Origin of the sequence: Streptomyces sp. NPDC059866 (assembly GCF_042731325.1) — a bacterium.
In the GTDB taxonomy this organism is placed as follows: Bacteria; Actinomycetota; Actinomycetes; order Streptomycetales; family Streptomycetaceae; genus Streptomyces; species Streptomyces flavusporus.
On the sequence record NZ_JBHWJT010000001.1, the window covers coordinates 1 to 54,548 of the forward strand.

Sequence of the window (54,548 nt, forward strand, 5' to 3'; positions counted from 1 at the left end):
TGAGTTCTCAAGGAACGGACGCTTCCTTCGTACTCACCCTCGCGGGCTTTCCTCCGGGCGCTTCCCTTCGGTCTTGCGTTTCCGACTCTATCAGATCTTTTTCCGATCCGATTCCCAGTCGGCGGGATTTGTCTTGGGCTTGTGGGCTTTCGCCCGTCGGCCTTTCGACATTCACTACGTTAGCCGATTCCCCCGCCCGATTCATAATCGGGGTTCTGCGGGTTCGAATTCAGGCATGCAGGCACACCGGAATCGACCCCGCTGAGGGGTTCTCGTAAGTAGTGGGTTGGCCGCTCCGGCTGCTGACAATCGCAGTACCCGGTTCAGCGGCTCGGGCTACGTTACGCACCTTCGAGAGCGGAGTCAACTTCGGCGGCGCCTCGGGACGTGGGCCCGATAGGGGCTCACCGTGGGGTCGTTGGCGATCCAGAAGCGCCAGGGGTGGACGTCCCCGTTGCCACCGTCGCCGGCCACGCCGGTCCGAGGACCATTACGCACCTGGTCAGGGGTGACCGGGGTGCCGGCGAGCACCTTCAGTGGTGTCTCGCCGGAGGCGCACGCGTCCGTGCCGTCCAGGGCGCGGCCCACGTCCAGGGCCGTGGCCAGCCGGGCGGGTCCTTTGGCCAGTTCCTTGTCGTTTCGGGCCGATAGTCGACGGCTGCGGGCCAGCTCGGCACCCTCGATGATCTCGCCGGCGCGGAGCAGGACGGCGCTCGCCTGTCCGTCCGGGCCGCACACCAGATTCATGCAGTGCCACATGCCGTAGGTGAAGTAGACGTACACATGGCCGGGCGGCCCGAACATCACGTCGTTGCGGGCCGTGCGGCCGCGATAGGCGTGGGAGCCGGGGTCGTTCGGGCCGTCGTAGGCCTCGACCTCCGTCAGGCGCAGGGTGATCGGACCGTCCGGGGTCGTGCGTACGAGGAAGCGGCCGAGGAGGTCGGGGGCCACGTCCAGGACGGGCCGGTCGAAGAATCTCCGGGGCAGGAGCGTACGGTCGGGGGTCGCGATCATGCCGTCCGAGGGTAGTGCAGACGGCTGGGTGCAGCGGGGTGGTCAGGGGACGTTCGCCTTGCCAGGGTGGGGCGCGGAACCGGTCGCGGCCGGATCGCGTTTGTAGTGATCAGAGACGTTAGTGAACGAGGGAGAGACATGGCGTTCAAGAAGCTGCTCGCGAGTCTGGGGGCCGGCGGCGCTTCGGTCGAGACGGTGCTGACCGAGGTCAACGTGGTTCCGGGCGGTGTCGTCCAGGGTGAGGTGCGGATCCAGGGCGGGTCCGTCAGTCAGCAGATCGAGGCACTGTCGGTCGGTCTGCAGGCCAAGGTCGAGGTCGAGGGTCAGGACACCGAGTACAAGCAGGACATCGAGTTCACGAAGGCACGGCTGGGCGGTGCCTTCGAGCTGCAGGCGAACGCCGTGCACGCGGTGCCGTTCGGGCTGGACATCCCCTGGGAGACGCCGATCACGATGATCGACGGTCAGCCGCTGCGTGGCATGCACATCGGTGTGACGACCGAGCTGGAGATCGCGCGTGCGGTGGACTCCGGTGACCTGGACCCGATCAACGTGCATCCGCTGCCGGCGCAGAAGGCGATTCTCGACGCCTTCATCCAGCTGGGCTTCCGTTTCAAGAACGCGGACATGGAGCGCGGGCACATCCGGGGTACGCGCCAGAAGCTGCCGTTCTACCAGGAGATCGAGTTCCTTCCGCCGCAGCAGTACCGTGGGCTGAACCAGGTGGAGTTGAGCTTCGTGGCCGACGAGCAGGCCATGGACGTCGTGCTCGAGATGGACAAGAAGCCGGGGCTGTTCAGCGAGGGCAGCGACACTTTCCGGTCGTTCCAGGTGGGGTTGCACGACTACCAGGGCACCGACTGGGTGGCGTATCTCAACCAGTGGCTGTCCGAGGTCGGCAGCAAGCGCAACTGGTTCTAGGCTCAAAGCCCACTGAACCATCCGATCAGGAGGTACCGAGGTGACCGAGCTCAAGAGGCGGCCGCTCCCCCACGACTTCCATCCGCCCGTGCCGTCGTTCACGGTCACGAGTGAGGACGTCGAGGAAGGCGCGACGCTCAAGGACGCTCAGGTCTACGCGGCCGGCAACACGTCACCGCACCTGCGGTGGGAGGGCTTCCCGTCCGAGACCAAGAGTTTCGCCGTGACCTGCTACGACCCGGACGCCCCGACGGGGAGCGGCTTCTGGCACTGGGTCGTGTTCGACATCCCGGTGTCGGTGACGGAGCTGCCGGCGGGTGCGGGCAGCGGGAAGTTCGAAGGGCTGCCGGAGGGTGCCGTACAGGCGCGCAACGACTACGGCACGAAGGACTTCGGCGGTGCCGCGCCGCCGCCCGGGGACGGGCCGCACCGGTATGTGTTCACGGTGTACGCCGTCGACCAGGAGAAGCTCGGTGCGGACGCGGACGCCAGCCCGGCCTTCGTGGGCTTCAACCTGCGGTTCCATACGCTGGCGCGCGCCCAGCTGATCGGTGAGTACGAGGTGCCCGCCACACCCTGACGTTCACCGAACGTTTGCCCGCCTCTGGTCTTGGACGTGATCAGAGGCGGGCATTTTTGTTGCCGGGGGTCACGGGGACACCCCTGTGGAGCAGCAGATATTGCGTTGTCCATCTCGGCGTGCACGGCCAGAGTTGATCCCAGCCCGCCATGGGGTGGGCCGGTGCACACGGGAGGTGGGCTGGTTATGCGGGACACGCTGGTTCTGAACGCGAGCTTCGAGCCGCTGTCGACGGTGACGTTGAACCGAGCCGTCGTTCTGGTGCTTCAGGACAAGGCCGTCGTCGAGCAGGCCCACCCCGAACTGCGTATGCGCGGAGCCGCGGTCGACATACCGGCGCCCCGGGTAATCAGGTTGTGCAGGTATGTCCGGGTGCCGTTCCGAAGACAAGCGCCGTGGTCGAGGCGGGGTGTCCTGGTGCGGGACCGGCACAGGTGCGCGTACTGCGGGCGGCGGGCGACGACCGTGGACCACGTGGTGCCGCGGTCGCAGGGTGGTCAGGACACCTGGCTGAACACGGTCGCTTCGTGCGCGGAGGACAACCACCGGAAGGCGAATCGGACGCCGGAGGAGGCGGGGATGCCGTTGCTGCGGGAGCCGTTTGAGCCGACGCCGACGGACGCGATGCTCTTGGCTTTGGCGCAGGACGACTTCGAGGCGTTGCCTGAGTGGCTGGCGCACTCGGCTGCCGCCTAGACCGTAGGGCTGCGGGTTTTGTTGACCTGCGGGCCGTATGTGGTTGATCGCGCAGTTCTCCGCGCCCCTGAGGGGGGTGTGGGGAACTGCGCGTTGTGAGGCGGCCGTCAGTCGATGCTTGGCTTCTCTCGGCGCTCGGCGCCTGCGCCTGCGTGGCCCGAGGAGCCCGAACCTCCTGCGTTCGGGGCGAAGTTGCCCATCGCGCCGGACAGCCCCTTGAGGGCGTCGCCGATTTCGCTGGGGACGATCCAGAGCTTGTTGGCGTCGCCCTCGGCGATTTTCGGGAGCATCTGGAGGTACTGGTAGGAGAGCAGCTTCTGGTCGGGGTCGCCGGCGTGGATCGCCTCGAAGACCGTACGGACGGCCTGGGCCTCGCCCTCGGCGCGCAGTGCGGCGGCCTTGGCCTCACCTTCGGCGCGCAGGATCTGGGACTGCTTCTCACCCTCGGCGCGCAGGATTTCGGACTGCCGGACACCTTCGGCCTGGAGGATCGCGGCGCGCTTGTCACGGTCGGCGCGCATCTGCTTCTCCATCGAGTCCTGGATGGAGGTGGGCGGTTCGATCGCCTTGAGCTCGACGCGGTTGACGCGGATGCCCCACTTGCCGGTGGCCTCGTCGAGGACGCCGCGCAGGGCCGCGTTGATCTCCTCGCGTGAGGTGAGGGTGCGTTCCAGGTCCATGCCGCCGATGATGTTGCGCAGCGTGGTGACGGTGAGCTGCTCGATCGCCTGGATGTAGCTGGCGACTTCGTAGGTGGCGGCGCGGGCGTCGGTGACCTGGTAGTAGATGACGGTGTCGATGTTGACCACCAGGTTGTCCTGGGTGATCACCGGCTGCGGCGGGAACGGAACGACCTGTTCGCGCAGGTCGATGCGGTTGCGGATGGTGTCGATGAACGGGACGACGATGTTGAGGCCCGCGTTCAGCGTCCGCGTGTAGCGGCCGAAGCGCTCCACGATGGCGGCGCTGGCCTGCGGGATGACTTGGATCGTCTTGATCAGGGCGATGAAGACCAACACCACCAGAATGATCAGGACGATGATGACCGGTTCCATCGTCGTTCCCCGTACCCTTCTTCCGCCTCGGCGCTTTCGGCAGTTCTTATGGTGCAGATCTTATGGCTGTTGAAGATCTTGCTGGTCGAGTCTGACAGACCGTCGCGCAGCTCGTGCGGTGTTCGGTCACCTTGCGTCGTGCGAGGTCACATGACGATCGCCGTGGCACCCTCGATGTCCACCACGTCCACTTCCTGGCCTGCCTCGAAGGTGCAGTCGGCGTCGAGGGAGCGTGCCGACCAGACTTCACCGGCCAGTTTGATGCGTCCGCCGGAGCCGTCGACGCGCTCCAGCACGACGGCTTGTCGGCCTTTCAACGCCTCTACGCCGGTGGCGAGTTGGGGGCGTTGTGCACGGTGCCGGTTGGCGATGGGCCGTACCACCGCGATGAGGGCCGTCGAGACGACAGCGAAGACCACGACTTGGAAGACGGCGTCACCGCCGAAGATGCCGGCGGTCACCGAGGCCGCGATGGCGCCCACCGCGAGCATGCCCAGTTCGGGCATCGCGGTGATCACGAGTCCAATGCCGAGCCCCGCCGCTCCGATCAGCCACCACAGCCACGCGTCGATTTCCACACGGTCATGGTAGGACCGCGGAACGTGCGCGGACAGGGCGCGATCAGGTTGGCAGGTGTTTCTTACCCGTCTTTTTGCGGGTACTTCACCGGCTCAGGACAGCGGGAGGCCCTGGGCGGTCCAGCGGTCGCCGACCTGCTCGACGACGAGTGGGAGGCCGAAGCAGAGGGAGAGGTTGCGGGAGGTGAGCTCGAGCTCGAGGGGACCGGCGGCGAGGACCTTGCCCTGGCGGATCATGAGGACGTGGGTGAAGCCGGGGGCGATCTCCTCCACGTGGTGGGTGACCATGAGCATCGAGGGGGCGATCGGGTCGCGGGCGAGGCGGCCGAGACGGCGTACGAGGTCCTCGCGGCCGCCGAGGTCGAGGCCGGCGGCGGGCTCGTCGAGGAGGAGCAGCTCGGGGTCGGTCATCAGGGCGCGGGCGATGAGGGTGCGCTTGCGCTCGCCCTCGGAGAGGGTGCCGAACTTGCGGTCCAGGTAGTCGGACATGCCGAGGCGGTCCAGGAACGCGCGGGCACGCTGCTCGTCGATCTCGTCGTAGTCCTCGTGCCAGGCGGCGGTCATGCCGTAGGCGGCGGTGAGCACCGTCTGCAGGACGGTCTGGCGCTTGGGGAGCTTGTCGGCCATGGCGATGCCGGCCACGCCGATGCGGGGGCGCAGTTCGAAGACATCGGTGCCGGGGGTGCCGAGGGTTTCGCCCAGGATGGTGGCGGTGCCCTTGCTGGGGTAGAGGTAGCTCGAGGCGACGTTGAGGAGGGTGGTCTTGCCGGCGCCGTTGGGGCCGAGGATGACCCAGCGCTCGCCCTCCTTCACCGACCAGGAGACCTGGTCCACCAGAGCCCGGCCCTCGCGGACCACGGATACGTCCTGAAGCTCCAGAACATCGCTCATGAGCGCGTTGTCTCCCCTTGCAGTGTGGCCAGTCTCGGCTGTCGCGTACGCCTGTGGCTCGGTCTGCCGCGCCGGTGGGCGCAGCCCTCAAGGAAATCTACGCCACCGGTCCGCCGGTCCATTCCCTCGGTCCGGTACTTAGGGTGGAGGCATGCTTTCGGAACCGCGCTCTGGGCGCCTTGCCGCTTGGGGAAATGCCCTTCTTGCCGGACTTGTCTCGCCGGACGACGCCGTGCTCGCCGTCGTCGGGGACGATGCTGTGCACCGGGTGGAGGGGCTGCCGGGTGAGTCGGCGCCGGTCGGGCTCACGCTTGCGCTGGGGCGGCTGCGGGCGCTCGGGGTGACCGGGCTGCGGGTCGCACTGCCGGCGCCGGGGCATCCGCTGGGGCTGAGCGGGCCGCCGGAGTTCAATGCGCGGGCGCTGGACGCCGAGGAGGCGGTGATCTGCCACGGCGGTGCGCTCGGGCTGGTGCCGGAGGTGTACGAGGCCGGGCCCGACGGTGATGTCCATGTCGAGGTCGTGTGGCATGTGCTGCCGGTGCGGGAGGCGCCGCCGGCCGATGTGCCGTCGCTCGGGGAGGCGGAGCGGGAGCTGGCGGAGGCGCTGCGGGAGGCGACCGAGGTGCTGACGCGGCTGGACGTGGCCGGGTCGGGGCCGGTGGCGGAGGCGGCGATCGATGCGTACCGGGCGCGGGCCGAGCGGGGGCGGGAGGCGTTGGCGCCGGGGTATCCGGGGCGGGCCGTGCGGGTGCTGGAGCTTGCGCAGCGGGTGGGGATGCTGATCTCGGTGGCGCGTGAGAACGGGCACGGGGGTGCGGTGAGTGCGTCTGAGATGGCGGCGCGGTCTGAGGCGTTGCGGCCGGTGGAGCGGGTGGCTCGGCGGGCGCAGGTCGCGGCGTACAACTCCGTTGTGGAGGAGCGGGAGCGGGGCGTGAGGTGAGGGTCGGTCGGTTGCTGTGGTGACCGGTGTTGGTGCGGGGGGGCTGGGTGCGCAGCCCGGCGCTGACGAGGTGCCGCCCGCGCCCACCCGTGCCGCCCTGGGCGGCACGACTGCCCGCGGACCGACGGGGTGGCGGGTGCCGCCCGCGCCCACCCCTGCCGCCCTGGGCGGCACGACTGCCCGCGGACCGACGGGGGCAAAACTGACCGGCCTCCCGGAGGGAATCCGGGAGGCCGGAGGTCACTGCGGCTTTGCTGTGGACGTCAGCGGTTGATGCCCAGGTTGCCGAAGGCCGGGTTCAGCACGCCGATGACGTTCACGCTGTTGCCGACCGCGTTCACCGGGATGTGCACCGGGGCCTGGACGACGTTGCCCGAGAGGACACCCGGCGAGCCCACGGCCTTGCCGTCGGCCGTTGCGCCGTCGGTGGCGGAAGCCATTCCGGCACCGGCAGCCATGAGCCCCCCGGCCACCATCGTCACGGCCGCTGCCTTCTTCAGGTTCTTCACTTCTGAGCCCTTCTGATGCGATCGCCGCGGCCAGTCGCCGCAGCACGCCCTGAAGAACGGCGGAGTTCGACGAAGGATGCGCCATTCGGGGGACATTCCCACGACGGTATGAATCTCAGTCCGGAGCGGAACCCTCCGTATTGCCGGACGAGCGTACTGATCAGCCGGTCACCCCGTGTCGTACGGCCCACAGTGCCGCCTGGGTGCGGTCCGCCAGGTCGAGCTTCATCAGGATGTTCGAGACATGGGTCTTCACCGTCTTCTCGGACAGCACCAGCGCGCGGGCGATCTCGCGGTTGGAACGGCCGTCGGCTATCAGGCCGAGCACCTCGCGTTCCCGCTCGGTGAGCGAACCCGCCCTGCCCGGGCCGGAGTTGGCCTCCTCCTGGGACAGCAGGGCACCTGCCACCTCGGGCTGGAGCAGGACATGCCCCGCGTGCACCGAGCGGATGGCGCCGGCCAGCGCGTCGGGATCGACGTCCTTGTACACATAACCGGCGGCGCCCGCGCGCAGGGCCGGGACCACCGTGCGCTGCTCGGTGAAGCTCGTGACGATCAGCACGCGCGCGGGATTGTCCAGCTCGCGGAGTCTGCGCAGCGCCTCGACGCCGTCCATGCCGGGCATCTTGACATCCATGAGGACGATGTCGGGCTTGAGCTCCTCGGCGCGGGCGACGCCCTCGGCGCCGTCGGCGGCCTCACCCACCACCTCGATGTCGTCCTGCACCTCGAGAAAGGTGCGCAGACCCCGGCGGACCACCTGGTGGTCGTCGACGAGCAGCACCTTGATCGCATCAGCCACCGGGGGCCTCCATCTCGATGGTGGTGCCCTTTCCGGGCGCCGATTCCACAGTGAGCGTGCCGCCGATCCCGCTCGCCCGGTCCCGCATGGAGACCAGACCGAGGTGGCGTCCCGCCCGGCGCACTGCGCGGGGTTCAAAGCCGCTGCCGTCGTCCGTGACCCGCAGGACGGCACCGCTGCCGCGCCTCTCCAGGGTCACGTCGACCCGGTCGGCTCCGGAGTGCCGCAGGGCGTTGTGCAGGGCCTCCTGGGCGACCCGCAGCATGGCCTCCTCCTGGGCGGCGGGCAGGGCGCGCACGCCTCGGCCGGTGAAGGTCACATGCGCGGTGTGGGCGCGCTCGAGGACCTGGATCTGGGTGCGGAGGGTGGCGACGAGGCCGTCCTCGTCGAGGGCTGCGGGGCGCAGTTCGACGACGGCGGCGCGCAGTTCGTCGGCGGCCTCGGCGGCGAGTGCGGCCACCTGTTGCAGTTCGCCCTTGGCGCGGGCCGGGTCGCGGTCGACGAGGGCCGCGGCGGCCTGTGCCGTCAGGCGCAGGGAGAACAGTTTCTGGCTGACCGCGTCGTGCAGTTCGTGGGCGAGGCGGGAGCGCTCCTCGGCGATGGTCAGCTCGCGGCTGCGTTCGTAGAGGCGGGCGTTGGTCAGGGCGATCGCGGCGTGCTGGGCGAGGATGGCCAGCAGTTCCTCGTCGTCCGCGGTGAATCCGCAGCCGCCTTCCGGCTTGGGACAGTTCTTGTTGGCCAGGAAGAGTGCGCCGATGACCTCGTCGCCGTCTCGGATGGGCAGGCCCAGGAAGTCGGACAGCTCGGGATGGGCCGAGGGCCAGCCCTCGAAGCGCGGATCGGTGCGGACGTCGCCGAGGCGCTGTGGCTTCGCGTCGTGGAGCATCGCGGCGAGGATGCCGTGCTGGCGTGGGAGGGGGCCGATGGCCCGCCACTGGTCGTCACTGACCCCGTCGACCACGAACTGCGCGAATCCGCCGTGGTCGTCCGGGACGCCGAGCGCGGCGTACTGCGCGTCGAGCAGCTCGCGGGCCGAGGCGACGATCGTCTTGAGGACGTCGCGCACCTCGAGGTGCCTGCTCATGGCCAGCAGCGCGGAGCTCACCGCGGCGAGGCCGGACCGGGGGCCGTGACTCATGTCCTCACGGTACCGGCGGGCTGTGACACCGCGGATCGGACCGGTGACGGCAGCCGCCTAGGACGGTGGGCCTAGGACCGGGGTTGTGGCCGGGTGGATTAGGTCGAAGGGCCCCGACGGTCTGCGGCCCGCGGCCGAGGCGGGGCGGGCGGTCCGGTTCCTACGTTGAGGGCACGCCGATCGAGCGGCGTCCAGGACGAGGGGACGTGGGTCATGCCGGTAGCGATCATCACGGGGGCATCGAGGGGGCTGGGGCTGGCGCTCGCCGAGGCCCTCGCCGGGCGCGGCTGGGATCTGGTGCTCGACGCCCGTGGGGCCGAGGCGCTGCGCGAGACGGCGACGGCGCTCGCGGCGTACGGGACCCGGGTGGAGGCCCTGCCCGGCGATGTCACGGACGCCGGGCATCGGGCCGGGCTGGTGGCGGCGGCCTGGAAGCTGGGCGGCGTCGATCTGCTGGTGAGCAACGCGAGCGCGCTGGGCGCCGAGCCGCTCGTACGCCTGCAGGAGCTGCCGCTGGACGGGCTGCGGCGGGCGCTGGAGGTGAACCTGGTGGCCGCGCTGGGCCTGGTGCAGGAGGCGCTGCCGCTGCTGAAGGCGGCCGAGGCGGGGGCGGTGATCGCCGTCAGCTCGGACGCGGCCGCCGAGCCGTACGAGACGTGGGGCGGCTACGGGGCGTCCAAGGCGGCTCTGGACCATCTCGCGGCGGTGCTGGCCGTGGAGGAGCCGGGGCTGCGGATCTGGGCGGTCGATCCCGGTGACATGGCCACGGACCTGTACGCGGCGGCTGTACCGGACGACGGTGATCCGCGGCCGGAGCCCGCCGGTGTGGTGCCGGCGTTCCTGCGGCTGCTGGACGAACGGCCGGTGAGCGGCCGCTACGGTGCGCCGGCGCTGCTGGAGGGGGATCGATGACGCCGGCCGTCCGGGTGCCGGAGGAGTTGTCCGCGCGGGTGCCGGTGGAGCAAGGGGGGCCGGGGCTGGACCGGGACGCCGTACGGCTGCTGGTGTCGCGGGGCGCGGAGGTGTCGCATCACGCGTTCGTGGAGCTGCCGCGGTTGCTGCGGGCAGGGGATCTGCTGGTCGTCAACACATCGCCGACCCTGGCCGCCGCGGTGGACGGGCGGATCGGGCACGCGCGCGTGGTGGTGCATTTCTCGACGCGTGGGGACGACGGGCGGTGGGCGGTCGAGCTGCGGGATCCGGACAGGAAGGGCACCACGCGCGCGCGTGCGGGCTGTCCTGCGGGGACAGAGGTGCGGCTGCCCGGGGGCGTGCGGCTGGTGGTGGAGGAGCCGCTCAGTGCACGGGGCGAGCGGCTGTGGTGGGCGCGGCCGTCCGGGGCGGGGGTCCTTGGGATGCTGCGGGAGCACGGGCGGCCGATTCGTTACTCCTATACGGAGCGGGACCAGCCGTTGTCCGTCTACCAGACGGTGTTCGCGCTGCCGTCGGCCGACGGGGCGGGCAGTGCGGAGATGCCGAGTGCGGCACGGCCCTTCACGGTGCGGATGGTGACGGAGCTGGTGAGCCGAGGTGTGCAGTTCGCGCCTGTGACACTGCACACGGGGGTGGCGTCGGCGGAGGCACATGAGCCGCCGTATCCGGAGCGTTTCAGGGTGTCTGAGGCATCGGCGCGGCTGATCAATGCGGTACGGGCGGGGGACGGGCGGGTGATCGCGGTCGGTACGACGGCCGTGCGGGCCGTGGAGTCGGCGGCCGGAGCCGACGGGGTCGTACACGCGCGTGAAGGGTGGACGGATCTCGTCGTCACCCCGGAGCACGGGGTGCGGGTGGTGGACGGGCTGCTGACGGGGCTGCACGAGCCGGAGGCCTCGCATCTGCTGATGCTGGAGGCGGTCGCGGGGCGGGCGGCGATCGACCGCGGGTACGAGGAGGCCCTGCGCGGGCGCTACCTGTGGCACGAGTTCGGGGACGTGCATCTCCTGCTTCCGGCGGAAGGTGCTCACGCAGAGCATTGCTCACGCAACTGTTGGTGAGACCGTTGCGCGGTCCATGTGAGCCCGCACATAGGGTGCAGATCACGTACGAAGGTGCATAGGAGATAAACCCCCTCATGCCGAGCGGGACAGATGGTCCAATCTGTCCCGTTTTGTCATTTCCGCATCTACTACCCGGGGTAGTACGTCACACCTTTGCCTAGAAATTTTGCGGCCGCTAACAATGGCTGCCGTCGCTCAGCGCCGTGGGTTTCGGCCCGCGGCGTTCGTGCGGGAAGAACCGATTCCCCCGCTGGACGTAGAGCGACCTCCGCGCTATTCGAAGAGGTCCATCAGCCATGCCCAAGAACACCAAGCTTCGTGAGCGTGCTCGCGCGCTGACCAAGAACCACAAGATCGCCCTCGCCGGTGTCGCCACGCTCGGCGCCGCCTCCCTCGCGTTCTCGGCAGTTCCCTCGGGCGGGCAGACGACCACGATCGACGCCGCCTCCGCGTCCCCGGTGGCCTACAGCTCCGAGCGGGTCGAGGACGTCAAGGCCGGCATCACCGACCAGCTGGCGGTTGCCAGCGTGAAGGTCGAGGCGATCGAGGCGAAGAAGAAGGCCGCCGCCGAAGCCGCCGCCAAGAAGAAGGCGGCCGCCGAAGCCGCCGCGAAGAAGGCCGCAGCCGCGATGAAGGCCGCCGCTGAGCGGAAGGCGGAGCTGGCGCGTCAGGCGAAGGAGGCCGCGAGCCGGTCCGTGCAGCGCGTCCAGGTCCAGCAGGTCGCCGCGAAGGCGACCTACGCCAACAACCTCGACGGCTGGATCCGGCAGTCGCTGGACATCATGAAGAGCAAGGGCATCCCGGGCTCCTACAACGGTCTGCACCGCAACATCATGCGGGAGTCCTCGGGCAACCCGAACGCCATCAACAACTGGGACATCAACGCCGTCAACGGCGTCCCGTCCAAGGGCCTGCTCCAGGTGATCCCGCCGACCTTCAAGGCGTACCACGTCCCCGGCACGTCCTGGAACATCTACGACCCGGTCGCCAACATCACCGCCGCCGCCAACTACGCGGCCGACAAGTACGGCTCGATCGACAACGTCTTCGGCGCGTACTGACGAAACCGCGCGGACCGAGGCCGGCGCGGACCTCCGGTCGCGCACGCCGAAGGGCGGCACCCCTCCTGACCGGGTGCCGCCCTTCGGCGTCGTACGAACTCCTTGCACGCGCCTACTTGCGCATGACCTCGGGTTCGTGGCGGCGCAGGAAGCGGGCCACGAAGAAGCCGCAGATCACCCCGAGGGCGAGCAGGGCGGCCATGTCCATGCCCCATGTGCCGACGGAGTGCTCCCACAGCGGGTCGCTGTCGGCGCCCTCCTCGGGCGGGCTGATCTTGTTGAAGTCCAGCGTGGCACCCGCGGCGGCGACCGCCCAGCGGGACGGCATCAGGTACGAGAACTGGTTGACGCCGACCGTGCCGTTCAAGGCGAACAGGCAGCCCGTGAAGACGACCTGGATGATCGCGAACATGACCAGCAGCGGCATGGTCTTCTCGGCCGTCTTCACCAGGGACGAGATGATCAGACCGAACATCATCGAGGTGAAGCCCAGCGCCATGATCGGCAGGGAGAGCTCCACGAGCGTGAGCCCGCCGAGGACCAGGCCCTCCTCCGGGAGCTCCCGGCTGGAGAAGCCGATGACGCCCACCAGCAGGCCCTGCAGCACGGTGATCATGCCCAGCACGAACACCTTGGACATGAGGTACGCGGACCGGGACAGGCCGGTCGCGCGCTCCCGCTCGTAGATCACCCGTTCCTTGATCAGCTCGCGGACGGAGTTGGCGGCGCCGGCGAAGCAGGCGCCGACCGCGAGAATCAGCAGGACCGTGGTGGCCGTCCCGTTCGGGATGATGCGCCCGGTCTGCGGGTTGGCCGGGTTGGGCAGCAGGCCGTTGTCCGGGTCGATGAGCAGGCTCACCGCGCCGAGCACGGCCGGCAGGATCAGCATCAGCGCCAGGAAGCCGCGGTCGGAGGCGATCACCGAGACGTAGCGGCGCACCAAGGTGACGAACTGGGACATCCAGCCCTGCGGCTTCGGCGGTTTCATCGCCTGCATCGGCGGCATCTGTACGGACTGTGCGGCGACGGCGTCGATGTCCGCGGCGTACATCTGGTAGTGCTGCGAGCCCTTCCAGCGGCCCGCCCAGTCGTAGTCGCGGTAGTTCTCGAAGGCGGAGAAGACGTCGGCCCAGCTGTCGTAGCCGAAGAAGTTCAGTGCCTCCTCGGGCGGGCCGAAGTAGGCGACCGAGCCGCCCGGGGCCATCACGAGCAGCTTGTCGCACAGTGCCAGCTCGGCCACGGAGTGGGTGACGACGAGGACCGTACGGCCGTCGTCGGCGAGGCCGCGCAGCAGCTGCATGACATCGCGGTCCATGCCCGGGTCGAGGCCGGACGTCGGCTCGTCGAGGAAGATCAGCGACGGCTTGGTGAGCAGCTCCAGGGCGACCGAGACACGCTTGCGCTGGCCGCCGGACAGGGACGTGACCTTCTTGTCCTTGTGGATGTCGAGCTTCAGCTCGCGCAGCACCTCGTCGATCCGGGCCTCGCGCTCCTGTGCCGTCGTGTCGGCGGGGAAGCGCAGCTTGGCCGCGTACTTGAGGGCCTTCTTGACGGTCAGCTCCTTGTGCAGGATGTCGTCCTGCGGGACCAGACCGATGCGCTGGCGCAGCTCGGCGAACTGCTTGTAGAGGTTCCGGTTGTCGTACAGGACCTCGCCCTGGTTGGCGGGCCGGTAGCCGGTGAGCGCCTTGAGCAGGGTCGACTTGCCGGAGCCGGACGGGCCGATCACCGCGATCAGCGACTTCTCCGGAACGCCGAAGGAGACGTCCTTGAGGATCTGCTTGCCGCCGTCGACCGTGACGGTCAAGTGGCGGGCGGAGAAGCTGACTTCACCGGTGTCGACGAACTCCTCGAGCCGGTCGCCGACGATGCGGAACGTCGAGTGGCCGACGCCCACGATGTCGGTCGGGCCGAGCAGTTGGGATCCGCCCTTGGGGATCGGCTGGCCGTTGACGTACGTGCCGTTGTGCGATCCCAGGTCGCGGATCTCCATACGACCGTCGGGCGTCGAGTGGAACTCCGCGTGGTTGCGGGAGACCTGGAGGTCGGAGACGACCAGGTCGTTCTCCAGGGCGCGGCCGATGCGCATGACGCGGCCGAGCGCGAACTGGTGGAAGGTGGTCGGGCTGCGGTCGCCGTAGACCGGCGGCGCCCCCGCGCCACCACCGGGCCCCTGCTGGTGCGGGATCTGCGGAGCGGCCTGCTGCGGCTGCTGCCAGCCGGCCTGCGGGGCCTGCTGCTGCGGCGCCTGCTGTGGCGCCTGCTGGGACCAGCCAGGATTGGCGCCCTGAGCGGCGTACGGCTGCTGCTGGGGCTGTGCCTGAGGTGCGACGGCCGCCGCGTCGCCGGACAGGTTCAGCTGCGGTCCGTCGGTCGCGTTGCCCAGGTTGACGGACGAGCCGGGGCCGATCTCCATCTGGTGGATCCGCTGCCCCTGCACGAACGTGCCGTTGGTGCTGCCATGGTCTTCTATGACCCAACTGCGGCCGTTGAAGCTGACCGTGGCGTGCCGCCAGGAGACCCTGGCGTCGTCGAACACGATGTCTCCCTGCGGATCGCGTCCGAGTGTGTATGCCCTGGACGCGTCGAGCGTCCAGGTTCGTCCATTGGTTTGCAGTACGAGTTCCGGCACTCCATGCCCCACTGAGTTGTCCCCCGAGTTACCCCCATCACAGGGAGTCTAGGGATGTCGAACATCGGGGGGAACTATTTCAGGAGCGTCCCCCTGACCGAAAGTCGGGCCTTGTGAAGACCGCGTACGGGCGCAACGACTCGTCCCGTTGACGGGGTTGAAACCGGCCCGGAGAGTGGTAATCCCACGCGAGGGGGACATGCGCGGTGGCGACACCGTGCCGCGGATCGGGGGGTCTGCCATGAGCGGCGAGAACGCCGAGAGCGCGGAGTACGGCAGGAAGCTGCCGTGGGTCGACATCCTGCTGTCCGCGATCGCCTCCGTGAGCTGGGCGTTGATCGGGATGGCGGGCACGGCGGCACTCGGGCTGCATCTGCTGGAGGCGGACTCGGCCGGTTCGCTGGGGCCGATGACCGCGGCGGTCGTGGCGCTCGGGGCGGGGGGTTCGGTCACGCCGTCGGGAGATGTGTCCGCGTTCGGACTGTCAGGCGCCGAGGCCACGACGGCCCTCGAGATCACGCCACTGGGTGTGAGCCTGGTCGGTGCGCTCCTTTTGTCCTGGTTCTTCTTACGGTCCCTGCGTACGGCGGGAGTTGTGGTCGCCCCGGCCGAACTCCTCGCGCGCGCGGGCGCGGTGGTCGCTCTGTTCGTGGCAACGCTGGGCGGGCTGGCCTGGGCGGGGCACGACGTCATCACGATCGACGGCGGCTCCCTGGGGCTGGACGAGCTGCCCGGCGGCTCGGGCTCCGGCGGCATCGAGATCCCCGGGCTCGGGGACGTGGGGGACATCGGCGGTCTGCTGCCCGACCGGGTCGGCGACCTCATCGACGCTCAGGCCGCGGTCGGGTTCACCGTGGACACCGCGCCCACGCTGCTGGGCGGCCTGGGCTGGTCGGCCGGGGTCCTGCTGATCGCCCTGCTGGCCTCGCGCCGCACTCCCCTGCCGCGCGGCTGGGAGGCCGTGCACCGGGTCGTACGGCCGGCCGTGTCGGCGCTGGTCGCGGTGCTGCTGGTGGCCGTGGCGGCCGGGCTCGCGGCGGCGGCCTACGCGGCGATCGGCGACGACCACCCGAAGCGGATCGCGGGGGCCGCGCTGCTCGGCGCGCCGAACGGCGTGTGGCTGGGGATTCCCCTCGGGCTGTTCGTGCCGTGGGACGGGGAGGCCTCGGGAGCGCTGACCCGTTTTCTGCCGGATCCGCTGGACGACCTGCTCGTCGACTCCGACCAGCCGGTCACGCTGGGGCGGCTGGCCGAGCTGGACGGGCGGGTGTGGCTGCTCGGCGTGGCGGCGGCGTTGATGATGCTGCTGGCGGGCGTGTTGCAGGGGGTGCGGACGCCGGTACGTGATCAGGCCGCCCTCGGCTTCGCCGGGCGGTGTGCGCTGCGGCTGGGGGTCGTGACCGCGCTGGCGCTGCCGTTGCTCGGCCTGCTGACGGAGGTGTCCCTGGACGCCTCGCTGTCCGTGCTGGGGTTCGACGCGTTCGGGGCGGGGGTCGAACTGCAGGGGCACCTCGGGATGGCGCTGCTGCTCGGCGCCCTGTGGGGCGCGGGTGCGGGTGCCGTCGGCGCGCTGCTGGCGTACGCGACCGGGGCCGCGGGGCGGCAGGCGGCGCCGTTGGCACGCGGTGACGGGGCGCGGGGGGCACCCGTTCCTGCGGGGTCGTCGGGGCCGTATGCGCCCAGTACGCCGTACCGGCCGCCGAACCCTGACACCAATCCCTATCTGCGGATGCCGGAGGAGCTGCGGGAGCACGAGGACGTACGGCCCGAGGGGGCTCCGCGGGGCGACGACATGTACGGCGCTCCCACCGTCGCCCGGCCCTTCGATCCGCCTCCGCGGCGCCCGGGGCCGCCGTCGTCCGGGCCGCCCGGGAAGCGGCCGCCGGAGGGGCCACCGCACCCGCCGCCCGGCCCTCCGCCGCCGGGGCGGCCCAAGGGCCCGCCGCGGTGAGCCGCAGGACGGCGGAGGCCGGAGCGGGTGGCTCGGTCGTGTCGACCACGTCGGGCGATGGCTCTGCCACCGTCGCCCGGCCCTTCGATCCGCCTCCGCGGCGCCCGGGGCCGCCGTCGTCCGGGCCGCCCGGGAAGCGGCCGCCGGAGGGGCGGGCGGAGACCGGGCCGACCGGGCGGGTGGCTCGGTCGTGGCCGACTCGTCGGGTGCGCGCCATCGGAGCGACATCCAGTGTTATCCACTGTTCCGTGTCCGCTAAGCGGACCTCAGGGGCGACAGGCACGGGGTGCCGGTTACGGTGGGAACACCATGAGCGCTTCGCAGACCTCTGACGTCCCGACTCTCCTTGTCAAGATCTTCGGCAAGGACAGGCCGGGCATCACGGCCGGACTCTTCGACACCCTCGCCGCCTACTCCGTCGACGTGGTCGACATCGAGCAGGTCGTCACGCGCGGCCGGATCGTGCTGTGCGCGCTCGTGACCGAGCCGCCCCGCGGGCTGGAGGGCGATCTGCGGGCGACCGTCCACAGCTGGGCGGAGTCCATGAAGATGCAGGCGGAGATCATCTCCGGCCGCGGCGACAACCGGCCGCGCGGCCTCGGCCGGTCGCTGGTGACGGTGCTGGGGCATCCGCTCACCGCGGAGGCGACGGCCGCGATCGCCGGCCGGATCACCCGGACCGGCGGCAACATCGACCGTATCTTCCGGCTCGCCAAGTACCCCGTGACAGCGGTCGAGTTCGCGGTGTCGGGCGTGGAGACCGAGCCGCTGCGCACCGCCCTGGTCATGGACGCGGCGGCGCTCGGCGTGGACGTGGCGGTCGTCGCTGCGGGCCTGCACCGGCGCGCTCAGCGCCTGGTCGTGATGGACGTGGACTCCACGCTCATCCAGGACGAGGTGATCGAGCTCTTCGCCGCGCACGCCGGCTGCGAGGCCGAGGTCGCCGAGGTGACGGCGGCCGCGATGCGCGGGGAGCTGGACTTCGAGCAGTCGTTGCACGCGCGCGTGGCGCTGCTCAAGGGGCTGGACGCGTCGGTGGTGGAGAAGGTGCGCAGCGAGGTGCGGCTGACGCCGGGCGCGCGCACGCTGATCCGGACGCTGAAGCGGCTCGGGTACCAAGTGGGCGTTGTCTCGGGCGGGTTCACCCAGGTCACCGATGACCTCAAGGAGCGGCTGGGGCTCGACTTCGCGCAGGCCAACACGCTGGAGATCGTCGACGGCAGGCTGACCGGCCGGGTCATCGGCGAGATCGTGGACCGGGCGGGCAAGGCGCGGCTGCTGCGCCGGTTCGCCGCGGAGGCAGGCGTACCGCTGGCGCAGACCGTGGCGATCGGCGACGGCGCCAACGACCTGGACATGCTGAACGCTGCTGGGCTCGGCGTCGCCTTCAATGCCAAGCCGGTGGTGCGCGAGGCGGCGCACACGGCGGTGAACGTGCCGTTCCTGGACACGGTCCTGTATCTGCTGGGCGTGACCCGCGAAGAGGTGGAGGCGGCGGACACGCACGACGAGGACTGAGCCGACTGCCGTAGGGAAGGGCCCGGGCACTGCGAGCGTGCCGGGGCCCTTCACCTGGACGGGATCACTCGGACGGCGCCCAGTAGTCGAGCAGGGTGGCCGCCCCCGGTTCCAGGGTCTTCCAGGAGCCGGTGAAGGTCAGCACGGCGAAGGCGGCGGCCGGGAAGCCGCGGCGGCTCATCCGCTCCCGGGCGTCTTCGTCGGCGGAGCCCGCCAGAACCTCGGCGAGTCCCTGCACGCCGGGGTTGTGGCCGATCAGGAGAACGTTCTGCGCGTCGTCGGGGGTTTCGTTGAGTACGGCGATCAGCTCGCCGGGCGAGGCCTCGTAGATCCGCTCCTCGTAGACGGTTTTCGGCCGCTGCGAGAACTCGTGGACGGCGAGCTTCCAGGTTTCGCGGGTCCGGATCGCGGTGGAGCAGAGGGCCAGGTCGAAGGGGATACCGGAGTCGGCCAGCTTGCGTCCGGCGACGGCGGCGTCCTTGCGGCCCCGCTCGGCGAGCGGCCGCTCGTGGTCGTTCACCTGTGGCCAGTCGGCTTTCGCATGCCGGAAGAGGACAATCCTGCGGGGTTCTGCGACGCTCATGAGATCCAGCTTCGCATGAAAACAGGCCATGGGGCGCAGGGAGTTGACGGGCGGCTTCGCCCGTGCTCAGCGGGCCATCAGCTGCTGTGCACGCTCGACGAGGTGGGTGACGGCGGGCTCGCCGGTCGCCGCATGGGCGTCGGAGGGGTTCAGCATCAGGCCCAGCAGCGCGACGAAGGCGACTATCGGCAGGGCGAGGGCCCACCAGGGCAGCCGGATGTCGACGCGGCCCGTGGTCGCCGGGTGGGGCCGGGTGTGCGTGCGGGCCGACATGATGCCTCCGTGGGTCCGTCCTCGATGGGTCGTGGTCCGCGTCGCGCGGCCACAGTTCGAAGCTACGGAAACAAGAGCCGCCAACCCATCCGGTGATCCACCCACTTGACCCTGACCCTCACCCCCTAAGGGATGGGGGGGCTAGCGCCACCATGGCGACACAGAGGGGCAAGGGGTCACGGCGCGGCGATCGACGCCACGATGGCGATGATCACGAAGATGGCGAAGAACGAGCCGAAGACGAGCAGCATCTTCTTCTGGCCGTTCTGGGGGTTCGGATCGAGCACTGGCATGCGGCAAGTCTCCCACCCCGCGCCCGCGCCTCCTCCGCCGGGGTCAGCGGGCCGCCTCCGCCTCCACCGTGCGGTTGCGGCCCGCGAGGACACCCACCGCCATCTGGGGGATCATCAGGCCGGCCATGAGGGCGATGGGCAGCCCCCAGCCGCCGCTGTGCTGGTAGAGCACGCCCACCAGGAGCGGCCCCGGGATGGAGATCAGATAGCCGGTGCTCTGTGCGAAGCCCGACAGCTGGGCGACGCCCGCGCCCGTCCTGGCGCGCATCCCGACCATGGTGAGGGCCAGCGGGAAGGCACAGTTGGACACGCCGAGCAGCAGGGCCCAGGCCCAGGCGCCGCCGGCCGGCGCGAAGTACAGGCCGGCGTAACCGGCGAGTCCGCAGACGCCCAGCGCGAGCACGATCGGCCCCTGCTGGGGCAGTCGCGTGGCGAGCCGGGGGATGACGAAGGCCAGCGGCACGCCCATCACCATGGTGACGGCGAGGAGCAGCCCGGCCGTGCCCGCGGCGACGCCCGCGTCGCGGAAGATCTGGGCCATCCAGCCCATGGTGATGTAGGCGGCGGTGGCCTGGAGCCCGAAGAAGACGGCGAGGGCCCAGGCGGTGCGGCTCCGGGTGATCCGCAGCGCGGGAGCGTCCTCGCGCGCGTGCTCTGGCCGGTCGGCCGCCTCTCCGGCGGACGTCGCCCTCCGGTCCCGTACGAGGGCGATCCACGGGAGTACGGCCGCCGCGGCCGGCACGGCCCAGAGGGCGAGCCCGGACTGCCAACTGCCGCCCAGCACCTCGGTCATGGGCACGGTCACCGCGGCCGCGGCCGAGGTGCCGAGGGCGAGCGCCATCGAGTACAGGCCGGTCATCGAGCCGACCCGGTCCGGGAACCAGCGCTTGACAATGACCGGCATCAGCACGTTGCTGACCGCGATGCCCATGAGGGCGAGGGCGCTGGCGGCCAGGAAACCGGCCGTGCCGCCCGTGTACGGCCGGACGATCAGGCCCGCGGTGATGGCCGCCATGCCGGCGCAGACCACGGCGCCGGGGCCGAAGCGGCGGGCCAGCCGCGGTGCCATGACGCCGAAGACGGCGAAGCAGAGCGGCGGTACCGAGGTGAGCAGGCCGGCCACGCTGCCGCTCATGCCGAGCCCGTCGCGGACCTCTTCGAGGAGTGCGCCGAGGCTGGTGATGGCGGGGCGGAGGTTCAGCGCGGAGAGGACGATGCCGAGGACGACCAGGCGCATGGTCCACGCGCGCGCGGGGGGCCTCTCCCCCACCGTCGCCGGCGGGCTGGTTGCCGGACCGCTTACGTCCGGGTGCGTCCTCGTCCGGGTTTCCTCGCTCGCCGCCATAGGCCCATCATAGAATCATGGGATGATTGGTTGTCCATCCCTCTGCGGTCCGCTGCCGCCCGTTCCGTGCGAAGGTGGGCCATGCCCCTGAGCCACCCCCGCCGTTCGGCACTGTCCGAGCAGGTCATCGCCGAGCTGCGCAACCAGATCGCCTCGGGCGAGTGGCCGGTCGGCTCCCGCATCCCGACGGAGCCCGAACTGGTCGAGCAGCTCGGCGTCGCCCGCAACACGGTCCGCGAAGCCGTCCGGGCGCTGGCGCACAACGGCCTGCTGGACATCCGCCAGGGTTCCGGCACGTACGTCGTGGCGACCAGTGAGCTGGCGGGCGTGATGCACCGCCGTTTCGCGGGCGCAGACCCGCGGCACATCGCCGAGCTGCGTTCCGCGCTGGAGTCGGCCGCCGCGAAGCTCGCCGCCGAGCGGCGCACCGAGAAGGACCTCAAGCAGCTCGACACGCTGCTGCGGCGGCGCGAGGAAGCCTGGGAGTCGGGTGACACGGAGGCGTTCGTGGCGGCGGACGCCACCTTCCACCTGGCGGTGGTGGCCGCCTCCCACAACGACGTCATGACCGCGATGTACGCGGACCTGGGCGAGGTGCTGCGGGACTGGCTGCGCGAGGACGTCGGCGAGAAGCTGACGCCGGAGACGTACATGGACCACACACGGCTCCTGGACGCCATCCGCGCGGGCGACGCCGAGACGGCGGCGACCGAGGCCGCGGGCTACCCGTTCCAGTGCCGTCCGGGCCGGCTCAGCTCCCCCGGTTCTGGTGGCTGACCCACACCGAGGCGACTTCCTTCCAGCAGCGGCCGGTGAGCCGTACGGTCATCGCGGGCCCGGCGTCCACGGGGGCGCTGTCGGTGTCGAGGTCCCACCAACGGTCGCACTCGATGTGCAGTTGGACGCGATCGGTGTCCACGTAGGGATTGTGGCAGTGGGCCACCACATGGGAGCCCTGGATGCTCGTCCGGCACTCGGCGCCGAAGGGCGCAGCCGTCGGTTCGTCGGCCGGCACGCGCGCGTGGGGCATCGCGTCGTACGGAAGGAGCATGAGGAGAGCTACGGCGACGGTCACTGAGGCCAGGCTGCAGTACAGGCGCACAAGGGGACCTCCTCGGCCGTGCTGGGGAGGGACGCGTGGTGAACGCGAACTCCAGCGTGCCCGGTTGTGGCCCGCCCCCGCCCGGCCGGATGGGCCGAACGGGGGACACGCCAAGGGCCCGCACCCGGTGGGATGCGAGCCCTTGATCAGCGGTGATCAGGCGCCGATGGCATGCAGGCCGCCGTCGACGTGGATGATCTCGCCGGTGGTCTTCGGGAACCAGTCGCTCAGCAGGGCGACGACACCGCGGCCGGCCGGCTCCGGGTCCTTGAGGTCCCACTCCAGCGGGGAGCGGTTGTCCCACACGGAGGCCAGCTCGCTGAAGCCCGGGATGGACTTGGCGGCCATGGAGCCGAGCGGGCCCGCCGAGATGAGGTTGCAGCGGATGTTCTGCTTGCCCAGGTCACGGGCCATGTAGCGGTTGGTGGCCTCCAGGGCGGCCTTGGCCGGGCCCATCCAGTCGTACTGCGGCCAGGCGAACTGGGCGTCGAAGGTGAGGCCGACGACCGAGCCGCCGTTCTGCATCAGGGGCATGCAGGCCATGGTCAGCGACTTCAGGGAGAACGCCGAGACGTGCATGGCGGTGGCGACCGACTCGAACGGGGTGTTCAGGAAGTTGCCGCCGAGTGCGTCCTGCGGGGCGAAGCCGATGGAGTGCACGACACCGTCGAGGCCGCCGAGCTCCTCGCCGACGATGTCCGCCAGCCGGCCCAGGTGCTCGTCGTTCGTCACGTCGAGCTCGATGACCTTGGTGGGCTTCGGGAGCTTCTTGGCGATGCGCTCGGTCAGCGTGGGCCGCGGGAACGCGGTGAGGATGACCTCGGCGCCCTGCTCCTGGGCCAGCTTCGCGGCGTGGAAGGCGATGGAGGCCTCCGTCAGCACACCGGTGATCAGGACGCGCTTGCCCTCGAGAATTCCGCTCATGGTGATCAGTGACCCATTCCCAGTCCGCCGTCAACGGGAATGACGGCTCCAGTGATGTACGAGGCGTCGTCCGAGGCGAGGAACCGCACCGTCGCGGCGACCTCCTCGGGCTGCGCGTACCGGCCGAGCGGCACCTGCGACACGATGGTGGCGCGCTGTTCGTCGGTGAGCACCTTGGTCATGTCGGTGTCGACGAAGCCGGGCGCGACGACGTTGAAGGTGATGTTGCGCGAGCCCAGCTCACGGGCAAGCGAGCGCGCGAAGCCGACCAGGGCGGCCTTGGAGGCGGCGTAGTTCGCCTGGCCGGGGCCGCCGTACAGACCGACGACCGAGGAGATCAGGACGACGCGGCCCTTCTTGGCGCGCAGCATGCCCCGGTTGGCACGCTTGACGACGCGGAAGGTGCCGGTGAGGTTGGTGTCGACGACCGAGGTGAAGTCCTCCTCGGACATGCGCATCAGGAGCTGGTCCTTGGTGATGCCGGCGTTGGCGATCAGCACCTCGACGGGGCCGTGCTCGGCCTCGATCTCCTTGTAGGCCTGCTCCACCTGCTCGGGGTCGGTGATGTCGCACTTGACGGCGAGGCAGCCCAGTTCGGTGAGGGCGGCCGGCGGCTCCCCCGAACGGTACGTGATCGCAACCTTGTCGCCGGCGTCGGCGAAAGCGCGGGCGATGGCGAGGCCGATGCCCCGGTTGCCTCCGGTGACGAGAACCGAGCGGCTCAACGGATCACCCTTTCGATAGCGGTCTGATGCCCCCGCCCGAACACCTGGATGACAGGCGGCTTCACCAAAAACCTATCGTTCGGGCAGCGGTCCGTGACATTCGGGCGCCGACAGTGGCGCAGGGGACTCGCTGTTGGATCCCTACAGAAAGCTGCGTACGCCGGACGCAAACATGTGGCCCGCGCCCCCGCCGACGCGACATGATCGGAGCAACCACCGGTCACACCAACAGGAAGAGACCCAGGTGCCACATACCATCGACGAAGCCTTCACGGCGCTTCCGCTACGCGCCCTGGCCGACGCGGCGCTGGCACGCGCGCGTGCGCTGGGTGCGGAGCACGCCGACTTCCGGCTGGAGCGGGTGCGCAGTGCGTCCTGGCGGCTCAGGGACGGCAAGCCGTCCGGGTCGTCGGACACCACCGATCTGGGGTACGCGGTGCGGGTCGTGCACGGCGGGACGTGGGGGTTCGCGTCCGGTGTGGACCTGACCATGGACGCCGCCGCCAAGGTGGCGAGTCAGGCGGTGGCGATGGCGAAGCTGTCCGCCCAGGTGATCAAGGCGGCCGGGTCGGACGAGCGGGTGGAGCTCGCCGACGAGCCCGTGCACGCCGAGAAGACGTGGATCTCTTCGTACGAGATCGATCCGTTCGCCGTGCCCGACGAGGAGAAGTCCGGGCTGCTGACCGAGTGGAGCATGCGGCTGCTCGCCGCCGACGGGGTGAACCACGTCGACGCCTCGCTGCTCACCGTGCACGAGAACAAGTTCTACGCCGACACGGCCGGCACCGTGACCACGCAGCAGCGCGTGCGGCTGCACCCGCAGCTGACCGCCGTGTCGGTCGACGAGTCGAGCGGCGAGTTCGACTCCATGCGCACCATCGCGCCGCCCGTCGGGCGCGGCTGGGAGTACCTCACGGGCACCGGCTGGGACTGGGACGCCGAGCTGGCGCAGATCCCCGAGCTGCTGGCCGAGAAGATGCGCGCGCCGAGCGTGGAGGGGGGCGTGTACGACCTCGTCGTCGACCCCTCCAACCTCTGGCTGACCATCCACGAGTCCATCGGGCACGCCACCGAGCTGGACCGGGCGCTCGGCTACGAGGCCGCCTACGCCGGCACCTCCTTCGCCACCTTCGATCAGCTCGGCAAGCTCAAGTACGGCTCCGAGCTGATGAACGTCACCGGGGACCGCACCGCCGAGCACGGCCTCGCGACCATCGGCTACGACGACGAGGGTGTCGAGGGACAGACCTGGGACCTGGTCAGGGACGGCACGCTGGTCGGCTACCAGCTGGACCGGCGGATCGCGAAGCTGACCGGTTTCGAGCGGTCCAACGGCTGCGCGTTCGCCGACTCCCCCGGCCATGTGCCGGTGCAGCGCATGGCCAACGTCTCCCTCCAGCCGGATCCGGCGGGGATGTCGACCGAGGACCTCATCGGCGGCGTCGAGCGCGGCATCTACGTCGTCGGGGACCGGTCCTGGTCCATCGACATGCAGCGCTACAACTTCCAGTTCACCGGGCAGCGCTTCTTCCGGATCGAGAACGGGCGGCTCGCCGGGCAGCTGCGGGACGTCGCCTACCAGGCCACGACCACCGACTTCTGGGGTTCCATGACGGCCGTCGGTGGTCCCCAGACGTACGTCCTGGGCGGCGCCTTCAACTGCGGCAAGGCCCAGCCCGGCCAGGTCGCCGCCGTGTCGCACGGCTGCCCGTCCGCCCTCTTCAGGGGAGTCAGCATTCTGAACACCACGCAGGAGGCCGGTCGATGAGCGCCCCCACGAGCAAGCCGCACGAGATCGTCGAGCGGGTCCTGGAGCTGTCCCGGGCCGACGGCTGTGTCGTGATCGCCGACGAGCAGTCGACCGCCAACCTGCGCTGGGCCGGCAACGCGCTGACCACCAACGGCGTCACGCGCGGGCGCACGCTCACCGTGATCGCGACCGTCGACGGCAAGGAGGGCACGGCGTCCGGGGTGGTGTCGCGGTCCGCGGTGACCGTGGACGAGCTGGAGCCGCTGGTGCGGGCCGCGGAGGCCGCCGCGCGGGGCGCCGGTCCGGCCGAGGACGCGCAGCCGCTGGTCACGGGTGTGCCTCAGTCGCCGGACTTCACGGATGCGCCCGCCGAGACCTCGTCCGCCGTCTTCGCCGACTTCGCGCCGGCGCTGGGTGAGTCGTTCGCACGCGCGCGTGCCGGCGGACGCGAGCTGTACGGCTTCGCCAACCACGAGCTGACCTCCACCTACCTCGGTACGTCGGCGGGGCTGCGGCTGCGCCACGACCAGCCCAACGGGACGCTGGAGCTGAACGCCAAGTCGCCGGACCGTACGCGCTCGGCGTGGGCGGGCCGGTCGACCCGGGACTTCAAGGACGTCGACCCGGCCGCGCTCGACGCCGAACTGGCCGTGCGCCTGGGCTGGGCGGAACGGCGCATCGAGCTGCCCGCCGGGCGGTACGAGACCCTGTTGCCGCCGACCGCGGTCGCGGACCTGCTGATCTACCTGATGTGGTCGGCGTCGGGCCGGGACGCGGCCGAGGGCCGGACGGTGTTCTCCAAGCCCGGCGGCGGCACGCGCGTCGGCGAGAAGCTGACCGAGCTGCCGCTGACCCTGCGCAGCGACCCGAACGAGCCCGGCCTGGAGGCGCTGCCCTTCGTGCTCGCGCACTCCTCCAGCGGCGACTCGTCGGTGTTCGACAACGGGCTGCCGCTGCCCCCCACCGAGTGGGTGGGCCAGGGCGAGCTGAAGCATCTGATCACCAGCCGGCACAGCGCCGGGCTGTCCGGTCTTCCGCCGGCGCCGGGGATCGACAACCTGATCCTGGAGAACGGGGGCGAGGGCCGCTCCCTGGAGGAGATGGTCGCGAGCACCGAGCGCGGACTGCTGCTGACCTGCCTCTGGTACATCCGCGAGGTCGACCCGGCGACGCTGCTGCTGACCGGCCTGACCCGGGACGGGGTGTACCTCGTGGAGAACGGCGAGGTCGTCGGCGAGGTGAACAACTTCAGGTTCAACGAGTCACCGGTCGGCCTGCTCGGCCGGGCCACGGAGGCGGGGCGGACCGAGAAGACGCTGCCGCGGGAGTGGAGCGACTGGTTCACCCGGGCTGCCATGCCTGCGCTGCGGGTGCCCGATTTCAATATGAGCTCTGTCAGTCGGGGCGTATAACCTCGTATGCGGCGGTCACCCGACTGCCCGAAGATCATCCAAGGAGACACGAGAACCGTGACGGACATCGTCGACGAGCTCAAGTGGCGGGGGCTGTTCGCCCTCTCCACCGACGAGGAAGCACTGCGCAAGGCGCTCGCGGACGGTCCCGTCACGTTCTATTGCGGCTTCGACCCGACCGCGCCGTCGCTGCATGTGGGGCATCTGGTGCAGGTGCTCACCATGCGGCGGCTCCAGCAGGCCGGTCTGCGGCCGCTGGCGCTGGTGGGCGGCGCCACGGGCCTGATCGGCGACCCGCGCCCCACGGCGGAGCGCACGCTGAACGATCCGGAGACGGTCGCCGGCTGGGTCGAGAAGCTGCGCGGCCAGATCCAGCCGTTCCTGTCCTTCGAGGGCGAGAACGCGGCCGTCATGGTCAACAACCTCGACTGGACGCAGAACCTGTCCGCGATCGAGTTCCTGCGCGACATCGGCAAGCACTTCCGCGTCAACAAGATGCTGACCAAGGACTCCGTCGCCCGGCGTCTGGAGTCCTCCGAGGGCATCAGCTACACCGAGTTCAGCTACCAGATCCTGCAGGGAATGGACTTCCTCCAGCTGTACCGGAGGTACGGCTGCACGCTCCAGCAGGGCGGCAGCGACCAGTGGGGCAACCTCACGGCCGGCCTCGACCTGATCCACCGGCTGGAGCCGCACGCCAACGTGCACGCCCTGGCGACGCCGCTGATGACGAAGGCGGACGGCACCAAGTTCGGCAAGACGGAGGGCGGCGCCGTCTGGCTCGACCCGGAGCTGACGACGCCGTACGCGTTCTACCAGTTCTGGCTGAACGTGGACGACCGGGACATCTCCACGTACATGCGGATCCTGTCGTTCAGGTCCCGTGCGGAGCTGGAGGAGCTGGAACAGCAGACGGAGGAGCGTCCGCAGGCCCGGGCCGCGCAGCGCGCGCTCGCCGAGGAGCTGACGACGCTGGTGCACGGCGCCGACCAGACGGCCGCCGTGATCGCCGCGTCCAAGGCCCTCTTCGGCCAGGGCGAGCTGACCGGGCTGGACGCCAGGACGCTGGCCGCCGCCCTGTCCGAGGTGCCGCACATCCAGGTCGCCGAGCTGGCTCCCGCCGTGGACCTGTTCGCCGGGGTGGGCCTGGTGCCCAGCAAGTCCGCGGCGCGTCGCACGGTCAAGGAGGGCGGCGCCTACGTGAACAACGTGAAGGTCGACTCCGAGGACGCGGTCCCCGCCAAGCCGCACCTGCTCCCCGGCCGTGGGGGGGTGCGCCGCGGGGCCAACAAGACCCCGGGGGCGTTCGCGGCCCCGGGCGCGGGCGCGGCGGTGTGCGCGCGCTGGGGGCGCCCTTCCGGCACGGTACGGCCGCCCCCTGCGCCGTACGTCTGTCAGGCCCGCCGCTTGCCGCCCCTCAGCTGCATGTACGCCATGTCGCCGAGGAAGACGATGACGACTGCGGCGACGAGCTGGAAGATATGGCGGCTCCAGTCGATGCCGGGCGTCTCGTCGACGCCGAAGCCCCGGGCGATGGCGTTGCCGGCGATGGCGCCGAGCATGCCAAGGATGGTGGTCAGCCAGAGGGGGCTGTGCTGCTTACCGGGAATGACCGCCTTGGCGATCAGGCCCAGCACGAATCCCACGATGATCGCCCACAACCAGCCCATGGCTGCCTCCTCGTACGGCTCGACGTGAGCATTGCACCCAGTTTCGGCCGGTCCCCCGTACGGCGCATGTCGGGTGGACCGTACGCGCCCCTGCGGATGCCGTTCGCGCAGGCAGGGCGGGTACCCGGTCTCGTAGGCGGCGCAGGCGCGGCGTAACGTGGGGGTTGTCCGGCCCCGGTTCCCGCCCGGTGCGGAGCTGGGACGGGCCAGGGAGAGGTCCGATGCGGGCGGATGGTGGAATGTGATGCGGAAGCATGGTGACGGCGGTAACGCCCAGGTGTTCCGGATCACCGGAGCCCGGCAGGGCCTCCAGGATGACGTCCGCGGCCGGCAGCGCCGGTACGTCATCTCGATGTCGGTCCGTACGGTCGCGGTGATCCTGGCCGCCACGCTCTGGAACGTGGAACGGCACGTCGCGATCGTGGCGTTGGTGCTCGGCGCGGTGCTGCCCTATATCGCGGTGGTGATCGCCAACGCCGGGCGGGAGAACGTGCCGTCACTGCCGTCGACGTTCGTGGCCGTGCAGCCCCGGCCGATGCTCGCGCCGCCACGCGACGAGGACGACGGGTTCACGGAACCCGTCCCGGAATCAGCCCCTGGATCCGTCCCCGAAGACGTGGTGGGCGATCCGGCGCGTGGACGGCCCGAATAGGGTCTGCGCCAAGCTCAGTAAAAGCTCAGATCAATCATGTTGTTCCGGTGCACGGCAAGCGGTTACCCGTGACATACTTCGTACGCGCTCCGCATCCCCCGTCGGAGCGACGGACCGACGCCGGGCAGCTCCCCCCGTGGCTGCTCGGCGTCGCCTTTTCTGCGCAGTGGTGAGACGAACCTGTGAGTGACGAGACCCCGATCTGTTCCGCCAAGGGCTGCCGTGCGACTGCCGTATGGGTGCTGGCCTGGAACAACCCGAAGATTCATACGCCGGAGCGGCGGAAGACGTGGCTCGCGTGCGAGGAGCATCGGGAGCATCTTTCGCAGTTTCTCGGGGTTCGGGGGTTCTTGAAGGACGTCGTCAAGTTCGAGGACTGGGAAGCGCCCCCGGGCGCGTAAGGCCCAAGGCCTCAGCCGCCGATCGCCGACATCGGGCGGTCCGGCTGGATGAACGTCGGGTCGTCCAGGCCCGCGCCTGCCTTCTTGCCCCACATCGCCAGGCGCCAGATGCGGGCGATCTCCTCGTCCGGGGCGCCGGAGCGCAGGGCGGCGCGCAGGTCCGTCTCCTCGCGGGCGAACAGGCAGGTGCGTATCTGGCCGTCGGCCGTGAGGCGGGTGCGGTCGCAGGCCGCGCAGAACGGGCGGGTGACGGAGGCGATGACACCGACCCGGTGCGGGCCGCCGTCCACCAGCCAGCGTTCGGCCGGGGCCGAGCCGCGCTTCTCGGAGCCCTCCTCCGTCAGCTCGAAGCGGGTGCGCAGGGAGGCGAGGATGTCGCCCGCCGTGATCATGCCGTCGCGCTTCCAGCCGTGCTGGGCGTCCAGGGGCATCTGCTCGATGAAGCGCAGCTCGTAGTCGTGCTCGACGGCCCAGGCGAGGAGGTCGGGGGCCTCGTCCTCGTTGAGCCCGGGCATCAGGACGGAGTTGACCTTGACCGGGGTCAGGCCGGCCTCGCGGGCGGCGTGCAGGCCCTCGATGACGTCCTTGTGGCGGTCCCGGCGGGTGAGGGTCTTGAAGACGTCGGGGCGGAGGGTGTCCAGGGAGACGTTGACCCGGTCCAGGCCCGCGGCCTTCAGGGCGGCGGCGGTGCGCCTGAGGCCGATGCCGTTGGTGGTGAGGGACATCTGGGGGCGCGGGTCCAGGGCCGCGACGCGCTCGACGATGCCCACCAGGCCGGGGCGCAGCAGCGGCTCCCCGCCGGTGAAGCGGACCTCCTCGATGCCCAGGGAGGTGACCGCGATGTCGATCAGGCGGACGATCTCGTCGTCCGTGAGCAGGTCCGGCTTGGCCAGCCACTGCAGGCCCTCCTCGGGCATGCAGTACGTACAGCGCAGGTTGCACCGGTCGGTGAGCGAGACCCTCAGGTCGGTGGCCACCCGGCCGTAGGTGTCGATGAGCACGCGGCCCCCTCCCTCGCAGCGGATCACACACAGCGGAGCACATTGTCCGACACCTGTGAGCCTACGCGACGGCAGTGACAGCCACAGCGGCCTGATCACACAGGTACGGCGCGGCCGCGTCGTAGGGACCTACACAGGCCTACGGCGCGGCCGCGTACCGGGGCGGGATCAGTGGGCGCCGGTGCCGGTCAGGGACCGTACCTCCAGCTCGGCGTACTTGCCGGTGTCGGGCTCCTCCTTGGACAGGACCGTGCCCAGCCAGCCCATGAAGAAGCCGAACGGGATGGAGATGATGCCCGGGTTCTTCAGCGGGAACCAGGCGAAGTCGACGTCGGGGAACATCGCCTTGGGGTCGCCGGAGACGACGGGCGAGAACAGCACCAGGCCGACGGCCACGATCAGGCCGCCGTAGATCGACCACAGTGCGCCCTGGGTGGTGAACCGCTTCCAGAACAGGCTGTAGAGGATCGTCGGCAGGTTGGCGGAGGCCGCGACCGCGAAGGCCAGGGCGACCAGGCCGGCCACGTTCAGATCACGGGCGAGGGCGCCGAGGGCGATGGAGACGATGCCGATGAAGACGGTCGCCCAGCGGGCCGCCTTCATCTCCTCCTTGTCGGTGGCCTTCCCCTTGCGGATGACGTTGGCGTAGATGTCGTGCGCGAAGGAGGACGACGAGGCCAGGGTGAGGCCGGCGACCACGGCGAGGATCGTCGCGAAGGCCACCGCCGAGATCGTGGCCAGCAGGATCGCGCCCCAGGCCGAGTCGACGCCGCCCAGGTGCAGGGCGAGCAGCGGGGCGGCCGTGTTGCCGGACGGGTTGGAGGCGATGATCTCGTCCTGGGAGATCAGCGCGGCGGCGCCGAAGCCGAGGGCGATGGTCATCAGGTAGAAGCCGCCGATGATGCCGATGGCCCAGTTCACGGACTTCCGGGCGGCCTTGGCGTTGGGCACCGTGTAGAAGCGGATCAGGATGTGCGGCAGACCGGCGGTGCCGAGCACCAGGGCGATGCCGAGGGAGATGAAGTCCAGCTTGGTGGTGCCGCTCGCGCCGTACTGGAGGCCGGGCTCCAGGAAGGCGGCGCCCTTGCCGCTGTTCTCGGCGGCGGTGCCGAGCAGGTCGGAGATGTTGAAGTTGAACTTCAGCAGCACCAGGAACGTAATGAGGATCGTGCCGCCGATCAGCAGCACGGCCTTCACCATCTGCACCCAGGTGGTGCCCTTCATACCGCCGATGGAGACATACACGATCATCAGGACGCCGACGAGGGCGACGATGAGGATCTTGCCGAAGTCCGAGGTGATGCCGAGGAGCAGCGAGACGAGGACGCCCGCGCCCGCCATCTGGGCCAGCAGATAGAAGATCGACACGACGATCGTGGACGTACCGGCCGCCGTGCGGACCGGGCGCTGGCGCATGCGGTACGCGAGCACGTCGCCCATGGTGTAGCGGCCGGAGTTCCTGAGCGGCTCGGCCACCAGGAGCAGGGCGACCAGCCAGGCGACCAGGAAGCCGATGGAGTACAGGAAGCCGTCGTACCCGAAGAGGGCGATCGCGCCCGCGATACCGAGGAACGAGGCGGCCGACATGTAGTCGCCGGAGACGGCGAGGCCGTTCTGGAAGGCGCTGAACTGGCGCCCGCCCGCGTAGAAGTCGGCCGCGTCCTTGGTCTGGCGGCCCGCCCAGACGGTGATGCCGAGCGTCGCCAGGACGAACAGCGCGAACAGGGTGATGATCAGCGGCCGGTGCTCGCTGGCCTCGTTCGCGGCGAGGAAAGTCTGCTGTACGGGGCTCATGCGCCGCCCTCCATCCGGGACTTGATGGCCTCGGCCTTGGGGTCGAGCTTCGCGGCGGCGTGCCGCGAGTACCACCAGGCGATGAGGAACGTGGTGACGAACTGTGCGACGCCGAAGACGAAGGCGACGTTGATGTTGCCGAACAGCTTGGTGCCCATGAAGTCGCCCGCGTAGTTCGACAGCAGGACGTACAGCAGGTACCAGGCGATGAAGGCGACGGTCAGGGGGAAGGCGAAGGAGCGGTAGGAGCGGCGCAGTTCACCGAACTCCGCGCTCTCCTGCACCTCGACGAACTCCTCGGTCGAGGGGAGTCGGTGTTCTGACTTCGAGGGGGGCGGTGCGTCGGTTGCCACGGAGTCTCCTCGCGTTGCGGATGCGATGGTGAGGGTAGTGATGTGGATCACGTGAGCCGGGCGGCGATGTTAGTGCCCTTCGGGCGTGATCCAAAAGGGGGCTCGATCGTGCTCGCGCTCCCTGTTCAACGTCACGGCGGCACGCGCGGACCGGTTCAACCTGTCCGACTTCTTTCGAAAATCGGTACGTCAGGACCACGAAGTCGTCGCGTCATCGTCGGAAGCCATTGCTGGCCAGCGAGTTCGGGAGATAGCTTCGGCCTGCACACCCGTCATGCACCTGCCCGAGCACCACCTGTGTCTCGGGCCGGTTTCGTTTCCGGATGATGTGGAGACCCCATGGCTCATCTGCGTTCCAGACGCCGGCTGGCGCTCGCCGTGCCCGTCGTGCTGTCGCTGACCGCCTCGATCGGCTTCCTGCCGGCGGCCGCCTCGGCCGCCCCGCGCGTGGAGTCCGGCGCGCAGACGGCGGACGCACCCGACCTGGCGTATGTCGTCAACACCAAGACGGACCGGCGCACGATCGCGTCGGTGCAGAAGGCGATCGCCGCGGTCGGCGGCACCGTCGTGACGACGTACGACAAGATCGGCGTGATAGTCGTCCACTCGGCGAACCCGGACTTCGGCGCGCAGATACGCACGGTCCGCGGGGTGCAGTCGGCCGGTGCCACGCGCACCGCCCCACTGGTGGCCGCGGGCACGACGGACGAGGGCGCGGCCGACTACCTGACGGACGGGGAGGCCGCCAAGACCGAAGCCGCCGCCACGCCCGGGAGCGAGCCCCTCGAGGCCGACCAGTGGGACCTGCGCGCGATAGGCGCCGACAAGGCCGCGCAGATCAACCCGGGCAGCGGGAAGGTCACCGTCGCCGTCATCGACACCGGCGTCGACGACACCCACCCGGACCTCGCCCCGAACTTCTCCGCGGGCCAGTCCGCCAACTGCGTCGGCGGTGTCGCGGACACCAGCGAGGGCGCCTGGCGGCCGTACACCGCGGAGGACTACCACGGCACGCATGTCGCCGGTGAGATAGCCGCGGCCCGCAACGGCGTCGGGGTGGCCGGCGTGGCGCCCGGTGTGAAGGTGTCGAGCATCAAGGTGAGCGACCCGCACAACGGTCTCTTCTACCCGGAGAGCGTCGTGTGCGCGTTCGTGTTCGCCGCCGACCACGGCGTCGAGATCACGAACAACAGCTACTACGTGGACCCGTGGCTGTACAACTGCATGGACGACCCCGACCAGAAGGCGATCGTCGACGCGGTCAACCGGGCCCAGCTGTACGCCCAGAAGAAGGGCACCCTGCACCTGGCGTCCGCGGGCAACTCCAACCACGACCTGGACTCCGACGCGATCGTCGACGACACCAGCCCCGACGACTCCACCCCGGTCGAGCGCACCATCGACCCGCACGAGTGCTTCGACGTGCCGACGCAGCTCCCGGGGATCGTCACCGTCAGCGCGACGGGTGTGCAGAACCTCAAGTCGTACTACTCCTCGTACGGCAAGGGTGTCGTCGACATCGCGGCGCCGGGCGGCGACCGGCGCTACCAGCTCCCGGACACGCCGTCGAAGGACGGCCGCATCCTGTCGACCATGCCCAACAACGAGTACGCCTTCCTGCAGGGCACCTCGATGGCCTCGCCGCACGCCGCGGGCGTCGCCGCGCTGCTGAAGTCCGAGCACCCGTGGGCGGGCCCGGCGCAGCTCCAGGCGCTGCTCAAGGCGCAGGCCGACAACCCGGGCTGTCCCGAGTCGTACGACCAGGACGGCAACGGCACGCAGGACGCGGTGTGCGAAGGCGGCGACCGCGTCAACGGTTTCTACGGCTTCGGCATCGTCAATGCGCTGCGCGCGGTGAAGTAGGCCGCCGTCAGGCTTGCGGCGCGACCGGTCCGGTCGCGCCGCACGGACGTCCCGCACGGTCCGTCGTACCGCGAACGAACTGGAGACATCCTCACCATGACAGTGCCTCACCCACGCCACCGCCGCGCCCTGGTGATCCCCGTCGGGATGGCCATGGCGACGGCTGTCGCGTTCCTGCCGGGCGCCACGGCGTCCGCGGCTCCGCCCGCGCCGACGGCAGCGACCGCCGACGCGACCTCGCTCAGCTATGTCGTCAACGTCCGCCCCGGGCACGGCCCTTCGGGGCATGTGAAGAAGGCGATCGCCGACGCCGGCGGCACGATCGTGATGTCGTACGACCGGATCGGCGTGATCGTCGTGCACTCGTCGAACGCCGACTTCGCCAGGACGATCCGCACGGTGCGGGGGGTGGAGTCGGCCGGTGCCACCCGGACCGCCCCGCTGCCCGCGCAGTCCACCACCGACGTGGGGACGCCGAAGGTGCTCAGTGCGCAGGAGGTCGCCGCCGCCGAGGCCGCCGAGGGCCAGGACCCGCTCCAGGGCCTGCAGTGGGACCTGCCGGCCATCAAGGCGGACAAGGCGCACGAGAAGTCGCTCGGCAGCAGCAAGGTGACCGTCGCCGTGATCGACACCGGCGTCGACGACACCCACCCCGACATCGCCCCGAACTTCGACCGCGAGGCCTCCGTCAACTGCGTGACGGGCAAGCCGGACACCACCGACGGCGCCTGGCGGCCCGGCGCGACGGAGAGCCCGCACGGCACGCACGTGGCCGGGGAGATCGCGGCGGCCAAGAACGGCGTCGGTATGACAGGCGTCGCGCCGGGGGTGAAGGTCTCCGGCATCAAGGTGTCCACCACGGCCGGCTACTTCTACACGGAGGCCGTCGTCTGCGGCTTCGTGTGGGCGGCCGAGCACGGCGTCGACGTGACGAACAACAGCTATTACACCGACCCCTGGTACTTCAACTGCAAGAACGATCCCGACCAGAAGGCGCTGGTGGAGGCCATCACCCGGGCCTCGAAGTACGCGGAGAAGAAGGGCGCGGTCAACGTCGCCGCGGCCGGCAACGAGAACTACGACCTCGCGGCCGACGAGATCACCGACCCGGTGTCCCCGAACGACTCCACGCCCACGGAGCGGGTGATCGACCCGTCCGAGTGCTACGACATACCGACCCAACTGCCGGGCATCGTGACGGTCGCGGCCACCGGTGCGAAGGGTCTGAAGTCGTCGTTCTCCAACCACGGTCTGGGCGTCGTCGACATCGCCGCTCCCGGCGGCGACTCCACGGCGTACCAGAAGCCGGAGCCGCCCGCGACCAGCGGCCTGATCCTGGGCACGCTGCCCGGCGGCAAGTGGGGCTACATGGCCGGTACGTCGATGGCCTCGCCGCATGTCGCGGGCGTGGCCGCCCTGATCAAGTCGACCCACCCGCACGCCACTCCGGGCCTGGTGAAGGCCCTGCTGTACGCCGAGGCGGACGCCACGGCGTGCACGGACCCGTACGACATCAACGGCGACGGCAAGGTCGACGCGGTGTGCGAGGGCCCGAAGAACTACAACGGCTTCTACGGCTGGGGCACGGCGGACGCACTGGACGCGGTGACCAGGTAGGGCTTTGGGGCAGGTGATCCGGGCCGGGCGGGCATCCGCCCGGCCCGGACGCCGCGTAGGGCAGGATCTGACGTCATGCTCGCACACGAAGATCCCACGACCTGGGGACCCGAACCGGTCCGGCCCAGATGGCAGCTGGTCCTGCGCTTCCTCGCGACCGTGGTGTGCTTTCCGGTGCTGTGCGTGGTGGGGCTCGCGACGTTCGTCTTCTTCATCGCCCTCGCCTTCCTGACGGAACTGATCGCGATGTTCAGCTCGCGCTACGAGCGAGGCTTCGGGGAGGTGATGGAGTCGGCGCTGGACCGTATCCTCGGCCTGGGCTCCTGGTTCGTCACCTGGCCGCAACTGCGGCACGAGGGGGACACCGAGTACTACCGGGCGAAGGTCGACAAGGTGGTGGCCGACTGGACGGCCCGGGCCTCGGCCCCGCCCGAGCCGGACAAGGCGAAGCCACCGGTGGAATGCGAGATAGCGCTGTCCGTCTATCGCGGTGTGGGCGGCCGCTACCTCGCGGAGGTCGCCCTCGCCCAGGGATGGGAACTGCGCCCGTCCGACGTGCGCAAGGAAGTGCGGCTGCGGTGGTCGGCCGCCACCCGGGTCGACCGACCGGTCGTCGAGGGGTAGGCGGGGCGGCCGGGTGCGCTGCCCCGCGCAGGCGCTCCCCGGTTGTTCTCCTGAACTTGCCTGCTCTGTGGCCGCTGGTGAAGATCTCGAGGTGACGTTGATACGACCCACTCCCGGGGCGGCCGACGCCGACGGGACGGTACGAAGACCCGGTGTCGGCCGGGCGGTCGCCGTGCTCGTCCTGGTGGCGCTCGGCGCGCTGATACCCGTGCTGGGACCGTCCGCCGCTCTGCACGGCACCGGCGAGGCGGCCGCCCCCGGCGTCGGGGGTGTCGGGCTGCTGCGTGCGGTGCTGTTCGCGGCGCTGTGTGTGCCGGTGGGCGAGCTGTTCGTGAACCGGCTGGCCCGCTTCCTGCCCGGCGCACCGGAGGGGCGGCCGCGCAGTTGGGCGCCGTATGCGGCCTGCGCCGGCTTCGTCGCGGCGCTGGGGCTCGCGTCGGTCGTGGCGACCGGCAACCTCGTGCCGACGAGCCTCGCCCAGATCGACGTCGGCGGCCTCTACACGTCCCGGGACGGCAGACTCGCGCTGCTGGAGGTCAACGCGTTCATGGTGGCGGGCCTGTGCGCACTGACGCGCCGGCCGGGGACACAGGTGTGGCCGCTGGCCGCGGTGGCCGTCGCGGAGGCGCTGCGCGCACATCCCCCGACCGAACCCAGCCCGCTCGTCGGCTCCGGTCTGACGCTCGTTCACCTCACCTGCGCCGCACTGTGGGTGGGCGGGTTGCTGCACGTGTTGCGGGCGCTTCGCCGGTGGGGTGCCGCGGAGAGGGGTGCCGCCCTGCTGGGGCGGTACGCGCGCGTGGCGGCCGTTCTGCTGGCCGTGATCACCGCGACCGGCATCTGGAGCACCCTGCGCCGGATGCCGCCGGACACGGTGCTGGAGCAGTTGACGGCCACGGCGTACGGGCGCGTGCTGCTTGCCAAGGTGCTCCTCGTGGCCGTGGTCGCGCTGCTCGCCCTGTGGGCCAGGATCCGGCTGCGCCGGGCGGCCGACCCGCTGACCGCCTGCTTCCCCGCGCGCATGGAGGTCGTCGGGCTCGGGGTGGCGGTCGCGGTGTCCGGCCTGCTGACGGCGTTGCCGCTGCCGATCCGCTGGTGAAGGGTCACGCCGCCTCGCGCAACGGCATCGTCGGGGCACGTCGGTCCGTGCCGAGGGTGCCCGGGTCAGCAGGAACTGCGCGGCGATGTACGTGGCCATGATCCAGAAGTCCGGCCTCGGCAGTTGCGGCCAGTCGAAGACGAGACTGCCGAGCCCCACGGTGACGCTGGCGGCGTCCTTCGCCTCGTAGCCCGCCGCGTCCTCGTCGGGATGGAGACGGACGCTGATCATCCCGATCACGGTGAGCAGCACGAAGGCGGGTATCGGACAGCGGTGTCAGTCCCGGCCCGTATTCTCAGTGACCATGCTCGAAGACCGCACGACCGCAGCGTCCTCCCCCACCGCGTGGCCGGCCGCGTATCCCCACGGTTACGCAGTCGTCGACGTGGAGACCACAGGCCTGGCCAGGGACGACCGGATCATCTCCGCGGCCGTCTACCGGCTGGACGGACGCGGCGAGGTCGAGGACCACTGGTACACGCTGGTCAATCCGGAGCGGGACCCCGGTCCCGTGTGGATCCACGGTCTGACGAGCGAAGTACTCGAAGGGGCGCCGCTCTTCCAGGACATCGCCGAGGAGTTCGCGACCCGGCTGGAGGGCCGGGTGCTCGTCGCGCACAACGCCGTGTTCGACTGGCAGATGATCGCCCGGGAGTACGCGCGCGCGAAGAGCGAGGCCCCGGTGCGTCAACGGCTGTGCACCATCGCCCTGTCCAAGGCGCTGGAACTGCCGCTGCCCAACCACAAGCTCGAGTCGCTGGCCGCGCACTTCGGCGTCGTACAGCAACGGGCGCACCACGCACTGGACGACGCGCGCGTGCTGGCCGAGGCGTTCCGGCCGAGCCTGAGGGCCGCGGCCGAGAGCGGCGTGCGGCTGCCGCTGCACGAGTGCCGGCCGCTGACCGAGTGGTGGGAACCGCCCGCGCCCCGCATCGGACAGCAGGCGACGGGCGGGTACGGCAGTTACCGGCCGGGCAGTTGGCGGCCCTCCCGCAAAAGGCCCGCCTGCCCGTACCCCAACCCAGGTCGGTACGAAGAGGGCAAACGCCTCAAACAGGGCATGCGGGTCGCCTTCTCGGGGGACACGTCGGTCGAGCGCGAGCTGCTGGAGGACCGTGCGACCGAGGCCGGGCTGCATGTCTCCACGAGCCTGTCCCGGCTGACCAGCCTGCTCGTCACGAACGACCCGGACTCGGGCACGTCGAAGGTCGTCAAGGCCCGGCAGTACGGCACGCCGGTGGTCGACGAGGCGGCGTTCGGACAGCTCCTCGGGGACGTGGAGCCGGCGTCGGAGCCGTGAACCCGGCAGGCAGCCGTACGGACGGGTGATTGCCGGGCGACTCGCCCGGCGCCCGCTCGCCCGCGCCGCGGGGACGGCTCACCCTGTGGCGCATGGCGACATGTGAAGTTTGCGGCAATAACTACGGAATGACCTTCGAGGTGCACGCCCAGGGCGCGGTGCATGTCTTCGACTGCTTCTCCTGTGCGATCCACCGCATGGCCCCCATCTGCGAGCACTGCCGGGTCCAGATCATCGGCCAGGGCGTCGAGGCCGAGGGCCACTGGTACTGCGGCGCCCACTGCGCCCGCGCCGAGGGGAAGGCGGGGATCATCGACAAGGTCTGAGACGGTCCAAGCCCACCCGAGCCCTGCCCGATCCCCTGCGGCACACCCCAGCGACAGCACCCCGCAGCCCGAGATGTACGGTCGTGGGGTGTACCGCTTCCTGTTGTCCCGGCAGTGGGTGATCCTCACCCTTGTCGCCCTCGCGCTCATCCCCACGATGATCGAGCTGGGCTTCTGGCAGCTTCACCGGCACGAGAACAGGGTCGCGCTGAACAAGGTGATCGCCGACTCACTGGCGGCCGAGCCTGTCCCGGCCGAGTCGCTGACCTCGCCTGGCGCCGAGGTCGGGGACGCGGACCTGTACCGTCGGGTCACCGCGAAGGGCCGCTTCGACACCGCGCACGAGGTCGTCGTACGCCGCCGGACCAACGCGGACGACGAGGTCGGCTTCCACGTCCTGACGCCCTTCGTCCTCGACGACGGCAAGGTCCTCCTGGTGAACCGGGGCTGGATCCCCGCGGACGGCCCCAGCCAGACGGCGTTCCCGAAGATCCCCGCACCGGCGGAGGGTGAGACCACCGTCACCGGACGGCTGATGCCCGACCAGACGACCGCCGAGAGCGGCATCAAGGACGTCAGGGGACTGCCGGACCGCCAGGTCATGCTGATCAGCAGTGAGCAGGCGGCCGAGCGTCTCGGCAAGCAGGTCCTCGGCGGCTACATCGAACTGACCTCGCCCGAACCCAAGGGCGACACACCCGAGCTGATCCCGGCTCCGGACCACGACAGCATCGGCAACCACATGGCCTACGCCATCCAGTGGTGGCTGTTCTCCGCGGGCGTCCCGGTCGGCTGGGTCATCCTCGCCCGCCGCGAGGTCCGGGACCGCGCGGCGGCGGCGAAGCAGGAGCAGACGGAGGCGGAGCCGGCGACGGTGTAACCCCGTCATCCGCCCGGCTCTTGCCCGGATTGCCCCTACGGCCCCCCGGGAACCCGGAATCCGTGTACCTGCCCACCGAGAACCGAGCCGAGAGCAGAACCGAGAACGGCGCCGGCATCGGCGCCGTGAACCGCATCGAGGACTACGCCCTCGTCGGCGACGAACAGACCGCCGCCCTGATCGGCAAGGACGGCTCCGTCGACTGGCTCTGCCTCCCCCGCTTCGACTCGGCCGCCTGCTTCGCCAAGTTGCTCGGCGACGAGGAGAACGGCCACTGGCGGATCGCCCCCAAGGGCGCCGAGGGCCACTGCACCCGCCGCGCCTACCGCCCCGGAACCCTGGTCCTCGACACCGAGTGGGACACCCCGCAGGGGTCGGTCCGGGTCACCGACCTGATGCCGCAGCGGGACCGCGCACCCGACCTCGTACGCATCGTGGAGGGCTGCAGCGGCCGGGTCACCGTACGCAGCACGCTCCGTCTGCGCTTCGACCACGGCTCGATCGTGCCGTGGGTGCGCAGGACCGACGGCCACCGGGTGGCCGTCGCGGGCCCCGACTCGGCGTGGCTGCGCAGCGAACCCGCCGTGCGCACCTGGGGCGAGGGCTTCGGCACGCACTCGGAGTTCACGGTCGAGAAGGGCGAGAAGGTCGCGTTCGTCCTCACCTGGCACCCCTCCCACGAGCCGCGCCCGCCCCTCGTCGACCCGTACCAGGCACTGCGCAGCAGCGTCACCGACTGGCGGGCGTGGGCGGCCCGCTGCCGTTACCACGGCCCCCACAGGGACACGGTCGTCCGGTCGCTGATCACCCTCAAGGCCCTCACCTACGCGCCGACCGGCGGCATCGTCGCCGCACCCACCACCTCTCTTCCCGAGGAGATCGGCGGTGTGCGCAACTGGGACTACCGCTACTGCTGGCTGCGCGACTCCACGCTCACCCTGGGCGCGCTGCTGTCGGCGGGCTACCAGGAGGAGGCGGAGGCCTGGCGCAACTGGCTGCTGCGGGCGGTCGCGGGCGACCCGGCGGACCTGCAGATCATGTACGGGCTGGCGGGTGAACGGCGGCTTCCGGAGTACGAGCTGCCCTGGCTGACCGGTTTCGCCGGTTCCGCACCCGTGCGGATCGGCAACGACGCCGTACGGCAGTTGCAGCTGGACGTGTACGGCGAGGTCATGGACTCCCTGTCGCTGGCCCGGCTTTCGGGCCTGTCCGTCAAGCCGCACGTGTGGCGCCTGCAGTGTGCCCTGATGAAGTTCCTGTGTACGGCGTGGCGGCAGCCGGACGAGGGGCTGTGGGAGGTGCGCGGCGGCCGGCGCCAGTTCGTGCACTCGAAGGTGATGGTGTGGGTGGCCGCCGACCGCGCGGTGCGCACGCTGGAACGGCATCCGGAGCTCGAGGGTGACCTGGCGGGCTGGCGGGAGATGCGCGAGGAGGTGCACCGCGAGGTGTGCGAGCGGGGGTACGACCCCGAGCGGAACACCTTCACGCAGTACTACGGTTCGCGCGAGCTGGACGCCGCCCTGCTGCTCATCCCGCGCGTCGGCTTCCTGCCGCCGGACGACCCGCGGGTGAAGGGAACCATCGACGCGGTGCGCAAGGAGCTGTGCCACCAGGGCTTCCTGCGCCGCTACAGCACCGACGGGACGGTCGTCGACGGGCTGCCCGGCAGCGAGGGGGCCTTCCTGGTGTGCTCGTTCTGGCTCGCGGACGCAATGCACATGACGGGTCGTACGGACGAGGCCCGCGAGCTGTTCGAACGACTGGTGGGGATGGCGAACGACGTGGGGCTGCTGGCCGAGGAGTACGAGCCCGTGACCGGCCGCCAGCTCGGCAACTTCCCGCAGGCGTTCAGCCATATCGGCCTGGTGAACACGGCCCTCGCCCTGTACGGGGCGGACGGGGCAGGATAGGGGCCATGGATCTTGGACTGAAGGACCGGGTGTACGTCGTCACCGGGGCCACGCGCGGGCTGGGCAACGCCTCCGCGCGCGAGCTCGTGGCCGACGGGGCGAAGGTGGTCATCACCGGGCGGGACGACAAGCGGGTCGCCGACGCGGCGGCGGAGCTGGGGCCGAACGCGTACGGGGTGGCCGTGGACAACGGCGATCCGCAGGCGGCGGCCCGCCTGATCGGTGCCGCACGCGAGCGGTTCGGCGGCTTCGACGGCATCCTCGTCAGCGTCGGCGGGCCGCCCGCCGGGTTCGTCGCCGACAACACCGACGAGCAGTGGCAGTCGGCGTTCGAGTCGGTGTTCCTGGGTGCGGTGCGGCTCGCCCGCGCGGCGGCGGCGGAGCTCGAAGCCGGGGGCGTCATCGGGTTCGTGCTGTCCGGCTCGGTGTACGAGCCGATTCCGGGGCTGACCATCTCCAACGGGCTGCGGCCGGGGCTGGCGGGCTTCGCCAAGTCGCTCTCGGACGAGCTGGGGCCGCGGGGTATTCGCGTCGTCGGGGTGCTTCCCGGTCGTATCGACACGGATCGCGTGCGTGAGCTGGACTCCTTGTCCGCGGATCCGGAGGCGACGCGTGCGGCTGCCGAGTCACGTATTCCGTTGCGGCGGTACGGGGCGCCGGAGGAGTTCGGGCGTACGGCCGCGTTCTTGCTGTCGCCGGCTGCGTCCTATCTGACGGGCGTCATGGTGCCGGTGGACGGCGGGGCACGGCACGGCTTCTGAAAGGGACCTCAACTGACCCTTTCCGCACGGTGCTTGACGCCCCTCAGGCGGACCTCGGCGGGCAGCGACGCCAGGCCCGCCGAGTCGCGGGCGTGGGCCAGGGCCTGGGCCGTGAGGCGGTGGAGCGCATCCCCGGGGTCCACGTGCGGCTCCACCAGGAGCCGTACCCGTGCCTCCGGCGCACTGCGTCGCCCCGTGAGCTGGACATGGGCGCGGGCGACGCCGTCCAGGGCGTCCGCCTCGCCGGTGAGTACGCCTTCCAGGGCCCGCCCGCGCAACAGGGCGCCCTCGCCGTCGCCGGTGTCGACGAGCACCTCGGCGAGCCGGCGCCGGCGCACCACCGCGACCAGCCACCACAGGGCGAGCAGGACGAGGACGGCGAGCGCGGCGAAAACGGTGGGCCACCACCAGCCGGCGTCGCGCCAGCGGGTCCGCTCGGCGTCGCCGAGCGGCACGTCGTTCGTGCCGTGATGGATCCACCAGGACGGGGGGTCGACGCCCAGCCCGACGGCGAGCACCGCCCCGCCCAGCACGACCAGCACCAGCCCGATGATCGCGAGCAGCACCCGGTTGACGGCCCTGAGCACCGCGCTCACCCCTTCCGGCCGGGCCGCCGGACGTGCACCGTCAACGCGGGCCGCCGGGCCAGGCCCAGCCCCCTGATCGCGTCGGCGAGCACGCTGTCCAGGTCGGCGCGTACCTCGTCCAGTTCACGGAAGTGCGAGACCGCCCGTACGTCGGCCCGCCTGCGGCGCATCCGGACCCGTACCGACTGCACACCGGACACCTCCATGGTCCGGTCGCGCAGCACGGTCGCGGCGGCGTCGCGGTGCAGTCCGGCGCGTACGTCGGCCTGGGTGCGCCGCATCGGCAGGACGGCTCGCAGTCCGGGCGTCGTGGCCAGCACGATCAGCCAGAGGCCGAGGGCGGCGGCGACGCCGGCGCCGACGAGGACCCAGGTGTCGTCGAGGGGGCGTTCGGCGAGTTGGCGGGCGAGTTCCCGGCGCCAGTGCATGGGCGGCCGGTCGGCGCGGACGGCGGCGATGTCGTAGAGGAAGGCGCCCGCGACGACGAGGAGCAGCAGCGCGACGATGCCCGCGGGGATACGGCGGGCCGACCAGAAGCGGTGGTTTCCGCCGTTGTCCGCGTCGGCGACCGGCAGCGGTTCGTAGGCAGCCGACGAGGCGGACTGGCCGAGTTCGGGCTCGGTCGGTTCTCTCTCGATGACCGGCAGTTGCTGTGTGGTGCCGTCGGAACCCTGGGACTCGCTCATCGCGTCCTCCCCTGCGCCGCGCCGTGCGCCGCTGCCAGATGCAGCCGCTCCACCTGGACGGCGACCTCCGGAACGTCCATTCCCACCAACGCGCCTACCCGTTCGACGACCTGGCGACGCACCTGCCCGCAGCGGGAGCCGATGTCGCTGGGGTAGTCGAGTTCGAGGTGGATGTGGACCCGGGCGGCGTCGTGGTGCACGACGACCGTGGCGTGCGGGCGGGCCGCCTCGGGCGGCAGCGTGCCGAGCGCCTCGCGGGCCGCCTGCGCGGCGATCTTCGCGACCACGCGGTCGGCGATCAGGGTCGCCCCGCGCTCGCCCGGAGGTACGACGGTGACCGGTCTGCGAGGTTCGGCGGCCCCACTGCTCACGGGCGTCACCGCCGGCGTTCGCCACGCGAACGGAAGAAGTCGCCGGCCTCCAGGTCCCCCTCCAGGAACCGGCCGACGACGAACCCGACGGCGCCCAGGGCCGCCACCAGCAGGAAGGCACCGAACCCCCCGAAGTACCCGGCGAAGCCCAGGGCCATTCCGGCGATCATGCCGACCAGGGCCATGCTCATCGTGCGCTCCTCAGCTAGTCAGCGGCGCGTCAGCCGTACAGGTGCTCCGGTTGCCGGGGCGTCACTGGATCCGGGGCTCCGTCTCCTCTTCTTCTTCCTCCGGAAGCTTGACATCACTCACCGCGATGTTGACCTCGACCACCTCGAGTCCGGTCATCCGCTCCACGGCCGAGACCACGTTCTCCCGCACGGCCCGCGCGACATCGCCGATCGACACGCCGTAGTCGACGACGATCTCCAGGTCGAGCGCGGTCTGCACCTCTCCGACCTCAGCCTTCACCCCGCGCGTCACGGACTTCGCCTGGCCGGGCACCCGCTCGCGTACGGCCCCGAAGGTGCGGCTCAGTCCGCTGCCCAACGCATTCACGCCGACGACATCGCGGGCTGCGAGTCCGGCGATCTTCTCCACGACCCCGTCGGCGATGGTGGTCCTCCCCCGGGTCCCCGGATCGCCGCCGCCACGCCGGGTGGGCTTGCGGGTCTGTACCGGAGGCTGGGTTTCGCTTTCGGGGGCCTGTGTCCGGTTCGTATCGGTCATGGCCGTGCGTCCCTTTCGGTCGTCATCCCCTTCGACCACGGTAAGCGCGGTTACTCGGAGGCGCGCCAGGAATGCGGCAGGCTGGAGTAATGACGGCGGACGGATGGACGCGGGCGGTACGGCGGCAACCGGGGCTCGGCAGGCTTCTGCCGCTGGGCGGCCCGCGCGACGGCGCGTGGATCACCGAGCGGGCGGTGGAGGCGGTGCTGCGGCATGCGGCGGGCGCGGTGCCCGGCGTGCGTCTGGGCGCGGTCGGGATCAGTCTGGCCGATCCGGAGGGCGCCCATGAGCCCGCCGTACCGCCACCACCGAGCGCCCTGCCGCCCGGCCCTCTGCGGGTGACCGCCGATTTCGCGGCGACGGCCGCCGAACCGCTGCCGACGGCGGCCTCCCGGCTGCGTGGGGCCCTGGCGGCGGCCGCGTCGCAGCGGCTCGGGCTGACGGTGGCGGAGGTCGACCTGCGGGTGACCGCCCTGCTGGACCAGGAGGCGGAACCCGACGCCGTACAACCCCCTCAGCCGCCGCAGGCGCGGGAGTCGACAGACCCCGAGGAAGCCCTGGTGGCCGGGGCCGCCCTCACCGTCCAGGGCGTGAGCCGGCTGACCGGGGCGCTGGGCGGTGTGGGCCGGGCGGTGCACCTCGAGGAGGAGCCGGGCGACCGCGCGCTCCCGCGCCGCCATGTGCGGATCGAACTGGCGGTACACGCGGACCACCGGGCCGTGGACGTGGCCCGGGAGGTCCGCGCGAAAGGGAGAGAGGCGCTGCCGGATCACCCCACGGTGGCGGTACTGATCACGGCAGTCGGCTGACCGTCCTACTCGCCGATGCCCGCCAGATCCCGCAACCGGCGCGCCTGAGCGGCACGTTCGGCGACCCGCTGCTCCTCGTACGTACGCTCTCCCGCACCTCGCAGCAGGGCCTTGGTCTCGATGACCGCGTCCCGCGGCGCGGCAAGGAGCGCCGCCGTCAGGTCCCGTACGGCGCCGTCGAGTTCGGCCGGCGGCACGGCGACGTTCGCCAGCCCCGTGCTCACGGCCTCCTCAGCCTGTACGAAGCGCCCGGTCGCACAGATTTCGAGCGCGCGGGCATAGCCGACGAGCCCGACCAGCGGATGGGTGCCGGTCAGGTCCGGCACCAGCCCCAGGCTGGTCTCGCGCATGGCGAACTGCACGTCGTCCGCGACGACGCGCAGGTCACAGGCGAGGGCGAGTTGGAAGCCCGCGCCGATGGCATGCCCCTGCACCGCGGCGATGGACACGATGTCGCTGCGCCGCCACCAGGTGAACGCCTCCTGGTACTCGGCGATGGTTGCGTCCAGCTCGGCGTCACCGCCGCGCGCGAGGTCGATGAAGGACGGCTCGCCCTCGAAGCCCTCGGGCGTGAACGCCTGCCGGTCGAGCCCGGCCGAGAAGGACTTGCCCTCGGCGCGCAGCACGACCACGCGGACGGTGCCCGGCAGCAACCGGCCCGCCTCGGCCAGCGCCCGCCACAGAGCGGGGCTCTGCGCGTTGCGCTTGGCCGGATTGGTCAGCGTCACCGTGGCGATGGCGTCGTCGACGGTGAGCCGTACGCCGTCCTTGTCGAGTACCGGGTCGAGCGAAGCCATGGGGCGCCTCCGATGGGTGCGGTCATCGTGAGTGCCGTACGACGGCACTCATAAGTGACTGCACAGTAACCACCCAGCCGATCACCTGACCGACCGGGTGGCCACCATCGAAGTCGAGGGGCCTCGCCCGGAGCTCAGGCCGAAGCGGCCTTCTTGCCCCGTGTCGCCCCGCCACGCCCACGGAGCGTGACGCCCGACTCGCTGAGCATGCGATGTACGAAGCCATACGAGCGGCCGGTCTCCTCGGCCAACGCCCGGATGCTCGCACCGGCGTCGTACTTCTTCTTCAGGTCTGCCGCGAGCTTGTCGCGCGCGGCGCCGGTCACCCGGCTGCCCTTCTTCAGAGTCTCGGCCACCCGTGCCTCCTCATGGGAAGTGCGCTCTGGTCCCCTCATGATCACCCCTCCGGGGCTTCATGGCCACCCATTCGGCAAGGTCCGTGGGTGAGGGTTTTGACGACAGGAGCACATCCCCACAAGCGGAATCATTAGTTCCACCAGGTGATATGCATACGGCCGAACGGGTTGTTCCGTGAATTACCAGGTCAGGAACGCGGCGCGGCCGACCCCTTGTCGACAAAGGGATCGGCCGCGAAACCGGTGTAGGACACACCGGGGTACGAGGAGATCTCACACAGATGGTGGATCACCGATGGGCCGAATGATCCATACGCGTGGATCACTCATTCGATCAAGCGGCACTGACCGCCGCCGCCGGCTCAGGCGAGGGCGACCAGATCGGCGTAGTCGGCGCCCCACAGGTCCTCGACGCCGTCCGGCAGCAGGATGATCCGCTCCGGCTGGAGCGCCTCGACGGCGCCCTCGTCGTGGGTGACGAGGACCACGGCGCCCTTGTAGGTGCGCAGCGCGCTGAGGATCTCCTCGCGGCTGGCCGGGTCGAGGTTGTTCGTCGGCTCGTCGAGGAGCAGGACGTTGGCCGACGACACCACGAGGGTGGCGAGGGCGAGGCGGGTCTTCTCGCCGCCGGAGAGGACCCCGGCCGGCTTGTCGACGTCGTCGCCGGAGAACAGGAACGAGCCGAGCGTCTTGCGGACCTCGACCAGGTCGAGGTCGGGGTTGGCGGAGCGCATGTTCTCCAGGACCGTGCGCTCGGGGTCGAGGGTCTCGTGCTCCTGCGCGTAGTAGCCGAGCTTGAGGCCGTGGCCCTCGACGACCTCGCCGGTGTCGGGCTTCTCGACGCCGCCGAGGAGGCGCAGCAGGGTCGTCTTGCCGGCGCCGTTGAGGCCGAGGATGACGACTCGGGAGCCCTTGTCGATGGCCAGGTCGACGTCGGTGAAGATCTCCAACGAGCCATACGACTTCGACAGGCCCTCCGCCATCAGCGGGGTCTTGCCGCAGGGCGCGGGCTCGGGGAAGCGGAGCTTGGCGACCTTGTCGGAGGCGCGTACCGCTTCCAGTCCGGCGAGCAGCCGGTCGGCACGCTTGGCCATGTTCTGCGCGGCGACCGTCTTGGTGGCCTTGGCGCGCATCTTGTCGGCCTGCGAGTGCAGTGCGGCGGCCTTCTTCTCGGCGTTCTGCCGCTCGCGCTTGCGGCGCTTCTCGTCGGCCTCGCGCTGCTGCTGGTAGAGCTTCCAACCCATGTTGTAGACGTCGATCTGGGCGCGGTTCGCGTCCAGGTAGAAGACCTTGTTGACGACCGTCTCGACCAGGTCGACATCGTGGGAGATCACGATGAAGCCGCCGCGGTACGTCTTCAGGTAGTCACGCAGCCAGACGATCGAGTCGGCGTCGAGGTGGTTGGTGGGCTCGTCGAGCAGCAGCGTGTCCGCGTCGGAGAACAGGATCCGGGCCAGCTCGATACGGCGGCGCTGACCGCCGGAGAGCGTGTGCAGCGGCTGGCCGAGCACCCGGTCGGGCAGGTTGAGCGCGGCGGCGATGGTGGCGGCCTCCGCCTCGGCGGCGTATCCGCCCTTGGTGAGGAACTCCGTCTCCTGCCGCTCGTACTGCCGGAGCGCCTTCTCGCGGGTGGCGCCCGTGCCGTTCGCGATGCGCTGCTCGTTCTCGCGCATCTTGCGGATCAGTACGTCCAGGCCGCGGGCGGAGAGGACGCGGTCGCGGGCGAGGATGTCGAGGTCGCCGGTGCGGGGGTCCTGCGGGAGGTAGCCCACCTCGCCGGAGCGGGTGACGGCGCCGGCGGCGGGGATGCCCTCGCCGGCCAGGACCTTGGTGAGGGTGGTCTTGCCGGCGCCGTTGCGGCCGACCAGGCCGATGCGGTCGCCCTTGGCGACGCGGAAGGTTGCGGATTCGATGAGGACGCGGGCACCGGCGCGCAGCTCGATACCGGAGGCGGAGATCACGGACAGACTCCAGGGCGGGTTGTGAGGCGGGACAGGCGGCTGAGGGACTTCCCGCCGTCTAATGCGCGAGGAGAATGGCCATGGACCCAGTCTAACGGGGCGCTGCAACCAGTTTTTGCGGGTTCAGCTGTTCGGGCCGCGGCCGAGGGCCCCGTTGCCCAGGGGCCTGCGGTGCGGGGCGATCCGGCCCAGGTCGTCGACGGCGACGAGCTGCGCGGTCCACGCGTCCCGGGCGCAGGGCTGGGCGATCAGCAGGGCTCCGCCGCGGTGCAGCGCACGTTCGGGCGCGAACCAGCATCCCTTGCGGGCGGGCAGCACCCAGCGCAGGTCACCGTCGGCGGTGCGGTACGCGGCGACGCGGCGCGGGGTGAGGACGGCGAGGATGCCGCGGCCGAGGGGGCGCAGCACGCCGGTGCCGCCGTGGGCCGCGAGCCAGCCGGCGGAGGCGGGCAGGGCACGGTGCCAGCGCACGGACCTGCCGTCGGTGGCGGTGACGAAGCCGTCGTCCCAGAGCGTGATCGCCTCCCCGCGCGCGGGGAGCACGGTGAGCGGGCGCCGGCCGTCACGGGCGTGACGCCAGCGGACCTCGCCGGTCGTCGGGTCGTACGCCTCGACGGTCCCCTCATGGGTGCGCAGTTCCGTCGGGTGCTGCACGCGCGCGTGGACGGTGAGGCGGTCTCCGTAGGGGGCGGGGCGCGCCTGGTGGGCGGCGGCGAGGAGGGGGGCCGCGAGAAGGAGGGCGGCCCCGGCGGCCAGGAGGCGGCGGAGGGTGCGCGGCGGGGCTTTCGAGACCGGGGCGTGGGGGCTCGTCCGCGTCACCTCGACCGGCAGAACGATCACCACGCCCCCTTCGTCCAGAGCCACTGCTCGCCGCTTCCCACGCGGACAGGCGCAGAGCGTAGCCACGCGCGGGACGGGGCGCGGGGTGCGCCGTCGGGACACGACGCGGGGGCGGGGGCGGGTCCCCCGTTCGGACGCCCGCCCCGGCGCCGGCTTCCTCCCGGTCGCGGGGCGTTGTCAGTGGCGGGTGCAAGACTGAGCAACAGGCAGCATTTCCGGGCTTGTTTTTCAGCTTGTTTCCGGGATTTCCGGACTGGAGATCCCGGCATTTCGGGCAGCGACAACAAGGGAGTGATCGGCATGGCAGGCACCGGCGGTGGGCGTCCGAGCATCTTTCCGACGCTGCTGTACTCGGACGCGAAGGCGGCGATCCGGCAGCTGACGGAGGCCTTCGGCTTCACGGAACTGTCCTTGTACGAGAGCGAGGACGGCACGGTGATGCATGCCGAGCTGGTCCAGGGCAACGGCGCGGTGATGCTCGGCTCGAAGGGCCGCGGCGGCCGCTTCGACGAGGCGATGAAGGGCGCGGGCCCGACGGGGGTGTACGTCGTCGTGGACGACGTCGACGCACACCACCAGCGGGCCGTGGACCACGGCGCGGAGATCCTGATGCCCCCGACGGACCAGGACTACGGCTCGCGGGACTACATGGCCCTGGACCTCGAGGGCAACATCTGGAGCTTCGGGACGTACGGCCCGCAGATCGAGGCCTGAGCCGGGTCAGCTGCCCCCGGTGTGCACCTGGAAGGCCGCACGGCGTACGGCCTTGGCCAGGGCGGGGTCGGGGTGGGCCGCGGCGAGCGCCACCAGGACCTGGACGGTGCGGGGATGGCCGACCGCGCGCACCTCGTCGAGCAGCGCGGGCACCGTCGGCTGCACGGCGGACTCCAGATGCCGGACGAGCAGGAGCGCCTCACCGTGGTCGGCGACTGCGGCCGCCGTGTCGACCCACAGCCAGGTGGCCTCCTCCCGGGTGAGCACCTCGTAGGCGTCCTCCGGGTCGGCTCCGTCGTGTTCGGCGAGCCACAGCAGGGCGTACGGCCGCAGGGTCGGCTCGTCGAGCGCGGTGCGTACGTCGGGCTCGGCGGGGGCACCGACGACGCGCAGCGCCTCGAAGGCGAGGCCGCGCAGCAGGGCGTCCTCGCCGCGGGCGGCGTCGAGGAGTTCGGTGACGGCGCTGCCGACGGGGCGGGCGGCGAGCCAGGCGCGGTACTCGGCGCGGGCCGCGTTCGGGCGCAGCTGGGCGCAGCCGCGGAGCATGTCCTCGGCGGCCGCCTCGATGTTCCCGGCGGGGCTCTGCGCGGCGACGCAGATCTGCTCCAGCTTGACCCAGACCGCCCAGCTGCCCAGTGGGGTGAGGGTGGCCTGGCCGTCGCCGTAGGTGAGTGCGCCGACGGAGGCGAGGGCGTGCAGGGCCCAGTCGAGGAGAGGGGCCAGTTCGGCGTCGTCCCCCGGGGGCTCGGGGTGCGCCGCGGGATGCGCCGGGCCGGCGTCGGCAGGGGGCGCGGGGGCCGGGATGCGCGCGGGTTCGCGCGGCGGGCCGTAGGGGATTTCGCAGCGCTCGGTGCGCAGTTCCCTGACGCGTTGCGCCAGCAGATCGAGGAGCTGCTCGACGGGGACCGGTCCGGCGGACAGCTGGAGGAAGGAGAGCACCTGAGGCATGGCCGAGACGACCTCGGCAACGGCGGCGGGCTCGTGGTCGGCGGGTTCCGGGTGGGCGAGCGACCAGGCATCGAACAGGGCGACCCAGCCGCGCAGAACGGCGGTGTCGTCACGGTCCCAGGCCCGCAGCCGCCAGCCGGGGCGGGCGTTGTCGCCGTGCACCTCGACGAGGCCGGCGAGGCGGGCGGTGTCCCAGTCGGCGCGGACCTGGGCCGGCGTCAGACCCAGTTCACCGGCCGCCCGTTCGGCGGTCGCGTCGGCCAGGGGGGCCTTGCCGTCGGAGGCGGCGTTGTCCCTGCCGGGGCCGAGTGCGGTGTCGGCCCAGCGGGCGACGCGGGCCGCGCCGGCCAGCCTGGAACGTGCCATTCCAGCCAGCTCCGAGGGAGCCGGTGTGCCCTCCGGCGGGCGGGGCGCGGGGCGGCGCGAGCGCCGCTGGTTCATCGCTCGGGGGGCGGCGGCCAGGGGTCGCGGGCGGACGAGTCGAAGCCTGGAGTCGCGCGGGATACGGGACGTCACGGGTGCAGTCTTCCGGTTGACGGTCCGAAAACCCAAACGGAATGTCACGGGCGGCGACGGGACTGGCCAACGCAAGGGCTCCTCGGCGGCCCGGGCCGAGATCCGGACAGTGGTACGGCGTTAAACGGAACCGTCGCGGCCGGGACTTACATCAGCGGTGTCAGGAAGCGGCGGAGGGCTTCCTCGTATGCCGACGGGTCGGCGTTCCACAGGGCGCTGTGCGGGGCCTGCCGGACGGTGTGGAGGGCGACCAGGTCGGGGCGGCGTTCGGCCAGCCGGCGGGAGTAGGCCCACGGGGCGACCGTGTCGTCGGGGCCGTGGAAGATCAGAGTCGGGATCTTCAGGCGTTCGGGGTGGGCGGCCTCGTCGATGCGGTCGCCGTACAGACCGGTGCGGCCCTGGGCGGCGCGCACGGCCAGCGGCAGCAGGGGGGCGGGCATCCGCCGGGCCGCGGCCAGGGCGCGCAGCGTCGCCTCCCAGTTGAGTACCGGAGAATCGAGCACCAGGCCGCGGATGCGGTCGCGGTCGGCGGAGTGCGCGGCGGCGCGCAGGGCCATGGTGGCGCCGGTCGACCAGCCGTACAGGACGACCCGTTCGGCGCCGTACCGCACGGCGTGGCGGATCGCCGCGTCCAGGTCGCGCCACTCGGTCTCGCCGAGATGGTTCAGGCCGTCGGGCGGGCGGGGTGCGCCGAGGTCGCCGCGGTAGGCGAGGTCGAGCACGGGGAAGCGGAGGCCGTGCAGGAACTCCATGACGTTCATGGGGTGTTCCCGTGTCATGCCCAGGCCGTGCACGGTGATCACCCAGGTGTCCCTGGCGGCGGGCACGAACCAGGCGGGCAGGACGCCGAGTTCACCGGGCACGTCGACGTCGGCGTGGTCGAGACCGAGGGCGGCGCCGGGGTCGCCGATGTGCAGGTTGGGGGTGAGCCACACCTTGTCGCCCGGCTCCAGGCTGCCGTGCGTGACGCGCTCCAGGCGGCGGACGACGGCGTCGGCGGGGTGCGGGGCGCTGTCCAGGACGGGGCCGACGACCGCGTGGGATCCGTCGCCGGAGAGGCCGTAGGTGCCGGGGCGTTGGGAGGCCAGGGCGCGGGTGAGGGTGACGCTGCCCGCGGCCGTGCCGTGCACGGTGAGCCGGGGTTCGGTGGGCAGGGGCCGGCCCGGCGGCGCCTTCAGTGCGGCGCCGCTGGCGAACCGGCCGACGGCCACGGCGGCGGCGCCGGCTGCGGTCATCGCGGTGACGGCGGCTGCCGCCGCTTTGACAGTGCGCACGGATCCAGTGTCCTGGCGGACGTGGGCGGGGGCCAGTGGGAGGGGGGCTCGGGGTGATGCGGCTTGGGGCGTTGAGGGGGGTGCGGGTGGGGGTGGGATCGGTCACCGGCGCAGGCCGGGTGCCGCTGCGCCGGTGCGGGTGGGGGTGGGATCGCTCACCGGCGCGTGCGGGGTGCCGCTGCGCCCACCCGTGCCGCCCCAGCGGCACGACTGCCCGCAGCTCCGCCGGGTCGTCATCCCCGCTGCCCGTACCCCCGCAACCGCTCTCCCGCCGCCCTCAGCTGGTCGTCGGACAGGAGGGTCGGGGTCAGGCCGGGGACCGAGGAGGCGGTCAGCCAGAGGTGGCACATCCACTCCAGCTGGGCGGTGCGGTCGTAGGCCTGGTCGAGGGTGGCGCCGTAGGTGAGGGTGCCGTGGTTCTGGAGGAGGCAGCCGGAGCGGTCGGCGAGGGCGTGCAGCATGTTCTCGGCCAACTCCTCGGTGCCGTACGTCGCATACGGGGCAACCCGGACGGACCCGCCGAGCGCGCCGGCCATGTAGTGGATCGCGGGGAGCTCGCGGACGAGCGTCGAGACGGCGGTGGCGTGCACGGCGTGGGTGTGGACGACGGCGCGGGCGTCGGTGGTGCGGTACACGGCGAGATGCATGGGCAGTTCGCTCGTCGGGACGAGCGTGCCGCGCACCTGCCGTCCGTCGAGGTCGACGGCGGTCAGGTCGTCCGGCGTGAGCCGGTCGTAGGGGACGCCCGAGGGTGTGACCAGGACCGTGTCCCGGACGCGTACGGACACATTGCCGGACGTACCGACGACCAGTCCGTCGGCCACGGTCCGGCGGGCCGTCGCCACGAGCGCCTGCCAGGCCCGGAACTCCTCGTCCCGCACACCGCTCATCCGCGGCTCCCCCACTTCCTGTGCACCCTCCCGGCCGCCCCGGACGTCCCGCTGGTCCCGCCGCTTTTCCGCCATGCCGTGATCCTGCCAGGGAGGCCGTCGGACGGTTGCCGCGCCGGGGCACTGTAG

General features: G+C 70.9%; 56 protein-coding genes and 2 pseudogenes. 26 read left to right on the plus strand and 32 right to left on the minus strand.

Annotation, left to right across the window (positions count from 1 at the left end):
• Window positions 1-363 precede the first annotated feature (363 nt).
• Window positions 364-1,014: a DNA-3-methyladenine glycosylase gene (locus tag ACFV7R_RS00005; protein ID WP_385257977.1), complete on the minus strand. Its 651-nt coding sequence runs from the start codon at window positions 1,012-1,014 to the stop codon at window positions 364-366.
• 138 nt (window positions 1,015-1,152) lie between these two features.
• On the opposite strand from ACFV7R_RS00005, the gene ACFV7R_RS00010 reads away from it, so the two are divergent.
• The 3 genes from ACFV7R_RS00010 to ACFV7R_RS00020 all read left to right on the plus strand — a co-directional run bounded on the left by ACFV7R_RS00010 (window position 1,153) and on the right by ACFV7R_RS00020 (window position 3,211).
• On the plus strand, window positions 1,153-1,935 hold the full coding sequence (locus ACFV7R_RS00010; RefSeq protein WP_224739401.1) for a sporulation protein: 783 nt from the start codon (window positions 1,153-1,155) through the stop codon (window positions 1,933-1,935).
• A 40-nt stretch (window positions 1,936-1,975) separates the two neighbouring features.
• Window positions 1,976-2,515 carry a YbhB/YbcL family Raf kinase inhibitor-like protein gene (locus ACFV7R_RS00015; protein ID WP_385257980.1) on the plus strand — a complete coding sequence of 180 codons (540 nt, stop codon included), beginning with the start codon at window positions 1,976-1,978 and terminating at the stop codon, window positions 2,513-2,515.
• A gap of 186 nt (window positions 2,516-2,701) precedes the next feature.
• Window positions 2,702-3,211, plus strand: coding sequence for an HNH endonuclease (locus ACFV7R_RS00020; protein WP_385257982.1), 510 nt, complete (start codon window positions 2,702-2,704; stop codon window positions 3,209-3,211).
• A 107-nt stretch (window positions 3,212-3,318) separates the two neighbouring features.
• Here ACFV7R_RS00020 and ACFV7R_RS00025 read toward each other — a convergent pair whose 3' ends face one another.
• From ACFV7R_RS00025 to ACFV7R_RS00035, 3 genes are all read right to left on the minus strand, one after another.
• Window positions 3,319-4,266 (minus strand): SPFH domain-containing protein, encoded by a 948-nt coding sequence (locus ACFV7R_RS00025; RefSeq protein WP_385257985.1) that lies wholly within the window; start codon window positions 4,264-4,266, stop codon window positions 3,319-3,321.
• 146 nt (window positions 4,267-4,412) lie between these two features.
• Window positions 4,413-4,844 carry an NfeD family protein gene (locus ACFV7R_RS00030; RefSeq protein WP_224739397.1) on the minus strand — a complete coding sequence of 144 codons (432 nt, stop codon included), beginning with the start codon at window positions 4,842-4,844 and terminating at the stop codon, window positions 4,413-4,415.
• Between the two features lie 93 nt (window positions 4,845-4,937).
• Window positions 4,938-5,735 (minus strand): ABC transporter ATP-binding protein, encoded by a 798-nt coding sequence (locus ACFV7R_RS00035; protein ID WP_129797125.1) that lies wholly within the window; start codon window positions 5,733-5,735, stop codon window positions 4,938-4,940.
• A 151-nt stretch (window positions 5,736-5,886) separates the two neighbouring features.
• Between ACFV7R_RS00035 and ACFV7R_RS00040 the strand changes: the two genes are divergently transcribed.
• Entirely contained in the window at window positions 5,887-6,675 is a 789-nt protein-coding gene (locus tag ACFV7R_RS00040) for a hypothetical protein (protein WP_385257989.1), read from the plus strand.
• Between the two features lie 263 nt (window positions 6,676-6,938).
• Here ACFV7R_RS00040 and chpE read toward each other — a convergent pair whose 3' ends face one another.
• The 3 genes from chpE to ACFV7R_RS00055 form a co-directional block, all read right to left on the minus strand.
• Window positions 6,939-7,184, minus strand: a complete 246-nt coding sequence (chpE, locus tag ACFV7R_RS00045) for a chaplin ChpE (protein ID WP_129797126.1) — start codon at window positions 7,182-7,184, stop codon at window positions 6,939-6,941.
• Between the two features lie 160 nt (window positions 7,185-7,344).
• A complete protein-coding gene (locus ACFV7R_RS00050) occupies window positions 7,345-7,986 on the minus strand; it encodes a response regulator (protein ID WP_385257992.1) in 642 nt (213 codons plus the stop codon).
• Window positions 7,979-9,124, minus strand: coding sequence for a GAF domain-containing sensor histidine kinase (locus ACFV7R_RS00055; RefSeq protein WP_385257994.1), 1,146 nt, complete (start codon window positions 9,122-9,124; stop codon window positions 7,979-7,981). The genes ACFV7R_RS00050 and ACFV7R_RS00055 overlap by 8 nt, the downstream gene beginning before the upstream one ends.
• Window positions 9,125-9,337: 213 nt before the next feature.
• On the opposite strand from ACFV7R_RS00055, the gene ACFV7R_RS00060 reads away from it, so the two are divergent.
• The 3 genes from ACFV7R_RS00060 to ACFV7R_RS00070 all read left to right on the plus strand — a co-directional run bounded on the left by ACFV7R_RS00060 (window position 9,338) and on the right by ACFV7R_RS00070 (window position 12,182).
• The gene (locus ACFV7R_RS00060) at window positions 9,338-10,036 is read left to right on the plus strand and encodes an SDR family NAD(P)-dependent oxidoreductase (protein WP_385257997.1); all 699 of its coding nucleotides are present in this window, start codon (window positions 9,338-9,340) and stop codon (window positions 10,034-10,036) included.
• Window positions 10,033-11,118, plus strand: coding sequence for an S-adenosylmethionine:tRNA ribosyltransferase-isomerase (locus tag ACFV7R_RS00065; protein WP_385257999.1), 1,086 nt, complete (start codon window positions 10,033-10,035; stop codon window positions 11,116-11,118). The genes ACFV7R_RS00060 and ACFV7R_RS00065 overlap by 4 nt, the downstream gene beginning before the upstream one ends.
• Before the next feature lie 299 nt (window positions 11,119-11,417).
• Window positions 11,418-12,182 carry a transglycosylase SLT domain-containing protein gene (locus tag ACFV7R_RS00070; protein WP_385258002.1) on the plus strand — a complete coding sequence of 255 codons (765 nt, stop codon included), beginning with the start codon at window positions 11,418-11,420 and terminating at the stop codon, window positions 12,180-12,182.
• A gap of 112 nt (window positions 12,183-12,294) precedes the next feature.
• Here the strand turns inward: ACFV7R_RS00070 and ACFV7R_RS00075 are convergent, their stop codons facing one another.
• Entirely contained in the window at window positions 12,295-14,826 is a 2,532-nt protein-coding gene (locus ACFV7R_RS00075) for an FHA domain-containing protein (RefSeq protein ID WP_385258005.1), read from the minus strand.
• A gap of 229 nt (window positions 14,827-15,055) precedes the next feature.
• Here ACFV7R_RS00075 and ACFV7R_RS00080 point away from each other — a divergent pair, with 229 nt between their 5' ends.
• On the plus strand, window positions 15,056-16,765 hold the full coding sequence (locus tag ACFV7R_RS00080; protein WP_385258008.1) for a streptophobe family protein: 1,710 nt from the start codon (window positions 15,056-15,058) through the stop codon (window positions 16,763-16,765).
• 309 nt (window positions 16,766-17,074) lie between these two features.
• Entirely contained in the window at window positions 17,075-18,283 is a 1,209-nt protein-coding gene (gene serB / locus ACFV7R_RS00085) for a phosphoserine phosphatase SerB (protein WP_129797133.1), read from the plus strand.
• 64 nt (window positions 18,284-18,347) lie between these two features.
• Here serB and ACFV7R_RS00090 read toward each other — a convergent pair whose 3' ends face one another.
• From ACFV7R_RS00090 to ACFV7R_RS00105, 4 genes are all read right to left on the minus strand, one after another.
• Complete coding sequence (locus ACFV7R_RS00090) at window positions 18,348-18,866, minus strand: histidine phosphatase family protein (protein WP_129797134.1); 519 nt, start codon at window positions 18,864-18,866, stop codon at window positions 18,348-18,350.
• Between the two features lie 66 nt (window positions 18,867-18,932).
• A complete protein-coding gene (locus ACFV7R_RS00095) occupies window positions 18,933-19,139 on the minus strand; it encodes a hypothetical protein (RefSeq protein ID WP_385258012.1) in 207 nt (68 codons plus the stop codon).
• Between the two features lie 176 nt (window positions 19,140-19,315).
• Window positions 19,316-19,432: an SGM_5486 family transporter-associated protein gene (locus ACFV7R_RS00100; protein ID WP_129797136.1), complete on the minus strand. Its 117-nt coding sequence runs from the start codon at window positions 19,430-19,432 to the stop codon at window positions 19,316-19,318.
• A gap of 43 nt (window positions 19,433-19,475) precedes the next feature.
• Window positions 19,476-20,777 (minus strand): CynX/NimT family MFS transporter, encoded by a 1,302-nt coding sequence (locus ACFV7R_RS00105; protein WP_385258015.1) that lies wholly within the window; start codon window positions 20,775-20,777, stop codon window positions 19,476-19,478.
• Between the two features lie 81 nt (window positions 20,778-20,858).
• Here ACFV7R_RS00105 and ACFV7R_RS00110 point away from each other — a divergent pair, with 81 nt between their 5' ends.
• The gene (locus tag ACFV7R_RS00110; protein ID WP_385258018.1) at window positions 20,859-21,554 is read left to right on the plus strand and encodes a FadR/GntR family transcriptional regulator; all 696 of its coding nucleotides are present in this window, start codon (window positions 20,859-20,861) and stop codon (window positions 21,552-21,554) included.
• Here ACFV7R_RS00110 and ACFV7R_RS00115 read toward each other — a convergent pair.
• The 3 genes from ACFV7R_RS00115 to fabG form a co-directional block, all read right to left on the minus strand.
• On the minus strand, window positions 21,529-21,879 hold the full coding sequence (locus ACFV7R_RS00115) for a hypothetical protein (RefSeq protein WP_385258020.1): 351 nt from the start codon (window positions 21,877-21,879) through the stop codon (window positions 21,529-21,531). The two genes, ACFV7R_RS00110 and ACFV7R_RS00115, sit on opposite strands and share 26 nt — an antisense overlap.
• A 156-nt stretch (window positions 21,880-22,035) precedes the next feature.
• A complete protein-coding gene (gene fabI, locus ACFV7R_RS00120; RefSeq protein ID WP_385258023.1) occupies window positions 22,036-22,803 on the minus strand; it encodes an enoyl-ACP reductase FabI in 768 nt (255 codons plus the stop codon).
• 5 nt (window positions 22,804-22,808) lie between these two features.
• Window positions 22,809-23,528: a 3-oxoacyl-[acyl-carrier-protein] reductase gene (fabG, locus tag ACFV7R_RS00125; protein ID WP_129797140.1), complete on the minus strand. Its 720-nt coding sequence runs from the start codon at window positions 23,526-23,528 to the stop codon at window positions 22,809-22,811.
• Between the two features lie 244 nt (window positions 23,529-23,772).
• Between fabG and ACFV7R_RS00130 the strand changes: the two genes are divergently transcribed.
• The 3 genes and pseudogenes from ACFV7R_RS00130 to tyrS all read left to right on the plus strand — a co-directional run.
• Complete coding sequence (locus tag ACFV7R_RS00130; protein ID WP_385258027.1) at window positions 23,773-25,296, plus strand: TldD/PmbA family protein; 1,524 nt, start codon at window positions 23,773-23,775, stop codon at window positions 25,294-25,296.
• Window positions 25,293-26,690, plus strand: a complete 1,398-nt coding sequence (locus tag ACFV7R_RS00135; protein WP_385258030.1) for a metallopeptidase TldD-related protein — start codon at window positions 25,293-25,295, stop codon at window positions 26,688-26,690. The genes ACFV7R_RS00130 and ACFV7R_RS00135 overlap by 4 nt, the downstream gene beginning before the upstream one ends.
• A 57-nt stretch (window positions 26,691-26,747) precedes the next feature.
• A pseudogene (gene tyrS / locus ACFV7R_RS00140) lies at window positions 26,748-28,010 on the plus strand (tyrosine--tRNA ligase); the annotation flags it as partial.
• A 74-nt stretch (window positions 28,011-28,084) separates the two neighbouring features.
• Here the strand turns inward: tyrS and ACFV7R_RS00145 are convergent.
• Window positions 28,085-28,360 carry a GlsB/YeaQ/YmgE family stress response membrane protein gene (locus ACFV7R_RS00145; protein ID WP_129797144.1) on the minus strand — a complete coding sequence of 92 codons (276 nt, stop codon included), beginning with the start codon at window positions 28,358-28,360 and terminating at the stop codon, window positions 28,085-28,087.
• A gap of 244 nt (window positions 28,361-28,604) precedes the next feature.
• Here ACFV7R_RS00145 and ACFV7R_RS00150 point away from each other — a divergent pair, with 244 nt between their 5' ends.
• Both ACFV7R_RS00150 and ACFV7R_RS00155 read left to right on the plus strand, forming a co-directional pair.
• Window positions 28,605-29,012 (plus strand): DUF3099 domain-containing protein, encoded by a 408-nt coding sequence (locus tag ACFV7R_RS00150; protein WP_385258032.1) that lies wholly within the window; start codon window positions 28,605-28,607, stop codon window positions 29,010-29,012.
• A gap of 182 nt (window positions 29,013-29,194) precedes the next feature.
• On the plus strand, window positions 29,195-29,413 hold the full coding sequence (locus tag ACFV7R_RS00155) for a hypothetical protein (RefSeq protein ID WP_129797146.1): 219 nt from the start codon (window positions 29,195-29,197) through the stop codon (window positions 29,411-29,413).
• 11 nt (window positions 29,414-29,424) lie between these two features.
• On the opposite strand, the gene moaA is transcribed toward ACFV7R_RS00155, so the two are convergent.
• The 3 genes from moaA to ACFV7R_RS00170 form a co-directional block, all read right to left on the minus strand.
• The gene (gene moaA, locus ACFV7R_RS00160) at window positions 29,425-30,414 is read right to left on the minus strand and encodes a GTP 3',8-cyclase MoaA (RefSeq protein WP_385258035.1); all 990 of its coding nucleotides are present in this window, start codon (window positions 30,412-30,414) and stop codon (window positions 29,425-29,427) included.
• Window positions 30,415-30,582: 168 nt separating this feature from the next.
• Window positions 30,583-32,208 (minus strand): cation acetate symporter, encoded by a 1,626-nt coding sequence (locus tag ACFV7R_RS00165; RefSeq protein ID WP_129797148.1) that lies wholly within the window; start codon window positions 32,206-32,208, stop codon window positions 30,583-30,585.
• Complete coding sequence (locus tag ACFV7R_RS00170) at window positions 32,205-32,561, minus strand: DUF485 domain-containing protein (RefSeq protein WP_129797149.1); 357 nt, start codon at window positions 32,559-32,561, stop codon at window positions 32,205-32,207. The genes ACFV7R_RS00165 and ACFV7R_RS00170 overlap by 4 nt, the downstream gene beginning before the upstream one ends.
• A 339-nt stretch (window positions 32,562-32,900) precedes the next feature.
• Between ACFV7R_RS00170 and ACFV7R_RS00175 the strand changes: the two genes are divergently transcribed.
• From ACFV7R_RS00175 to ACFV7R_RS00190, 4 genes are all read left to right on the plus strand, one after another.
• On the plus strand, window positions 32,901-34,424 hold the full coding sequence (locus ACFV7R_RS00175) for a S8 family serine peptidase (protein WP_385258038.1): 1,524 nt from the start codon (window positions 32,901-32,903) through the stop codon (window positions 34,422-34,424).
• Between the two features lie 96 nt (window positions 34,425-34,520).
• Window positions 34,521-36,041 (plus strand): S8 family serine peptidase, encoded by a 1,521-nt coding sequence (locus ACFV7R_RS00180; protein ID WP_385258040.1) that lies wholly within the window; start codon window positions 34,521-34,523, stop codon window positions 36,039-36,041.
• Between the two features lie 75 nt (window positions 36,042-36,116).
• The gene (locus ACFV7R_RS00185; protein WP_385258042.1) at window positions 36,117-36,665 is read left to right on the plus strand and encodes a hypothetical protein; all 549 of its coding nucleotides are present in this window, start codon (window positions 36,117-36,119) and stop codon (window positions 36,663-36,665) included.
• 91 nt (window positions 36,666-36,756) lie between these two features.
• Complete coding sequence (locus ACFV7R_RS00190; protein ID WP_385258044.1) at window positions 36,757-37,764, plus strand: CopD family protein; 1,008 nt, start codon at window positions 36,757-36,759, stop codon at window positions 37,762-37,764.
• 132 nt (window positions 37,765-37,896) lie between these two features.
• Here ACFV7R_RS00190 and ACFV7R_RS00195 read toward each other — a convergent pair.
• Window positions 37,897-37,995 (minus strand): annotated as a pseudogene (locus ACFV7R_RS00195) (sterol desaturase family protein); the annotation flags it as partial.
• 73 nt (window positions 37,996-38,068) lie between these two features.
• On the opposite strand from ACFV7R_RS00195, the gene ACFV7R_RS00200 reads away from it, so the two are divergent.
• The 5 genes from ACFV7R_RS00200 to ACFV7R_RS00220 all read left to right on the plus strand — a co-directional run bounded on the left by ACFV7R_RS00200 (window position 38,069) and on the right by ACFV7R_RS00220 (window position 42,941).
• Window positions 38,069-39,064 carry a DEDDh family exonuclease gene (locus ACFV7R_RS00200; protein ID WP_385258046.1) on the plus strand — a complete coding sequence of 332 codons (996 nt, stop codon included), beginning with the start codon at window positions 38,069-38,071 and terminating at the stop codon, window positions 39,062-39,064.
• Between the two features lie 92 nt (window positions 39,065-39,156).
• Window positions 39,157-39,390, plus strand: a complete 234-nt coding sequence (locus tag ACFV7R_RS00205; RefSeq protein ID WP_129797156.1) for a hypothetical protein — start codon at window positions 39,157-39,159, stop codon at window positions 39,388-39,390.
• Between the two features lie 88 nt (window positions 39,391-39,478).
• Window positions 39,479-40,270, plus strand: coding sequence for an SURF1 family protein (locus tag ACFV7R_RS00210; RefSeq protein ID WP_385258048.1), 792 nt, complete (start codon window positions 39,479-39,481; stop codon window positions 40,268-40,270).
• A gap of 125 nt (window positions 40,271-40,395) precedes the next feature.
• A complete protein-coding gene (locus tag ACFV7R_RS00215; protein WP_385258869.1) occupies window positions 40,396-42,180 on the plus strand; it encodes a glycoside hydrolase family 15 protein in 1,785 nt (594 codons plus the stop codon).
• A gap of 5 nt (window positions 42,181-42,185) precedes the next feature.
• Window positions 42,186-42,941, plus strand: coding sequence for an SDR family oxidoreductase (locus ACFV7R_RS00220; protein WP_385258050.1), 756 nt, complete (start codon window positions 42,186-42,188; stop codon window positions 42,939-42,941).
• 8 nt (window positions 42,942-42,949) lie between these two features.
• On the opposite strand, the gene amaP is transcribed toward ACFV7R_RS00220, so the two are convergent.
• The 5 genes from amaP to ACFV7R_RS00245 all read right to left on the minus strand — a co-directional run bounded on the left by amaP (window position 42,950) and on the right by ACFV7R_RS00245 (window position 45,314).
• The gene (gene amaP / locus ACFV7R_RS00225) at window positions 42,950-43,537 is read right to left on the minus strand and encodes an alkaline shock response membrane anchor protein AmaP (protein ID WP_385258052.1); all 588 of its coding nucleotides are present in this window, start codon (window positions 43,535-43,537) and stop codon (window positions 42,950-42,952) included.
• Window positions 43,534-44,214, minus strand: a complete 681-nt coding sequence (locus ACFV7R_RS00230; RefSeq protein WP_385258055.1) for a DUF6286 domain-containing protein — start codon at window positions 44,212-44,214, stop codon at window positions 43,534-43,536. The genes amaP and ACFV7R_RS00230 overlap by 4 nt, the downstream gene beginning before the upstream one ends.
• Entirely contained in the window at window positions 44,211-44,594 is a 384-nt protein-coding gene (locus ACFV7R_RS00235) for an Asp23/Gls24 family envelope stress response protein (RefSeq protein WP_129797161.1), read from the minus strand. The genes ACFV7R_RS00230 and ACFV7R_RS00235 overlap by 4 nt, the downstream gene beginning before the upstream one ends.
• Complete coding sequence (locus ACFV7R_RS00240) at window positions 44,591-44,776, minus strand: hypothetical protein (RefSeq protein WP_129797162.1); 186 nt, start codon at window positions 44,774-44,776, stop codon at window positions 44,591-44,593. Before ACFV7R_RS00240 ends, ACFV7R_RS00235 begins: the two co-directional genes overlap by 4 nt.
• 61 nt (window positions 44,777-44,837) lie before the next feature.
• Complete coding sequence (locus ACFV7R_RS00245; RefSeq protein WP_385258059.1) at window positions 44,838-45,314, minus strand: Asp23/Gls24 family envelope stress response protein; 477 nt, start codon at window positions 45,312-45,314, stop codon at window positions 44,838-44,840.
• A gap of 89 nt (window positions 45,315-45,403) precedes the next feature.
• On the opposite strand from ACFV7R_RS00245, the gene ACFV7R_RS00250 reads away from it, so the two are divergent.
• Window positions 45,404-46,123, plus strand: coding sequence for a nucleopolyhedrovirus P10 family protein (locus tag ACFV7R_RS00250; RefSeq protein WP_385258062.1), 720 nt, complete (start codon window positions 45,404-45,406; stop codon window positions 46,121-46,123).
• Between the two features lie 5 nt (window positions 46,124-46,128).
• On the opposite strand, the gene ACFV7R_RS00255 is transcribed toward ACFV7R_RS00250, so the two are convergent.
• The 4 genes from ACFV7R_RS00255 to ACFV7R_RS00270 form a co-directional block, all read right to left on the minus strand.
• The gene (locus ACFV7R_RS00255; RefSeq protein WP_224733560.1) at window positions 46,129-46,920 is read right to left on the minus strand and encodes an enoyl-CoA hydratase/isomerase family protein; all 792 of its coding nucleotides are present in this window, start codon (window positions 46,918-46,920) and stop codon (window positions 46,129-46,131) included.
• Window positions 46,921-47,054: 134 nt separating this feature from the next.
• The gene (locus ACFV7R_RS00260; RefSeq protein ID WP_018567695.1) at window positions 47,055-47,276 is read right to left on the minus strand and encodes a helix-turn-helix domain-containing protein; all 222 of its coding nucleotides are present in this window, start codon (window positions 47,274-47,276) and stop codon (window positions 47,055-47,057) included.
• A 362-nt stretch (window positions 47,277-47,638) separates the two neighbouring features.
• Window positions 47,639-49,237 (minus strand): ABC-F family ATP-binding cassette domain-containing protein, encoded by a 1,599-nt coding sequence (locus ACFV7R_RS00265; protein WP_385258067.1) that lies wholly within the window; start codon window positions 49,235-49,237, stop codon window positions 47,639-47,641.
• Between the two features lie 123 nt (window positions 49,238-49,360).
• Window positions 49,361-50,077, minus strand: a complete 717-nt coding sequence (locus ACFV7R_RS00270; RefSeq protein WP_385258069.1) for a PQQ-binding-like beta-propeller repeat protein — start codon at window positions 50,075-50,077, stop codon at window positions 49,361-49,363.
• A gap of 300 nt (window positions 50,078-50,377) precedes the next feature.
• On the opposite strand from ACFV7R_RS00270, the gene ACFV7R_RS00275 reads away from it, so the two are divergent.
• Window positions 50,378-50,791, plus strand: a complete 414-nt coding sequence (locus tag ACFV7R_RS00275) for a VOC family protein (protein ID WP_129797167.1) — start codon at window positions 50,378-50,380, stop codon at window positions 50,789-50,791.
• A 6-nt stretch (window positions 50,792-50,797) separates the two neighbouring features.
• Here ACFV7R_RS00275 and ACFV7R_RS00280 read toward each other — a convergent pair whose 3' ends face one another.
• The 3 genes from ACFV7R_RS00280 to ACFV7R_RS00290 form a co-directional block, all read right to left on the minus strand.
• On the minus strand, window positions 50,798-52,255 hold the full coding sequence (locus ACFV7R_RS00280) for a hypothetical protein (protein WP_385258072.1): 1,458 nt from the start codon (window positions 52,253-52,255) through the stop codon (window positions 50,798-50,800).
• A gap of 146 nt (window positions 52,256-52,401) precedes the next feature.
• Window positions 52,402-53,529 (minus strand): alpha/beta hydrolase family protein, encoded by a 1,128-nt coding sequence (locus ACFV7R_RS00285; RefSeq protein WP_385258074.1) that lies wholly within the window; start codon window positions 53,527-53,529, stop codon window positions 52,402-52,404.
• 233 nt (window positions 53,530-53,762) lie between these two features.
• Window positions 53,763-54,494 carry a class II aldolase/adducin family protein gene (locus tag ACFV7R_RS00290; RefSeq protein WP_385258077.1) on the minus strand — a complete coding sequence of 244 codons (732 nt, stop codon included), beginning with the start codon at window positions 54,492-54,494 and terminating at the stop codon, window positions 53,763-53,765.
• Window positions 54,495-54,548 lie beyond the last annotated feature (54 nt).

Excerpts from the sequence above, each read along its gene's own strand:
- ACFV7R_RS00150 (WP_385258032.1), top strand. The coding sequence starts at position 28,605 with ATGCGGAAGCATGGTGACGGCGGTAACGCCCAGGTGTTCCGGATCACC.
- ACFV7R_RS00065 (WP_385257999.1), top strand. The coding sequence starts at position 10,033 with ATGACGCCGGCCGTCCGGGTGCCGGAGGAGTTGTCCGCGCGGGTGCCG.
- ACFV7R_RS00055 (WP_385257994.1), bottom strand. The coding sequence starts at position 9,124 with ATGAGTCACGGCCCCCGGTCCGGCCTCGCCGCGGTGAGCTCCGCGCTG.
- ACFV7R_RS00275 (WP_129797167.1), top strand. The coding sequence starts at position 50,378 with ATGGCAGGCACCGGCGGTGGGCGTCCGAGCATCTTTCCGACGCTGCTG.
- ACFV7R_RS00110 (WP_385258018.1), top strand. The coding sequence starts at position 20,859 with ATGCCCCTGAGCCACCCCCGCCGTTCGGCACTGTCCGAGCAGGTCATC.
- ACFV7R_RS00025 (WP_385257985.1), bottom strand. The coding sequence starts at position 4,266 with ATGGAACCGGTCATCATCGTCCTGATCATTCTGGTGGTGTTGGTCTTC.
- ACFV7R_RS00240 (WP_129797162.1), bottom strand. The coding sequence starts at position 44,776 with ATGAGCATGGCCCTGGTCGGCATGATCGCCGGAATGGCCCTGGGCTTC.
- ACFV7R_RS00245 (WP_385258059.1), bottom strand. The coding sequence starts at position 45,314 with ATGACCGATACGAACCGGACACAGGCCCCCGAAAGCGAAACCCAGCCT.
- ACFV7R_RS00205 (WP_129797156.1), top strand. The coding sequence starts at position 39,157 with ATGGCGACATGTGAAGTTTGCGGCAATAACTACGGAATGACCTTCGAG.
- ACFV7R_RS00100 (WP_129797136.1), bottom strand. The coding sequence starts at position 19,432 with ATGCCAGTGCTCGATCCGAACCCCCAGAACGGCCAGAAGAAGATGCTG.
- ACFV7R_RS00230 (WP_385258055.1), bottom strand. The coding sequence starts at position 44,214 with ATGAGCGAGTCCCAGGGTTCCGACGGCACCACACAGCAACTGCCGGTC.
- ACFV7R_RS00180 (WP_385258040.1), top strand. The coding sequence starts at position 34,521 with ATGACAGTGCCTCACCCACGCCACCGCCGCGCCCTGGTGATCCCCGTC.
- ACFV7R_RS00145 (WP_129797144.1), bottom strand. The coding sequence starts at position 28,360 with ATGGGCTGGTTGTGGGCGATCATCGTGGGATTCGTGCTGGGCCTGATC.
- ACFV7R_RS00080 (WP_385258008.1), top strand. The coding sequence starts at position 15,056 with ATGAGCGGCGAGAACGCCGAGAGCGCGGAGTACGGCAGGAAGCTGCCG.
- ACFV7R_RS00010 (WP_224739401.1), top strand. The coding sequence starts at position 1,153 with ATGGCGTTCAAGAAGCTGCTCGCGAGTCTGGGGGCCGGCGGCGCTTCG.
- ACFV7R_RS00040 (WP_385257989.1), top strand. The coding sequence starts at position 5,887 with ATGCTTTCGGAACCGCGCTCTGGGCGCCTTGCCGCTTGGGGAAATGCC.
- fabI (WP_385258023.1), bottom strand. The coding sequence starts at position 22,803 with ATGAGCGGAATTCTCGAGGGCAAGCGCGTCCTGATCACCGGTGTGCTG.
- ACFV7R_RS00005 (WP_385257977.1), bottom strand. The coding sequence starts at position 1,014 with ATGATCGCGACCCCCGACCGTACGCTCCTGCCCCGGAGATTCTTCGAC.
- ACFV7R_RS00095 (WP_385258012.1), bottom strand. The coding sequence starts at position 19,139 with ATGTCGGCCCGCACGCACACCCGGCCCCACCCGGCGACCACGGGCCGC.
- ACFV7R_RS00250 (WP_385258062.1), top strand. The coding sequence starts at position 45,404 with ATGACGGCGGACGGATGGACGCGGGCGGTACGGCGGCAACCGGGGCTC.
- ACFV7R_RS00165 (WP_129797148.1), bottom strand. The coding sequence starts at position 32,208 with ATGAGCCCCGTACAGCAGACTTTCCTCGCCGCGAACGAGGCCAGCGAG.
- ACFV7R_RS00185 (WP_385258042.1), top strand. The coding sequence starts at position 36,117 with ATGCTCGCACACGAAGATCCCACGACCTGGGGACCCGAACCGGTCCGG.
- ACFV7R_RS00105 (WP_385258015.1), bottom strand. The coding sequence starts at position 20,777 with ATGGCGGCGAGCGAGGAAACCCGGACGAGGACGCACCCGGACGTAAGC.
- ACFV7R_RS00200 (WP_385258046.1), top strand. The coding sequence starts at position 38,069 with ATGCTCGAAGACCGCACGACCGCAGCGTCCTCCCCCACCGCGTGGCCG.
- ACFV7R_RS00060 (WP_385257997.1), top strand. The coding sequence starts at position 9,338 with ATGCCGGTAGCGATCATCACGGGGGCATCGAGGGGGCTGGGGCTGGCG.
- ACFV7R_RS00035 (WP_129797125.1), bottom strand. The coding sequence starts at position 5,735 with ATGAGCGATGTTCTGGAGCTTCAGGACGTATCCGTGGTCCGCGAGGGC.
- ACFV7R_RS00220 (WP_385258050.1), top strand. The coding sequence starts at position 42,186 with ATGGATCTTGGACTGAAGGACCGGGTGTACGTCGTCACCGGGGCCACG.
- ACFV7R_RS00090 (WP_129797134.1), bottom strand. The coding sequence starts at position 18,866 with ATGAGCGTCGCAGAACCCCGCAGGATTGTCCTCTTCCGGCATGCGAAA.
- serB (WP_129797133.1), top strand. The coding sequence starts at position 17,075 with ATGAGCGCTTCGCAGACCTCTGACGTCCCGACTCTCCTTGTCAAGATC.
- ACFV7R_RS00020 (WP_385257982.1), top strand. The coding sequence starts at position 2,702 with ATGCGGGACACGCTGGTTCTGAACGCGAGCTTCGAGCCGCTGTCGACG.
- ACFV7R_RS00175 (WP_385258038.1), top strand. The coding sequence starts at position 32,901 with ATGGCTCATCTGCGTTCCAGACGCCGGCTGGCGCTCGCCGTGCCCGTC.
- ACFV7R_RS00290 (WP_385258077.1), bottom strand. The coding sequence starts at position 54,494 with ATGGCGGAAAAGCGGCGGGACCAGCGGGACGTCCGGGGCGGCCGGGAG.
- ACFV7R_RS00070 (WP_385258002.1), top strand. The coding sequence starts at position 11,418 with ATGCCCAAGAACACCAAGCTTCGTGAGCGTGCTCGCGCGCTGACCAAG.
- ACFV7R_RS00135 (WP_385258030.1), top strand. The coding sequence starts at position 25,293 with ATGAGCGCCCCCACGAGCAAGCCGCACGAGATCGTCGAGCGGGTCCTG.
- ACFV7R_RS00255 (WP_224733560.1), bottom strand. The coding sequence starts at position 46,920 with ATGGCTTCGCTCGACCCGGTACTCGACAAGGACGGCGTACGGCTCACC.